Source organism: Micromonospora sp. C81 (genome assembly GCF_018070425.1).
In the GTDB taxonomy this organism is placed as follows: domain Bacteria; phylum Actinomycetota; class Actinomycetes; order Mycobacteriales; family Micromonosporaceae; genus Micromonospora; species Micromonospora zamorensis.
The window spans coordinates 1-55,900 of record NZ_JAGPXS010000029.1; the positions used below are offsets into that span (position 1 = coordinate 1).

Genomic DNA, 55,900 nt, shown 5'->3' on the forward strand with positions numbered 1-55,900 from the left:
GGGCGGGGCCTGTGCGGCTGGTACGCAGTGCGCGGTGGCGCCCGGTGGTGCACCTGGGCGGGGTGATGGAGGACTAAGGGCGGATGTCGGCGGGGCGGTCGGTTGTCGGGAGGCCGGCGGCGAGCCAGGCGTCGACGCCGCCGATCATGTCGGTGGCCCGACGCAGCCCGAGGGTCTGCAAACTGGCGGCGGCCAGGCTGGAGCTGTAGCCCTGTCGGCACACCAGCACGATCTCCCGGTCGTACCCGGTGGCCTCCGGGATCCGCCAGGCGCTGGCCGGATCGAGCCGCCATTCCAGCACGGTACGGTCGATGACGACCGCGCCCGGCAGGTCGCCCTGTTCGCGGCGTTGCAGATCGGTGCGGGTGTCGACCAGCAGCGCACCGCCGCGGACCGCCTCGACGGTCTGCTGCGGAGTCAGTCGGTGCAGCCCGGCACGGGCCTGTTCGAGCAGGGCGTCGATACCGGGGCTCATCACATCTCGGAGCACCACCCGATGATGCCGATTCGGTGGCACCCCGGGGCGGCGAACGGGCCGCCCGTCACCCGTGGCCGCCCCAATTCCCCCGGACGTGACGACGGCCGGCCAGGGGCGGTCAGTCGGACGTGTCAGCCGGCCCGGTCAGGCCGCTGATACGGCGTGATCCACCCGGGTTTGCGGAAATCGTGGTGTCCGGTCGACCGGGATACCGCTATTTCAATGAATCGGAGTCGATCACCCGGGCGGGCGGCGCCGGCGGCATACTTTCGGTCATGCACCACGCGAGGCTGGGCTGACCCCCGAGGCCGGACGGCCGGCACGACACTGCGAGGCCGCGCGGAGTCCCGAGGCCACCCGGCCGGCATCGCAGCGGAGGGCCGTGGACATCACCGGAACGGCCGATGACGTCGGGGGACCGGCCGGTCGTCGGACTGGTAGGTCGTCAGTGGCAGTGGTCGAGGCGTACGCCGAACTGGCCCGTCGGGTGCTCGCGGGCCCGGCGCGGTTGGGGCGGACCCGGCTGGTCGCGGTCGACGGGCCGAGTGGCGCGGGCAAGAGCCGGTTCGCCGCGCGCCTCGCGGATGCCCTGGCGGCGCTGCCCGGCGGCCGGCCGCCCGTCGTGCACACCGACGACCTGCTCGACGGTTGGGACGACCAGGTCACCTTCTGGCCCCGACTCGACGAGGGGGTGCTCGGTCCGCTGCGGGAGGGGAGGCCCGGCGCCTACCGGCGCTACAGCTGGGTGCGGCAGAGCTTCCTGCCGCGGCCGGTTCCTGTTCCGGTCGCGCCGGTGCTGGTGTTGGAGGGGGTCACCGCGGCCCGTGCGGTCGTCCGGCCGGAGCTGACCCTGGCCGTGTTCGTCACCGCGCCTGCCACGTTGCGGTTGGAGCGCGCGGTCGCCCGGGACGGGCCGGAGATCCTGCCCGAGCTGCGTCGCTGGCACGCCGGTGAGCAGGCGCACTTCGCGGCCGACGACACGGCCGACCACGCGGACCTGCTGGTGGATGGCGCGCCGACGCTGCCGCACGACTCGGACCGGTACTACCTTCGCATCGGTTGAGCGGGGGCATGGACGTCCGCCAGCGGCTACGGCACGATGCGAGAGGGCCGCCACCGGCAGGGCACTGGGCGGGACGGCGGCCAACGGCACGACGCGAAAGCACCCAGGGCGCGGCGATCGGGGGACTCATCATGTCGGCAACGGACGCGCCCGCGCGGCGCCGGATCACCCTCACCGGTATCAGTTCGCGGGCCTGGGAGCATCCGGCCGACCGGGGTGCTCTGGTCGCCCTGCGGGAGCTGCGCGGGTTCGACGACGTGGTGCGGTCGTTCTTCGGCATGTGGAACGAGCGTGGTTTCCGGCTGTCCGTGCTCGCCTCGGGCATCCGGGTCGACCACCGGCAGTACCCGGCGGTGTGGCAGCGCTACGCCGAGGCCGCGGCGGCGCTCGACGTGGCGGAACTGCCCGAGCTGTACGTGACCCAGTCGCCCTGGTTGGGCGCCGAGGCCGTGGGCCTGGAACGGCCGTTCATCGTGCTCAACTCCGCCTGCGTGCAGCACCTCGACGAGGACGAGCTGCGCTGCCTGCTCGGCCACGAGCTGGGGCACGTGGGCAGTGGGCACGCGGTCTACAAGACGATGCTCATGATCCTCACCCGGTGGGCGGCCAACCTGAGCTGGTTGCCGGTGGGAGCGATCGCGCTGCGGGCGATCATCGCGGCGATGCTGGAGTGGTGGCGCAAGGCCGAGTTGTCCGCCGACCGGGCCGGTCTGCTCGCCGGGCAGGACCCGGCGGCCGCGCTGCGTCTGCTCATGAAGCTCGCGGGCGGCGGTGACCTGTCCCAGATCGACACCGCCGCGTTCCTGGAGCAGGCCGCCGAGTACGCCGGCGGCGGCGACCTTCGTGACAGCCTGCACAAGATCAGGATGACGGCGTGGAGCACCCATCCGGCCCCGGTGGCCCGGGCGGCGCAGCTCCGCCAGTGGATCGACTCCGGGGCGTACGGGCGGGTGCTGGCCGGTGACTACCCGCGTCGCGACGACGACAGCTCGACCAGCGTGTCGGAGGAGATCAAGGCCGCTGCCGAGTCGTACCGGGAGGAGTTCAGCCGGTCCACCGACCCGTTGGTCGGGTTGCTGCGCCGGCTCGGCGACGGCGCCAGCGACGTCGGCGAGTGGGTCGGCGGCACCGCCGGTCGGGCCCGCTCCTGGATGGACGCCGCCACCGAGGCAGCCGGCCGCGCGCAGCGCGCCGGCCGGGCCGCACCCGGTGCGCGGGCGGGCACCGGGCCGGCGGGCGGCGGTGACGGTACGGGCTCGGCCAGCACGTCGGGGTAAGGCCGGCATACGATGCCGGTCATGACCTCACCGATCATGTCCGAGTCCGAGGTGCGGGCCGCCGTCGAGCGGGAGATGCCCGGCGTACGCGCCGACCTGGAACGTCTCGTCCGCATCCCCGGCATCGCCTTCGAGGGCTTCGACCACTCACACGTGGAACGTTCCGCCGAGGCGGTCGCCGAACTGCTGCGCGGCTGCGGCCTGGACGTCGACATCGTGCGTTCCGGCGGTCAGCCCGCGGTGATCGGCCGTCGGGCGGCCCCGCCCGGTGCGCCCACCGTGCTGCTCTACGCCCACCACGACGTGCAGCCGGTCGGCGACCGGTCGCTGTGGGAGTCCGACCCGTTCGAGCCGGTGGAGCGCGACGGCCGCCTCTACGCCCGGGGCGCGGCCGACGACAAGGCCGGCATCATGGCGCACGTCGCGGCGCTGCGGGCGTACGGGGACGCGCTGCCGGTCGGTGTGGTGCTCTTCATCGAGGGCGAGGAGGAGTACGGCTCCGACTCGCTGGAGCAGCTGCTGATCGAGCATCGCGACGAGATCACCTCGGACGTCATCGTGATCGCTGACTCCGGCAACTGGGACATCGGCGTACCGGCGTTGACCACCTCGCTGCGCGGCGTCGTCAACTGTTTCGTCGAGGTGCGCACGCTGGACCACGCGGTGCACAGCGGCATGTTCGGCGGTGCCGTGCCGGACGCGCTCACCGCGCTGGTCCGCCTGCTGTCGACACTGCACGACGACGCCGGTGACGTGGCGGTGGAAGGGCTGGTCGGCCGGGAGGGCGCCACCGTCGACTACCCCGAGGGCCGGATCCGGGACGAGGCCGGGCTGGCCGACGGCGTCCAGTTCATCGGCACCGGCCGGATCACCGACCGGCTCTGGACCAAGCCCGCGGTGGCGGTGCTCGGCATCGACGCGCCGTCCACCAGTGAGGCGCCGAACGCCCTGGTCCCGGCCGCGAAGGCGAAGCTCAACGTCCGTCTCGCTCCCGGTGATGACCCCAAGCGGGCGTACGCGGCGATTCGCGCGCACCTGGAGAAGCACGCTCCGTGGGGTGCCCAGGTGACCGTCAGCCTGGAGCACGACGGCAACCCGTGCGTGATCGACGCGTCCGGGCCGATGTTCGACGCCGCCCGGTCGGCCTTCCGGGCTGCCTGGGACGGCACCGACCCGGTGGACGTCGGCATCGGCGGTTCGATCCCGTTCATCGCCACCTTCCAGGAGATGTTCCCGGATGCGGCGATCCTGGTGACCGGCGTGGAGGACCCGCACGCCCGTGCGCACGGCCCGAACGAGAGTCTGCACCTGGGTGAGTTCGCCAAGGTCTGCCTCGCCGAGGCGTTGCTGCTCGGCAATGTCGCCGCTGCGCGTAGTTAGGTCACGGAACGGCGATTTCGGGCCTGATCTGCGAGTTTACGGCGTGTCGGACGGTCAGCTGTTATAGCCTTTCGTACATGAGTACGAACGAGGTGATGGCCCGGTTGGGGGCCGCTGTCAGCGCGCTGGGGGACGTCGACGTCTCCGCGTGGTCCGAGGACACGCTCAACGAACAGCTCGGTGAGCTCTCCGCCGCACTGGTCGCCCTCGACTCGGTGCTCTCCCGTGTCGCTGGCGAGGTCCGTGCCCGGGGGTTGCGCATCGAAGAGCCCGTCTCCGCCTGATCGTCGTCCGCGTTGGTGGGCGGCAACCTGCCGACACCGCCCGGGCACGGCAATGCCCGGGCGGTGTCGGAGGTGACTGGCAGGATGAGCTGCGTGCGGTTCCTCCACCTGGCAGCCACCTCCGCTGCCGTCAGCGCCACCAGCGGCCGGCGGGCCAAGGTGGAGCTGCTCGCTGACGCGTTGCGCCGGCTCGACCCGGGCGAGGTCGAGCCCGGTGCCGGCTATCTGGCCGGTGAGCTGCGCCAACGACAGACCGGGGTGGGCTACGCGAGCCTGCGTGACCTGCCGCCCCCGGCCGCCGAGCCGACGTTGACGGTGGCGTCCGTGGACGCGGCCATCGAGCAGATCGCCGCCGTGGCGGGCACGGGTTCGCAGGCCCGACGGCGGGCGCTGCTCGGTGCCCTCTACGCGGCGGCGACCGCCGAGGAGCAGCGTCTGCTCACCGGCCTGTTCAGCGGCGAGCTGCGCCAGGGCGCCCAGGCGGGGTTGCTCGCCGACGCGGTCGCCCGGGCCGCCGAGGTGCCGGTGGCGACGGTCCGACGGGCCCTGCTGCTCGCCGGTGACCTGCGTGCCGTGGCGGTGGCCGCGCTGTCCGGCGGGGCCGCCGAGTTGGCCGGGTTCGGCCTTCAGGTCGGCCGACCGCTGGCGCCGATGCTGGCGCAGAGCGCCCCCTCGGTCGACGAGGCACTCGCCGCGACCGGCACGCCGGCGGTGGTCGACGTGAAGCTCGACGGCATCCGCATCCAGGTGCACCGCTCGGGCGCCGACATCGCCGTCTTCACCCGCAGCCTCGACGAGATCACCGCCCGGGTTCCCGAGGTGGTCGCCGCGGTCCGGGCCCTGCCGGGCCGCGAGTTGGTGCTCGACGGCGAGGCGATCGGCTTGGACGAGACGGGCCGTCCGCTGCCGTTCCAGCAGACCTCCAGTCGGGCCGCCCGACGCACCACCCCCAGCACCACCGGCCGCACTCCGGTCGCCCCGGCGGTGCTCGCGGCAGCCGCCAGCACCGGCGCGACAGTGCTCACTCCGTACTTCTTCGATCTGCTGCACCTCGACGGCGAGGACCTGATCGACCTGCCCGGCCGGGAGCGGTGGGCCGCCCTCGCAGGCGCGGTCGACTCGTCGCTGCTGGTCGGTCGGATGGAGGTCGACGGGCCCGAGCAGGCCGCCGCCGCGTTCGCTGCGGCGCTGGACGCCGGGCAGGAGGGCGTGGTGGTCAAGGCACCGGACGCCCCCTACGACGCCGGCCGGCGCGGTGCCGCCTGGGTCAAGGTCAAGCCCCGGCACACCCTCGACCTGGTGGTGCTCGCCGTCGAGTGGGGCAGTGGCCGGCGCAAGGGTTGGTTGTCCAACCTGCACCTGGGCGCGCGCGATCCGCACACCGGCGACTTCGTCATGCTCGGCAAGACGTTCAAAGGGCTCACCGACGAGCTGCTGCGGTGGCAGACCGAGCGGTTCCTCGACCTCGCGGTCGAGCGCGGCGACTGGGTGGTCCGGGTCCGGCCCGAGCAGGTGGTGGAGATCGCCTTCGACGGGGTGCAGACCAGCTCCCGCTATCCCGGGGGGATGGCGCTGCGGTTCGCCCGGGTGGTGCGGTATCGCGATGACAAGTCCGCCGCCGAGGCGGACACCATCGACGCCGTCCGCGCGATCCACGCCGGCCGTCCCGCCGGTTGACCGGCCGCACCGGCCCGGGTCACCTGCTGGACAGCGACCTCGCGTAGTTCACCTGGTTGTTGATGTGCGCCACCTGAGCCTGATCGGCGACCGGGATCCGCGCCACGTACTGCTGCGCGCCGTTGGTCACCGTCACCTGCACCGTGCCGTGGTGCCGGGTCTCCTTGACCAGCAGGAAGAGCAAACTCAAGACGAACAGGCAGAAGAAGCCGACGATGGCGCAGACCAGTGCCCAGGTGGCCACCTTCTCCTCGCGCTGCCAGTAGTCGGCCACGTGCCAGGTCGCCCCGGCCAGCGGCAGCACCCCGGCCGGCGTACGGATGACGGGTGGGCTCACCGCGATCTCGGCGATCTGCACCGCGACCACCTCTGGCCCGCTCGCGTAGCCGGCCAGGGCCGGGGGCACCGCCATCGGGGTCGGCGGGTACGGCCCGACCGCCGGCCACGCCCCGGCCGGCTGGGCCGGCGTCCATCCCTCGGCCGGCTGGGCCGGTCCCCATGCCCCGGCCGGCTGGGCCGGCGGCCCGGAGAAGGGCGCGGGCGGTGCGGAGAACTGGGCCGGAGGCCCGGAGAACTGCGCTGGTGCCGGTGCGGCCGGGAACGGTGTCGTCGGCAGTGGCGCGGTCGGTGGTTCGGCGGCCCACGGGTCGATCGGCGGGTGCGCCCGGGTCTCCGGAACGGGCTCGGGCAGCGGTGCCGTGGGATCCACGCTCATCGGGACCCCCAACGTGAGGTGAACACCCGGCGGAGACTACCGGCTGCCGTGGTGTCACCGGTGCCCCCGAGTGTCCGGGTGAGTCACCGGAACGGAACAGAACGGAACGGACCGGGTCGGGTCGGTCAGGCGGACGCGCTCGGTGTGGGCTCGGCCGCGCGGTCCAGCGGGGCCGGGGTGGTGCCGAGGCCGGCGGCGCGGCGTGCCTCGCGGCGGGCCACCCAGCCGTAGCCGAACAGGGCCATCACCGCGAAGAGCCACCACTGCACGACGTAGCCGAAGTTCTGCCAGTTGTTGGCGTGCCCGACCGGCACCGCCTTGAACACCGGGTCGGCCGCCGGGGTCTGCTCGTCCAGCAGCAGATAGGCGCCGTAGACCGGGTAGGGCAGTTCGCCGGCCAGGCGTGACACCCCGATCCGTCGGATCTCCAGCCGCCCGTCGCGCCGCGCCACCGCGCCGGCGCCGCTCTCGGTCTCATGCACACGACCGACAACTGTCACGTCGCCAGTCGGCACGGCCGGCACCTGCGGCTGGGCGGTCGCCCCACCCGGCGCCGGCGGGATCCAGCCCCGGTCCACCAGCAGCGCCGTGCCGTCCGCGAGAACCAGCGGGGTGAGGACCTCGAACCCGACCCGGCTGTCCACCGTCCGACCACGGACCAGCACGGTGTTCGTCGGGTCGTACCGGCCGGTGACTGTCACCCGCGTCCAGACCTTGTCCTCGGCGGGGGCCGGGCCTGTCGTGCCCGCGCCGCCGGTGGGAGCGCGCAGCGCGTCGGCCAGTGGCGTCGGGGTCATCCGCTGGCCCGCGTCGATCCGCTCGTTGACCTCGGTACGGCCCCGGTAGCGGTCCAGCTGCCAGTTGCCGAGGAACACCATGACGGCGGCGGCAACCAGGGTCAGCGCGAGAGCGCCCAGCCAGCGTGGGCTCAGCAGGAACCGGTACACGGCACCGAGGCTACTCGTATGACCGGCGCCACTGACCTGGACCGGGCCGGAGCCGTGCCAGGAACCGGTCCGGTGGCCTCGGTTGGCGGTGCTCACGTCTCCAGCCGGACGGGTATCGTCACGCCGACGGATCGGCCCCGGTCGTCCCGTCGCGTACCCGCCACCGCTCGCGAGGAGTCGATGATGACCGTCGTGCCGCGCCTGGTGCTCAGCGCACCGTCCTCCGGGCACGGTAAGAACGCGCTGGCGATCGGGCTGCTCGCCGCGCTCGCCGAGCGGGGGGTGGACGTCGCCGGGTTCAAGCTCGGTCCGGACCACGTCGACGCCGCCTACCTGGGCCTCGCCTCCGGTCGGCCGGGTCGGGTGATCGATCCCCGGCTGGTCGGCATGGACCGGCTCGCCCCGCTGGTGGCGCACGGTGCCGCCGGTGCCGGGCTCGCCGTGGTGCAGGGCAGCATGGGCCTGTACGACGCGGTCGGTGGTCGCCCGGAGCAGGAGTCGACGGCCGCGGCGGCCGCGGCGCTGCGCAGCCCGGTGGTGCTCGTCGTCGACGTGGCCGCGATGGGGCAGTCGGTGGCGGCCCTGGTGCACGGTTTCCGCTCGTACGACGAGCAGTTGTGGCTCGGCGGGGTGATCCTCAACCGGGTGGCGTCGTCGCGGCACGAGGCGATGCTGCGCGAGGCGTTGGACGACGTGGGTGTGCCGGTCTACGGTGCGCTGCGTCGCCAGGACCTGCCGGCGGTGCTGCCGTCGCGGCGGCACGGTGTGGCACCGGTGGTCGACGGCTCCGCCGACGCCGTCCGCGCGGTCCGTCGGCTGGGCGAGGCCGTCGCTGCCACTGTCGACCTGGAACGACTGCTCGGGCTGGCCCGCTCCGCCCCAGAGTTGCCCGCCCCCGCCTGGTCTCCCGAGGAGGCCCTCGGCGCGTTCACCGCCCCGGCGGACCGCCCGCTGGTGGCGCTGGCCGGCGGGCCGGGCGGCAGCTTCAGCCACCCGGAGACCGCCGAGTTGCTGCGCGCCGCCGGCGCCGAGATCGTCACCGTCGATCCGCTGCGCGACGAGGCACTGCCGGTGGGCACCCGCGCGCTGGTCATCGGTGGCGCGCTGCCCGAGGCGTACGCCGAGCAGTTGTCGGCCAACCGGCGGCTCTGCATCGCGGTGGCCGAGCTGGCGCGGACCGGGCGGCCGGTGGTCGCCGAGGGCGCCGGGCTGCTCTGGTTGGCCCGGGAGTTGGACGGGCTGCCGATGTGCGGTGTCCTGGACGCGATCGGCGTCAGCCGGGACGGTCTGGTGGCCGGCTACCGGGAGGCGACCGCCCAGACCGACAGCGTCGTCGCCGCCCAGGGCACGGTGCTGGTCGGCCACAAGGCGCACCGTGCGGTGCTCACCCCCCGCGCTGGTCAGCGCCCGGCGTGGAGCTGGGAGGGCGGCACGCCGGAGGGGTTCGTCTGGCGCAACGTGCACGCCTCGCAGCTCACCCTGCACTGGGCCGGTCATCCGGCGACGGCGGCCCGGTTGGTCGCCGCGGCGGCCGAGCCGACGAACGAGGCGGTGCCGGCGCAGCCCGGCGGGGTGCCGGCGTGATCGGTCAGGTGGCGGTGCGCCGATTCCCGGCGTTGACCGTCTCCACCCCGCGTACGGAGGTGCGGCGACTCACCTCGGCGGACGCGGAGGCGGCCGGGGAGATCTTCGCCGACAAGTTGACCCGGCGCTGGCTGCCGTTGCCCGACGACTCCGGCCCGATCGACGGGCACGCCTGGTGCACGGAGCTGGCCCGGCAGCGCCGGGACAGCGGCGAGGGTGACCACTATGCGGTGGTCCGACGCGAGGACGACCAGGTGGTGGGCTCGCTGTGGACGCGGCGCACCGACTGGGGTGCCCGTCTCACCGAGGTCTCCTACGCGATGGCGCCACACGCGCGGGGCTTCGGCTTCGCCGCCGAGGCCGTCGACGCGGTGGCCATCGCGCTGATCCTGGAGCACGGCTTCCAACGGGTCGAGCTGCGGGTGGCACCCGGCAACCTGGCCTCGCGCCGGGTCGCCGAGAAGGCGGGGTTCAGCTACGAGGGCCTGCTGCGCAATGCCGGGCTGGTCGGCGGCGGCCGGGTGGATCTCGAACTCTGGTCGTTCGTCGCCGCCGACCTGCGCTGACCCGCCGGCTGGTCAGCCGACGATCGCGTCCGACGGCGGGGTGAACTGGCGGGTCGGTGTGCCCTTCAGGCCGTCGCGCAGCGTCTCCGACACCGCCTTGATCGGGATCTGGGACTGCCCGTCACCGACCGCGTTGAACGGGTTGTCCGGGTCGGAGATGAAGCTCGCCGCGGCCAACTCCGGTGTGTAGCCGACGAACCAGGCGGATCGTGTGCTGTCGGTGGTACCGGTCTTGCCGGCCACCGGGCGTCCGACTGTGCCCCGCACGCTGTCGGCGGTGGACCAGCCGCCGCAGCTCCCGCGCGCCGGGGTGTCGCCGGTGGGGCAGCGGGCCGCGTCGGTGGCCGCCCGAGCGGCGTCCGCGCTGACCACCTGCCGGCAGCGGGGCTTGGCCACCTCACGATGGATGCCGCCCGGGGTGGCGTACGTGGTCGGCGTGCCGTCCCGGTTCATGATCGACTGCACCGGGATCGCCTCGCAGTAGCGGCCGTCGGCGGCGATGGCGGCGTAGGCGTTCGCCATCTCCAGCGGGGTGGCGTCGGAGACGCCCAGGGTGAACGCGCCCCACTGCTTCGCCTTGTCCGGGGACGCGTGGTCCCGGTCGACGTCGGTGCGCCACCGCAGCCCGAGCTGCTCGGCCAACCGGACCGCCCGGTCCGCGCCGACCTTCTCCTCCAACCAGACGAAGTACGTGTTGACCGATTTGCCGAAACCGGACCACATGGTCTGTTGACCCGTCATCGCGCCGCTGGCGTTGGAGGGCGCCCACCCGTCATAGACGGACGACCGGTAGCGGTAGGGGGCGTTGAACGAGGTGGAGAGCGTCATCCCCGAGTCCAGCGCGGCCAGCATCGGGAACATCTTGAACGTCGATCCGGCCTGGTAGCCCGCCAGGTCACCGCCGCCGAGCAGCGGCGCCACAGTGTTCGGGTAGTTGGCCTTCACCTTCGGCCCGGCCTCGGGATTGGAACTCTGCGGGTTCTCGCTGAGATCCAGCGAGTACGTCCGGTTCACCGCCATCGCCTTGACCCGCCCGGTCCCCGGCTCGGAGACCACGATCCCGTTGGCGAACGGGCTGCCGGTGGCCTCCTTGGAACCGACGTTCTTCTCCGCCGCCTCCTGGATCTTCGGGTCGATGCTGAGCACGATCCGGTAGCCGCCCCGGCGCAGCTTGTCCATGCGTTCCAGCCGGTTCGCCCCGAACGCGGGCTGCGCGCTCCACCAGTTCTTCAGGTAGTCGCAGGCGAAGCCCCAGCTGTTGTACTTCTCCGCCACCGCGGCACAGTCGTGCGGCGGGGTCGTCAGCTTCAGCCGGATCGGCTCGGACTTGGCGGCGGCGGCCGAGTCGGGGGAGAGGTAACCGAGCTGGCTCATCCGGTCCAGCACGTAGTTACGTCGCCCGGTGGCCTCCTTCTGGTCGGAGTCGGCCGGGTCGTACTCCGACGGGGACTTGACCAGCCCGGCGAGGGTGGCGGCCTCGACCGGGGTGAGGTTCTTCGGGGTCTTGGAGAAGAAGATCTCGCTGGCCGCGTAGATGCCGTACGCCCGGTGCCCGAAGTACGCCGAGTTCAGGTAACGCTCCATGATCAGCTCCTTGCTCATCTCCTTCTCCAGGTCCAGCGCCATCCGCATCTCCTTGACCTTGCGAAGGCTGGTCTGCTGGGTGGCTTCCTGGACCTCCTTGGGCGTGGTCGCGCTGTCCCGCAGGGCCATCCGGACGTACTGCATGGTCAGCGTCGACGCACCCTGGGAGCCGCCGGAGCGGGCGTTGGACACGAAGGCGCGGGCGACGCCCTTCGGGTCGACGCCGTGGTGCTGGTAGAACCGTGAGTCCTCGGCGGCGACGATCGCCTGCTGGATGTTCGGCGACATGTCCGACAGCTTGGTGTACTGCCGGTACTCCTCGTAGAACATGGTCAGCACGGTCTTGCCGTCCGGGGCGTAGACGTACGAGGTCTCGGCGGGCAGCGCCGTGGTCAGCAGCCTGGTCTTCTGCTCCGTGGCGTGCGCGGTGGCCTTCGCGCCGAGCCCGGTGAGGGCGACCAATGGGTACGCGGCGGCGGCGATCACGATTCCGGCGATCAGTCCGGCGCGGAGTAGAGGGACGAGTCGACCTGCGGCAGTAAGGGGTCGGTTACTCACATGGCCAAGTTATGACATTTCCGATTCGTACCTGAGAAGAACTCTTAAACCGGCGGGTGGTGACGTGGCTTACGCCGAGATCGACTGTCCCACCGGCCACCTTCCCGGCAGGATCGCGGACATGTCTGATCAGCCGAGTGGGATGGTCCCGACCGCCGGGGCCGAGCCGGACCTCGCGCACCACGGCGACGCGGAGGCGACCGAAGGCCTGATCGACCTCGCCGTCAACGTCCGCCAGGCAGCGCCTCCCGCCTGGCTGGCCGGCCCGATCGCCGCGACCCTGACCGACCTGGCGCGCTATCCGGACCCGACGGCGGCCCGGGCGGCGGTCGCCGCCCGACACCGCCGTCACCCGAACGAGGTGCTGCTCACCGCAGGCGCGGCCGAGGGCTTCGTGCTGATCGCCCAGGCGCTGCGCGGGGTGCGCCGACCGGTGGTGGTGCACCCCCAGTTCACCGAGCCGGAGGCGGCGCTGCGGGCCGCCGGGCACCCGGTCGAGCGGGTGCTGCTGGACCCCGCCGACGACTTCCGGCTCGACCCGTCCCGGGTGCCCGCCGACGCCGACCTGGTGATGATCGGCAACCCGACGAACCCCACCTCGGTGCTGCACCCGGCACAGACGCTGGCCACGCTGGCCCGCCCCGGCCGGGTGCTGGTGGTCGACGAGGCGTTCGCCGACACCACCATCGCCCCCGGCCATCCCGGCGAACCGGAGTCGCTGGCCGAGCGGCGCGACCTTCCGGGGCTGCTCGTCCTGCGCAGCCTCACCAAGACCTGGGGCCTGGCCGGTCTCCGGATCGGCTACCTGCTCGGCGCTCCGGAGCTGCTGACCCGGCTGGCCGCCGTCCAGCCGCTCTGGGCCGTCTCGACACCCGCGTTGGCCGCCGCGTCCGCCTGCGCCACCGCCGTCGCGGTCCAGGCCGAACGCGCGATCGCCGCCGATCTCGCCACCGACCGCGACCACCTGGTCGCCCGCCTGGAAGACCTGCCCGGTGTACGCGTCGTCGGCCGCCCCGCCAGCGCGTTCGTCCTGCTGCACCTGCCGGGCGCGAGCGCGATCCGAGCCGCGCTGCGGAAGCGGGGCTGGGCGGTACGCCGTGGCGACACGTTTCCCGGCCTCGGCCCGGACTGGCTGCGGGTGGCGGTGCGCGACCGTAACACCACCGACGCGTTCATCGAGGTGCTGCGCGAGACCATGGAGGCATGATGCTGGAGACCACGATCGCGGCGATCCGACCGGCGGACGAAGCGGCCATGGCCGCCGCCCGCGAGCTGCACGGCCGGCTGACCAAGCCGGCGGGCTCGCTGGGCGCTCTGGAGGATCTTTCGGTACGCCTCGCCGGGCTGGCCGGGGCCTGCCCACCGCCGCTGCCCGAGCCGGCCGCCGTGGCGATCTTCGCCGGCGACCACGGGGTGCACGCCCAGGGGGTCAGCCCGTGGCCGCAGGAGGTCACCGGGCAGATGATCGGCAACTTCCTGGCCGGCGGGGCGGTGGTCAACGCGTTCGCCCGCCAGGCCGGCGCGTCGGTCACCGTTGTCGACGTCGGTGTGGCCACCCCGCTGCCCACCGGACCGATCGCCGATCCGACCGGGCTTGACGACCGGGCTGGGTCCGACCGGGCTGGGCCCGACCGGGCTGGGCCCGGGCCGGCGGTGCTCGACCCGGCGGTGCCCCGACTGGTTGTCGCGTCCGTCCGCCGGGGCACCCGCGACTTCACGGTGACCGCCGCGCTGACCCGGGACGAAGCGCTGGCGGCGGTGCAGACCGGCATCCGGATCGCCGACGAGCTGATCGACGCCGGGGCCGGCATCCTGCTCACCGGTGACATGGGCATCGGCAACACCACCCCGGCCGCCGCGCTGATCGCCGCCTTCACCGGTGCCGACCCGCTCGACGCCACCGGCCGGGGCACCGGGATCGACGACCCGACGTACGCCCACAAGGTCGCCGTGGTGCGCTCCGCGCTGGCCCGGCACTCGCCCGACCCGGCCGACCCGCTGGGTGTGCTGGCCGCCGTCGGTGGCCTGGAGCACGCCGCGTTGGCCGGGCTGATCCTGGGTGCCGCGGCCCGCCGTACGCCGGTGTTGCTGGACGGCGTGATCGCGGTCTCGGCCGCGCTGGCCGCCGCCGCGTTCGCCCCGGCGGCGGTCGGTGCCATGGTCGCCGGTCACCGTTCGGCCGAGCCGGGCGCCACTGTGGCACTGCGACACCTCGGCCTCGACCCGCTGATCGACCTGGGGCTGCGCCTCGGCGAGGGCACCGGCGCGCTGCTGGCGTTGCCCGTGGTCACCGGTGCCGTCCGGGTGCTGCACGAGGTTGCCACCTTCGACTCCGCCGGCGTGGCCGAGAAGTGACCACACGCAGCGAGCGAGTCGTCGGCCCCGGTGGTGCGGCGTGACCTCCAATCCGTACCCCCTGGGTCTGCGGCTCGACGGGCGGCGGGTGGTCGTGGTGGGCGGTGGCGCGGTCGCGACCCGGCGAGTGCCCGCGCTGCTGGACGCCGGTGCGGACGTCCTGCTGGTGGCACCGGAGCTGACCCCGGCGTTGCGCGCCCGGGTCGACGCGGGACGGTTGCACTGGGTGCCGCGCCGGTTCGTGCCCGACGATCTGGACGGCGCGTGGCTGGTCCAGGTCGCGATCGACGACCCGCTGGCGGCGGCCTCGGTGAGCGCCGTCGCCGCCGAGCGGCGGATCTTCTGCGTCCGGGCCGACGACCGCACGGCCGCCACCGCCTGGACCCCGGCGGTGACCCGGCACGGCCCGGTCACCGTCGCGGTGCTCGGCGGCGGTGACCCGCGCCGGGCGATGACGGTCCGCGACGCGATCCGTGACCTCCTGGCGGTCCGCCTGGAACCGGACGGGATCGCCGGCCGTTCCGACGCTTCCACCGGGACGACCGCCGGGCGGGTGGCGCTGGTCGGGGCAGGGCCGGGGGACCCGGAGCTGATCACCGTGAAGGGCTGGCGGTTGCTCACCGAGGCGGACGTGGTGGTCGCCGACCGCCTGGTGCCGGGGCTGCTCCTGGACGAGTTGCGCCCCGACGTCGAGCTGGTGGACGCCTCGAAGATCCCCTACGGCCCGTCCCGCGCGCAGGAGGAGATCAACCAGATCCTGGTGGACCGCGCCCTGGCCGGCGCCTTCGTGGTGCGGCTCAAGGGCGGTGACCCGTACGTCTTCGGGCGGGGTGGCGAGGAACTGCTGGCGTGCGCGGAGGCCGGCGTGCCGGTGACCGTCGTGCCGGGGGTGACCAGCTCGATCGCCGCGCCGGCCGCGGCCGGCATCCCGGTCACCCATCGTGGGGTGGCGCACGAGTTCACAGTGGTGTCCGGGCACCTGGCGCCCGACTCGCCGGCCTCGCTGGTGCGCTGGGACGCCCTCGCGGGTCTGCGCGGCACCCTGGTGATCCTGATGGGGTTGAAGAACCTCGCCGCCATCACGGCCACCCTGATCGCGCACGGCCGGTCGCCACAGACGCCGGCCGCCGTCGTCCAGGAGGCCACCACGGGTGCCCAGCGGGTGCTGCGGTCGACGCTCGACGCGGTGGCCGCCGACGCGCTCGCCGCCGACCTGCGTCCGCCCGCGGTCGTGGTGGTGGGCGACGTGGTGGGCACGCTCGACACCTGAACGCCCCGGCCCCCGGCCCCCGCCCCGCCCTCCGCCCCCACTCCGTCGATCATGGAGTTGTGGTGGGTGACAAGGCAGCCGTTATGGCTCGAAACTGGACACCATAACTGCATGATCGACCAGGGCCTGGACTGCGCGTCCCGGATTGTGCGACGGGCCGGAGTGCTAGCACTCCGGCCCGTCCCACGTGCTGTCGAACTACTGCTTGAGCATGTTGTCCAGCAGCAGCGCGCAGCGGATCAGCCCGAGGTGGCTGTACGCCTGCGGGTGGTTGCCCAGGCCGCGCTCGGCGAGCGGGTCGTACTGCTCGGGGAGCAGCCCGGTCGGGCCCGCGGTGAGCACCATCTGCGCGAACAGCTCCTCGGCGTCGGTGCGGCGACCGGTGCGCAGGTACGCCTCGATCAGCCACGCCGTGCAGATGTGGAAACCGCCCTCGCGGCCGGGCAGGCCGTCGTCCCAGTGGTAGCGGTAGACGACCGGGCCGCTGCGCAGATCCGCCTCGATGCGCAGGACGGTGGACAGGAAGCGCGGGTCGTCACCGGCAAGCAGGCCGGAGAGCCCGATCCAGAGCGACGAGGCGTCCATGTCCTCGTCGCCGTACGCGACGCTGTACGCCTCGACGTCGGCGTGCCAGCCGTGCTCCAGCACGTTGGAGCCGATCCGGTCGCGCAGGTCCTTCCACTCGGGCCGGTCCTCGCCGCCGTGCTCCCGCATCACGTGCAGGGCGCGGTCCACTGTCATCCAGCACATCACCTTGGAGAACACGTGGTGCCGTGGTGGCAGCCGGGCTTCCCAGATGCCGTGGTCGGGCTCGTGCCAGCGGCGACGAACCGCCTCGACCATGTTCTCCAGGACCCGCCACTCGTCGTCGCGGACCGAGCCGCGCGCGTCGGCGACGGCCGCGATCAGGTCGGCGATCGGGCCGAAGACGTCCAGCTGCAACTGGTGGTTGGCGAGGTTGCCGACGCGGACCGGACGGGAGCCGGCATAGCCGGGCAGCGTGTCGATGACCGCTTCGGCGCCCAGCTCGTACCCGTCGATGGTGTAGAGCGGGTGCAGGCGTTCCGGGTGGCCGCCGGTGCGCTCGATGCAGCCGTCCACCCAGCGCAGCAGTGCCTCGGCTTCCTCGATGGAACCGAGGTCGACCAGCGCGCGGGCGGTCAGCGCCGCGTCGCGCAGCCAGCAGTAGCGGTAGTCCCAGTTGCGGACGCCGCCCAGCTCTTCGGGGAGCGAGGTGGTCGCTGCGGCCAGGATCGAGCCGGTGGCCTCGTGGCAGAGCCCACGGAGGGTGAGCGCGCTGCGGGCGACCAGGTCGCGACTGGTGGACGGCAGCCGAAGTGAGGCCACCCAGTCCTTCCACGGCTGCTCGGCGGCGGCCTGCCGCTCGTGGATCGGCACCCGGTGGTGCTCAAGGCTGTGCGTGCCGAAGCGCAACTCCAGCACGACCTGCCCGCCGGCGGCGGAGAGGTCGACGATCGCCTTGGCGGTCTCGTACCCGCCGTCGTTGCCGACCTCCCACTCCACGCCGGGGGCGTAGAGCGCTACCGGCTCGTTGGAGCCGAGCACCAGCAGGCCGTCGCCGATCGGCTGCAACTGCACGGCGACCTGACCGAACTCGGGCCTCGGCGCGAACTCCACCCGGGCCTTGCCGCTGCCGGTGAGCACCCGGATCAGGGTCGAGTCGCCGGTGATGACCGCGGGGCTGTCGTCCGGAGTGGTCTCCCGGGCCGGCTTGTCCAGCCAGTCGGTGACGGTGAGCCCGGACCACCGGGTCTCCACTGTCATCGTGCCGGAGCGGTAGCGCTGGCCCAGCGGGATGCCGCCGCGTTCCGGGGCGACGCTGAAGTGACCGGCCGGGCTGCCACCCACCAGGTCGGCGAAGATCGCCGCCGAGTCCGGCTTGGGGTGGCAGAGCCAGCTCACCTTGGCTTCGGGGGTGAGTAGAGCGACGGTACGACCGTTGGCCAGCATGGAGTGGCGCTCGATCGGCACCGCCCGCTCGCCGAACAGCCAGTGTCGACGGGTCTCCAGCAGCAGCGCCAGCGCGCGGGCGGCCTCCAGCGGGTCGGCGACCCGGTAGCTGGCCTGGGTGTCCCCGGGGCCGATCTTGATGCCGAGGTCGGGACCGTGCAGGTGGGCGAACCCGTTCTCGTCGGTGATGTCGTCACCGATGAACAGCACCGCGCTGGAGGCGAGCTGGGTCCGCAGCTGGTCGAGTGCGGTGCCCTTGTGGGTGGCCACGACGGAGAGCTCGATGACCTCCTTGCCCTGGGTCACGGTGACGCCGTCGAAGGTCGCCGGGCCGTTGCGGACCGCCTCGATGGCGGCTGCGGCGACCTCCGGGTCGACCCCTCGGGTGTGCACGGCGACGCTGGCCGGCTTGCGTTCCAGCCGGATGCCCGGGTGCGCGGAGGCGATGTCACGCAGCGCGTTGCGCACCTTCTGACGCACCGCGACCAGCTCGGGGGAGAGTCGCTCGACGAAGCCGATGTCGAACTCGGAGCCGTGGCTGCCGACAAGGTGCACCTCGCTGGGCAGTCGGGACAGCGCGGCCAGGTCGCGCAGCGCCCGGCCGGAGACGACCGCCACTGTGGTCTGCGGCAGCGCGGCGAGCGCGCGGACCGCGGCGACCGACTCGGGCAGCGGGACGGCCGTGCTCGGGTCCTCCACGATCGGCGCCAGTGTGCCGTCATAGTCGCAGGCGACCAGGAGCTGGGGAACCCTGGCGATCCGGCCGATGGCGGAGCGCAGCTCGGGGTCCATCACCCCGGTGGCCATCGCCGCTCCATCGTTGACGGTCGTGTTCACTCGGCCTCCGCCTCGGAAACTCCAAGCTCGGAGAGGAAAGACTTGGCCCAGTGGCCCACGTCGTGGGTACGCAGGTGACGTTGCATTGTCCGCATCCGGCGGCGTGCCTCGGTTTTCTCCACGTGCACTGCCCGGAGCAGGGCGTCCTTGACCGCGTCCGGGTCGTGCGGGTTACACAAAAAGGCCTGGCGCAGCTCCGTTGCAGCGCCGGCGAATTCACTGAGCACGAGCGCGCCGCCCTGGTCGGCGCGAGACGCGACGTACTCCTTGGCTACCAGATTCATTCCGTCTCGCAGCGGTGTCACCATCATCACATCAGCGGCGACGTACATCGCGGCGAGTTCACTGCGACTGTACGACTGATGCAGGTAATGCACCGCCGGCACGCCGACCCGGCCGAATTCGCCATTAATCCGACCAACCTCGCGCTCCACCTTGACTCGTAGTGCCTGGTAGTGCTCGACGCGCTCTCGGCTGGGCGTGGCCACCTGCACCATAACCGCATCGGGAACTGTCAACTTTCCGTCAGCAAGGAGCTCGCGGAAAGCCTTGAGTCGCAACTCGATGCCCTTGGTGTAATCCAGCCGGTCCACGCCGAGGATTATCGTCTTCGGGTCGCCCAACTCGGCACGGATCTGCTTCGCCCGGGCCTGGATCGCCGGGTCGGCGGCCATCCGCTCCATCTCCTGGGTGTCGATCGAGATGGGGAAGGCGCCCGCCTTCACCTGCCGACCTTCGACCTGGATCATCTGCCCCTCGTAGCGCAGCCCGAGCAGGTGCCGGGCCAGCCGGACGAAGTTCTGCGCGGCCAGCCGCTGCTGGAAACCGACCAGGTCGGCGCCGAGCAGACCGCGCAGGATCTCGGTGCGGAACGGCATCTGCATGAACAGCTCGATCGGCGGGAACGGGATGTGCAGGAAGAACCCGATCCGCAGGTCCGGACGTAGCTCACGGAGCATCGCCGGGACCAACTGCAACTGGTAGTCCTGCACCCAGACCGTGGCACCCTCGGCCGCGACGTCCGCCGCGGCCTCCGCGAACCGCGCGTTGACCAGGCGGTACGCCTCCCGCCACCGGCGCTTGTAGGCCGGCGTCTCGACCGCGTCGTGGTAGAGCGGCCAGATCGTCGCGTTGGACTGGCCCTCGTAGTAGCGCTCCAACTCCTCGGCGCTGAGCGGGACCGGATGCAGCCGGATCCCCTCCAGGTCGAACGGCTCGGGAGCCGCGCCGGTGCCACCAGCCCAGCCGACCCAGGTGCCCTGGTGTTCGGCGAGCACGGGATGCAGCGCGGTGACCAGCCCACCGGGGCTACGTCGCCACTGCCGCCCCTCGGGTGTGCTCACCTCGTCGACCGGCAGACGGTTCGCCACTACGACAAAGGAGCTTCGGACGGTCACGATCGGCCACCTCCGGGTACTGACGGGTCCACCGCGATGAGCGTACTGAGCGTAGCTGCGGCGTCTGGTGCCCCGTGCCGGAGTCTCCTACCCGCCTCGGTCCGACCGAATCCTAGAGGTGATCTTGTCGACAGGCCGTGGGTCAGAGGTCGATGATCGGCCATTCCTTGGGCAGCACCTCGCCGAGCAACTCCCGCCGATCCGTCATGATCGGCACGAGGGGGTGGGCGGCAGCGTCCATCGCCAGCTGGGCCAGGTCCGTGTTCCCGGCCATTCGGCGTGACCATCCGCCGAGAAACGAGCACATGTTCGGCTCGACCGGGGTGACCCGGATGTGCGGCAACGCGGCGAGCACTTCGAGCATCTCCCACTGGCCGGGAGTGGCCTCCTGGTGCGCACGGACGAGGCAGAGTGCCGGCACCAGCACGTGCACGCCATAGTCAGCGGCTTCCGCGATGCGGTGACCGACATCCCGTGACGATGACGAATAGGCCAGCAGGGCGGTCGCATCCAGCGCCAAGCCGTAGTCCGTCACCGGCTGGCTCTCGCGCGTGCCGCCAAGACCTCGGCCTGGAGTTGGGCCGCCTGTTCGCGCAGTTCGGGGGTGATGCTCGCCCTCAACTGCTCCATCTCGGCGTGTACCCCCGCTACGCCCTCATCAGTGATCTCGAAACCGACCCGCCGAAGGATCTCCCGCGTCTTCTCCCCGGCCACTCGCCGTCGGAGGGACTCCGCGACATAGGCGGAGGCGTTCGGCTCCTCAGTCAGCCGGTCTGCAAGATCATCGGGCAGGCTGATCGTGATCTTCTTGGTCATACCGAAACCGTAATTTGCCTTACCGGCTCTGGCAAGGAGGCTCGCCCGCGTACTCCTGAGGCGGGGTGATGTGGGCGAACCGCGTCGTACCTGTCAGGATTGACGATGGCGTGCGCGCGGCCGGTCACCGGCCGGCGGCGGCGGGCGGTCTTCGCAGCCCGCGCCCGCGCCGCCGATCAGCGACAGCAACCGACGGAGGTAGCCCGCACCGTGGCCCAGTACATCTACGTCCTGGAAAAGGCCCGCAAGGCGCACGGCGACAAGGTCGTGCTCGACAACGTGACGTTGAGCTTCCTGCCGGGAGCCAAGATCGGTGTGCTCGGTCCGAACGGCGCCGGTAAGTCCAGCCTCCTCAAGATCATGGCAGGGCTGGACAAGCCGAGCAACGGCGAGGCCCGGCTGATGCCCGGCTACACCGTCGGCATGCTCGCCCAGGAGCCCCCGCTCAACGAGGCCAAGACCGTGCTCGGCAACGTCGAAGAGGCGGTCGCCGAGACCAAGGCCAAGCTGGAGCGCTTCAACAAGATCGCCGAGCAGATGGCGACCGACTACTCCGACGAGCTGATGGAGGAGATGGGCAAGCTCCAGGAGGAGCTGGACCACCTCGACGCCTGGGACGTCGACTCCAAGCTCGAACTGGCCATGGACGCGCTGCGCTGCCCCCCGCCGGACGCCGACGTGACCCAGCTCTCCGGTGGTGAGCGCCGCCGTGTCGCGCTCTGCAAGCTGCTGCTGGAAGCGCCCGACCTGCTGCTGCTCGACGAGCCCACCAACCACCTGGACGCGGAGAGCGTCTCCTGGCTGGAGCAGCACCTCGCCAAGTACGCCGGCACCGTCATGGCGATCACCCACGACCGGTACTTCCTCGACAACGTGGCCGGCTGGATCCTGGAGCTGGACCGCGGCCGGGCCATCGGTTACGAGGGCAACTACTCCACCTACCTGGAGAAGAAGGCCGCCCGCCTGGCCGTCGAGGGTCGCCGCGACGCCAAGATGAAAAAGCGCCTCACCGAGGAACTGGAGTGGGTCCGCTCCAACGCCAAGGCCCGCCAGACCAAGTCCAAGGCCCGCCTGGACCGGTACGACGAGATGGCCAACGAGGCGGAGAAGACCCGCAAGCTCGACTTCGAGGAGATCCAGATCCCGCCGGGCCCGCGTCTGGGCAGCACGGTGATCGAGGCGGTCAACCTCAGCAAGGGCTTCGGCGACCGGCTGCTGATCGACAACCTGTCGTTCTCGCTGCCGCGCAACGGCATCGTCGGCATCATCGGCCCCAACGGCGTCGGCAAGACCACCCTGTTCAAGACCATCGTCGGGCTGGAGGAGCCGACCGGCGGCCAGGTCCGGGTCGGCCCCACCGTCTCGCTGTCGTACGTCGACCAGAATCGCGAAGGCCTCAACGGCGACAAGACCGTCTGGGAGGTCGTCTCCGACGGGTTGGACTACCTGATGGTGGGCAAGGTCGAGATGCCGTCGCGGGCGTACATCGCCGCGTTCGGCTTCAAGGGGCCGGATCAGCAGAAGCCGACGAAGGTGCTCTCCGGCGGTGAGCGCAACCGGCTCAACCTGGCGCTGACCCTGAAGATCGGCGGCAACGTCATCCTGCTCGACGAGCCGACGAACGACCTGGACGTGGAGACGCTGTCCAGCCTGGAGAACGCGCTGCTGGAGTTCCCCGGCTGCGCCGTGGTCATCTCGCACGACCGGATGTTCCTGGACCGCGTCTCCACGCACATCCTGGCCTGGGAGGGCGACGACCAGGACCCGACCCGGTGGTTCTGGTTCGAGGGCAACTTCGAGGCGTACGAGAAGAACAAGATCGACCGCCTCGGCGCGGAGGCTGCCCGGCCGCACCGGGTGACCTACCGCAAGCTGACCCGCGACTGACCGGGGCCGAGAAGGTGTCTGACCGGTTCGTCTACCACTGCACGCTGCGCTGGTCCGACCTGGACGCGTACGGCCACGTCAACAACTCGCGCTTCCTCACCCTGTACGAGGAGGCGCGGGTGGCGTTGATGTTCGCTGGCGGCCGGGCCTGGGGGGTCGGCTCGTTCGCCGACGGGGTGGTGATCCGTCGGCACGAGGTCGACTACCTGCGCCCGGTCGACTACGCGCTGGGCCGGGCCACCGCGGAGGCGGCGCCCACCGTTCGGATCGAGCTGTGGGTGGAAGAGATCCGGGCCTCCCGGTTCACTGTCGCGTACGAGCTGTACGACGGCGAGGTGCTGGCCAGCCGCGCCCGTTCGGTGCTGGTGCCGTTCGACCTGACCCGCCAGGTGCCCCGACGGATCACACCTGAGGAGCGGGACTTCCTTCTCACGTACGCCCCACAGGGCGGGGTGGCATGACCCGGCCGGGTACGGCCGAGCCGGGACGGACGGCCGCGTCGAACCCGACGCACGGTGTCGCCGGGGTGGCGGACGCGGGCGCCTTCCTGGCCCGGCTGGTCCGGCTGGACCCGGTCGCACCGGTCCGGCTGCGGCCGGCCGGTGGGCCCGGCCGGGTGGCCCTCTGGGCCAGGCTGCCGTGGCAGGTCCTCGTGGTCCGCACGGTGGCCGGTGGGCCGGCCGACGACGTCACGGTGGCCGCCGCCGAGCTGCTGGCCGAGCTGGAGCGTGGCGGTGCGGCCCTGCCGACCCGCCGGGACGCGCAGTGGCGGTGGCCGCTGCCGCCGGTGCGCAGCCGGCAGGTGGAGGCGCTGCCGGTCGCCGAGCTGCGACGGATCGCGCAGGCGGCGGCGGGCACCCTGCGGACCGCGAGCGAGCAGGGGGTGGCCGGCCGCGCGGTGGGTCAGCGTGCGCTGCGCGACGCGTTGCTCGACCACGTGGCGGTGCTGGTCACTCCGGACGGGTCGCCCGCCGAGCCGGTCGAGGTGCCCCAGCGGCTGGTGCAGGCGGTGGTCCGGATGGGCTTCCTCGGCGCCGCTGACGGCCCGGTCGCCGGCCACGGCGGTCCCGACGTTCAGGTGCGGGTGGCGGGTCGTTGGGTTGGCCTGGTGGGACCATACGGAGCGGCATGGTCGCAGAAGGCCACGGATCTTGCCGTGACACCCCTGAGTACTCGTCCGAACGGCTGACCCCGGCTCATTCTTCTGGGCTGGGGCGGTCGTTGGGGGGGTGCTTCAACTCGGCTGTCCGGGTACCGTCCATCCTCGGATCCAACGCACCGTAGGCGGCTGGATCCGCTGGGGAGTGAGGTGCGCGAGCGATGCCGTGGTGGTCATGGCGCCCCGGTCCCGCCGACGGCGGCGATCCGGAAACCCGAAGCGGGATCACAGTGGAGAGCGCGGTCCGGGTCGGGCCGCCCAGCCCTCGCCAGCCGGGGGACGACTGCCCGGCCAATGAGCGGCCGGTGCTGTCCGAGATGCCCGCCAACGTCGAGCCGGTGAGTCTGCGCCGGGTCTGTGACGCACTCGACCTGCTCGACGTGCGCTACCTGGCCGACGGCGACGGCAACCTGCTGGCCATGTGGGAACGGCACGCGGTGCTGGTCACCCTCGAAGGGCCGGAGGACGAGATCCTGGTCATGCGGGCACGCCCACATGCCACCGTCCCGCCGGACTGGGCCGACCGGGCATACCGGGTGGTCAACGAGTGGAACCACACCCGCCGGTTCTGCAAGGCGTACATCGGCGACCCGACCGAGCGTGGGCAGCTACCGATCTACGCCGAGCTCCAGGTGCCGCTCGGCGCCGGCACCCACGACGCGCTCCTGGTCGAGATGCTCGACTGCGGCGCGGCGGTGGCCACCAGCTTCGTGGACTGGCTGCACGACGAGGGCGCGCTGCTCTGACGCAACCTCGTCCCGGCGATCAGCCGCCGTTGGCCGGGTCCTCCTCGGCGTTGACCATGAAGTATGCGGCGCGCTCCAGGTAGTCCCAGAGTGTGGCGGCGATCTCCGGCTCGAGGTCGAGCCGGTCCACGGCGCGGCGCATGTTCCGCAGCCAGGCGTCCCGCTCGGCGGCGCCGATCCGGAAGGGCGCGTGCCGCATCCGCAGCCGCGGATGGCCGCGCTGGGCGGAGTAGGTGTTGGGGCCGCCCCAGTACTGCATGAGGAACAGGGTCATCCGATCCGCGGCCGGCCCCAGGTCTTCCTCCGGGTACATGGGCCGCAGCAGGGGATCGGTGGCGACGCCGGCGTAGAACTCGTCGACCAGCTTGCGGAAGGTGGGCTCGCCGCCGACCGCTTCGAAGAGGGTCATCGACGCACCAGGACGGTCGGATTCACCTGCGGGGTTCACCGTTCCATCCTGCCAGGTGCGCTCCGTGCCGGCCCGACCCGTGCGGCGTGCGTCGGATCACGCCGGGGGTCAGGTGACCGCGTGGCGGCGGTGCCCGTCGCCGGAGCGCGGCTCGGGAGTGCCCGCCTCCGTGTCGTCCTTGGCAGGGCTGGCAGGTTCCTGCGGCGGCTGGGCGTTGGCCGCTGTGGCTGCGGCGATCGCGTCGTCCATGGTCTGCCGGTCCGGCCAGCGCAGCGCGGCCACCCCCATGAGCACCACTCCGGCCGCGCTCCACAACCCGACCACCACCGGGATGGGGAACCGCTCGGCGAGCAGCCCGGTGACCAGCACCGCGACACCCTGGATGACCTGGACACCGGTGGCCATCACGCCGAAGGCACGGGCGCGGAAGCCGTTGGGCAGTGCCTGGACGAACAACCCGTTGGCCATCGGCAGCATGCCGGCGACGGCGAACCCGCAGAGGGCGGCCAGCAACGCCACCACCAGCGGGGACGGATCGAGCAGCGCCGGCACCAGCACCAGTGGGGCGAGAACCGCGAGTGGCCGCATCAGCTTCATCCGGCGGGCCGGCCCGAACAGCCGGCTCACCAGCAACCCGCCCAGGACGAAGCCCACGGGGTTGGCCACCATGATCACCGCCTGCGCCGCGCCCCTGCTCAGGTCGCCCTTGGCGCCCTCGTTGGCCCAGGCGGCGGCGAGCCCCTCCGGGACGATCGAGAAGAGCATGGCGCTGAAGACCAGCACCGCGATCGCCCGCAACACCGGTGTGCGGAACACGATGGCGAACCCCTCGCGCGTCTCCCGCAGGAGGTGGCTGCGGTGCGCAGGGTTCATGGACGCCGGGCGGTCGCGTACGCCGAGGCGGACCAGCAGCGCGGACAGGCCGAACGTCGCCGCGTTGAACAGCAGCGCGACCACCGGGTCGATCGAGGCGACCGCTGCGCCGAACACGTACCCGATGACCTGGGCGGCCTGCCCGACGCTGCTGTTCAGCGACAGCCCGAGCACCAGCCGGTCCCCGGTGAGCATCTGCGGCATCAGCGCGGACTTCGCCGCCTGGCTGGGCGGGTTGGCCAGTGTGGCAGCGAAGATCAGCACCAACACAGCCTGGTACGGCAGGTTCGGGATGGCGATGAGCAGCATCAGCAGCATGCGGATGACGTCACATGACACCATCACCTTGCGGTACGGGTACCGCTCCGCAAGTGCGGCGAGCACAGGACCACCGAGCAGCCAGGGCAGGAAGCTGACCGCGAAGGCTGCCGCGGAGAGCGCGACGGACCGGGTCTGCTGGTAGACGAGCAGGGTGACGGCCGCCTTCGCGACGTAGTCACCGACCCAGGAGAGAGCACCAGCCACGAACACGGCCCGAAACTCGTGCTGGGCGAACACTTCGCGAAAGGTGGCGGGGCCTTCCGCGGAAGGTCGCTCGTCGGGCACCGTCGCCTCCATCGGCTCCGGTTCGGCCGCTCGTGGCAGCCAGGCCGGAAGCCCTCGTCAGATCTGCGGATCAGCGAGTATGTGATCACGCTCCGTCGGGAACGCGTGTTCCGGATTCTGCCCGATCGTCTGACAACTAGCTAGGGCGAACGGATCGATCGTCGCTTCCCCGACTGAACGAACGGACGATACCTGAGGGGCCGGGCGGCTGGCGACCCTGCATCGGCGGACATTTTCGCCTGGGTCAGGTAGCGCCACCCTGACCGGTCTCGCTGTCGGGCAGGGGCCGGGTCGGCAGACCGGGATAGATACGAGCAGCCGCGATCTGCGCGGTGATCCCCGAGTTCTCCAGTGCCTCGGCGAGCCGCCGACGCAGCTCCCGGCCCACCGCGAACTGCCCGTCCGCGGTGGTCTTCACCACCGTCCGGATGACCGCGCCGTCCACCGTCACCTGCTCGACGCCCAGCACCTCCGGCGCCTCGACGATCTCCGGTGACAGCTCCGGGTCCACCGCGATCGAGGCGGCCGCGGTCCGCAGGACAGCGGTGGCCTCCTCGGTGCTGTTGAAACCGATCGGCAGGTCCACCACCACGAGGGCCCAACCCTGGCTCTTGTTGCCCACCCGGATGATTTCGCCGTTGCGGATGTACCAGAGCACGCCGCGACCGTCGCGCACCGTGGTGACCCGCAGCCCGACCGACTCGACCACGCCCATCGCCTCGCCCAGGTCGACGTTGTCGCCCACGCCGTACTGATCCTCGATCAGCATGAAGAGGCCGGCGATCAGGTCCTTGACCAGGCTCTGCGCGCCGAAACCCAGTGCTACGCCGGCGATCCCCGCGCTGGCCAGCAGTGGAGCCAGGTCGAAGCTGAACTCGCGCAGGATCATCAGCAGCGCGATGCCGAAGACGAACGCGGTGGTCAGGCTGCGCAGCACGGAGCCGATCGCCTCAGCACGCTGCCGTCGCCGCTCGGGCACGAACTCCGCCGGGTCACCCGCCGTGCTGGGCACCCGCTCGCGCAGCGGGCGCAGCATCGTCGGCACCGCGCCCTCGGTGGTCGTCCGGACCAACCGGTTGATGGTGCGGTGCAGCGCCCAGCGGGCCACCATCGCCAGCGCCAGGATCACCAGCACCCGCAGCGGCTTGAGCAGGATCCAGTAACTGCCCTCGGCGAACCAGGCCGATCTGGTGATGTCGTAGATCCACTCGCAGGAGGTGCTGCCCTGGCAGTTCACCGAATCGGCGGTGGACAGGGCAAGGGGCGTCACGCTGGCGGCACTCACCCTGTCTTCGTACCGCAAGGGACCCGACACTCCGCCGCCGACCCACCGGCGGGTGAACTGCCGCAGAGGGCACGACCGGAACGGGGCGAACCGGCCATCGTGACAGGTGCGAGAGAGAGCTTCATGTCCGACCCCGGATTAGTACGTGCAATCCGGGGTCCGATCAGGGACTATTGGCGCAACGGACGTCGGTGATCGGCCCGGCGTCGACCGGGTGGGCCGGCGTGCCCGACCCCGGTCGGCGGCGGTTCGCAGCAGCCGCTGAACCGGGAGGGTGAGCGCGATGCCTGACATACGACCCACGGTGGGCTCCGGCGCGTTGGTCCTCAACGCCACCTACGAGCCGCTGTGTGTCGTGTCGGTGCGCCGCGCCGCGATCCTCGTCCTCTCCGCCAAGGCTGTCTGCGTCGCCGACGGTGACGGCATCCTGCACAGTGCCCGGGACGCGCTCCCGGTGCCGTCCGTGGTCCGGTTGACGCGCTTCGTCCGGGTGCCCTACCGGACGCACGTCGGGCTGTCCCGGCGGGCGATCTTCGCCCGGGACGGGTGGCGGTGCGCCTACTGCCGGGGCCCGGCCGAGACCATCGACCACGTCTTTCCGCGCAGCCGCGGTGGCCGGCACGCCTGGGAGAACGTGGTCGCCGCCTGTGCCCGGTGCAACCACACCAAGGGTGACAAGACTCCGGCCGAGATGGGGTGGCGGTTGCACGCGCTGCCGGCCGCGCCGAAGGGCACCGCCTGGCGGGTGCTCGGGCACCGGGCCCCAGACCCCCGCTGGGCCGACTGGCTGGACCTGCGGGAGCCCGAAGCGGCAGCCTGACCTTCGGTGTCTGACCGCGAACATCTGGCAATGTAGAACATCTGGTTCTACACTCGGTCTGTGGAACGCATCGGGGTCCGAGAGCTGAACCAGAACACGAGTCAGGTGCTGGCTCGGGTGAGTGGCGGCGAAACCGTCGAGATCACCGATCGTGGGCATCCGATCGCCAGACTGGTTCCGGTGAGTGACGACAGGTCGGTACTGGCCAAGCTCGTAGCTGCGGGCCGGGCCGTCGCTCCGACCGGCGGCGGCTCTGTGCCGCTTCCCCCGAAGCTGGGTGACGAGGATGTGGACGTGGCCGCCACGCTCGCCGAGATGCGGGACGAGGAGCGCTGGTGATCTATCTGGACTCCGCCGCCGTCGTCAAGTTGGTTCGGCAGGAGGCGTGCAGCGCTGAGCTTGTCTCCTGGCTCAACACCCACGGAGACGTCCACCTGGTCTCCTCCGCGCTGGTCGAGGTCGAAGTGCCCAGCGCGTTACGCCGATCAGCCCCGCAGGCGTTGGTCGGCGTGCCGGCGGCCGTCGGACGGCTCTTTCGGCTGGAGATCGACGGCACGATCCGTGCGACCGCTGCCGCGTTTGCCGAGCCGACGTTACGCAGCCTCGACGCCATTCACCTTGCCACCGCTCAGGTTCTGACCAACGAGTCCGGAACGGCACTCATCGCCTTCGTCAGCTATGACCGGCGACTGCTCGAGAGCGCCAAGGTTGCGGGGTTACCCGTGGCAAGCCCCGGTCAGAACTGACCCGGGTTCCGCTTCACCCGGGTCAACCACCTGTACGTGCCTTCGTCAGCGACGCGAAGACCACCACGTTGTCCGAATAGCCCGTCTCGCCGCCGACCCACTGGCCGCCGCAGGTGATCAGTCGCAGGCTCGGACGGCTGAAGTCGCCGTACACCTCGTCCACCGGCAGCCGCCCCTTGTCGAACCGCTCCACCGAATCCACCTCGAAGATTGCCACGCTCCGGTCGGTGCGGGTGACCTCGATCTGGTCACCGGAGCGCAGGTCGCGAAGCTTGTGGAAGACCGCCGGCCCGCTGGTGGTGTCGACGTGCCCGACGATCACGGCTGGGCCGTACTGACCGGGGGTGGGCCCCTGGTCGTACCAGCCGGCCTCCTGGGCGCGGGCCGCGTCCGGCACGGCGATGGTGCCGTCCGGGGCGATGCCCACGTCGTGCACCGGCGCCTCGACGTCGATCGTGTCAATGGCGAGGTTGGTCGGACGGCTGGATGACAGCACCGGGAACTTCTTCGGTGGCGGTCGGAAGCCGGCGCTGAGCTGGTCCGGCAACAGGCTCATGCCGGTCACCTGCTCGACGCCGAGCATCGCCACGATCAGCACCATCAGCGCGGCGACGGCCAGGACCGGCAACCCTGGTCCCGTACCGATGCGGTGCCCGGCCAACGGCGACCCGGCCGGACGCCTCGGTGGCAGCGGCTGGACGGTCGGATCGGTGGTGGCGATGCTGGCCGACCCGGCCTGACCGGCGACGCGGCCCAGCCGGCGGGAGGCGCGGGCCACCAGCCGGCCGGAGGCGCGCAGCGCCGGCCCGGCCCGGAGGCGGGCGCGGCGGTCCGGCCGCGCACGCGCGGATCTGCGGGTCATGGGTCGTCCGGCTCAGGAGCCGGCTCCGGTCCGACGCCGGCCGCCCGCCATGCCGAGCGCGATCGCAGTGGCCACCAGCGCCACGCCGCCGAGCACCAGCAGTAGGCCGGTGCCGCGACCGCCGGCCGTCCCGCCGCCCCCGGTCGCCGGTCCCTTGCTGGGCGACGCCATGTTCAGCACTGTCAGGGTGGTCGTGGCCGTCTGGCCGTTCTGGCAGCGCAGGTCCACCGCGTAATCGCCGGCCTGCTTGTCACGCGGAATGCTGGCCTGCGCGGTCAGGAAGCCGTTGTCCGGTCTGAGCGTCACGTGCCCGAACGCATCGGAGTGCACGCTGGACTGGCGGTTGTTGTTGTCGTTGTCGCAGCTCGCCTTGATGGAGACCCGGCTACCGGCCTGGGCGCTGTTCGGCGTCACCTCGACGAAGGTGTTCTCGCCGGCACGGGCCGGAGCGACAGACATCAGGACGAACGCCCCCACCAGCCCGACCAGTGTCAGTGCGGACGAGAGCGCGCGGTTGATCGTGCGGATTCCCTGCATGATTTCCCCCCAACCGGCGACGACCGCCGGAACCCTCCCCTGGGCACGCGGCCTGCTTTCCCGCTGGCGCGGGAGCAAACCCGCAGACGGTGAGGGTGGGGTGGGTCAGCGCTGACGCGGGGCGACCCCGGTCGAGGGGAGCGGCGTGATCGGCTGCCAGCCCAGCGGGGACGACAGGACCATCGTGCTCGACGGCTGGCCGTACGGGGCGAGTCGGTCGATGACGCCCTCGAACGCGCCGATCGAGCCGGCGGCCACCTTCAGCACGCTGCACGCGTCCCCGGTGATCCGGTGGATCTCCAGGATTTCCGGCCAGCCCGCCACCGCCGGGTCGTGCAGGATGCATCGCGCCCCGTAGCAGGACATCCGGATCAGCGCGATAACGGTGCGGCCGGCTCGGCTCAGGTCGACATGGGCGTGGTAGCCGGTGATGACTCCGGACTCCTCCAGCCGGCGAACCCGCTCGGCGACCGCAGGTGGCGACAGGTGCACCCGCCGGGACAACTCGCTGAAGGACAGCCGCGCGTCGGCCTGCAACTCGCGCAGCAGCGCCCAGTCCATGTCGTCCACGCTCAGACCTTACTTTCGTGAACCGACTTCGCCTAGTTGCCTTTGGTTCGCCAGGAGAAGGCGGCGAGAGCCGTTGATCTGGCATTCCGTAGGCCGATCCGACCGAGGGATCATGACGTCGGCGAGTCCGGGGGAGGGAGACGAGATGGTGGATCAGACGGAGCGGCGGGCGCCGAACCGCCCCGCCACGGTGCGACCGGTGACCCCTGGGCAGCGGGCAGCCCAGGCGGAGCGCACCGGTGGCGAGCCCACGCTGGAGTTCGCCGACATGGTGCCGTACGACGCGTACGTGCAGGCCAGCGCCCTGCACCGGATGCAGCACCCGCTCAGCAGCGACCCGGGCGAGATGTCCTTCCTGATGGTCAGCCAGATCATGGAGCTGTACTTCGGGCTGACCTGCCACGAGTTGCGGGAGACCCAGCGGCTGATCCGCGCCGACCAGGTCTGGGAGGCGTTGGCGCCGTTGCGTCGAGCCAAACTGCACCTGGAGGGGCTCAACGCCGCCTGGCAGGGGCTGCGCTGGATGAGCCCGGCCGACTTCAACCGGTTCCGCAACCTGCTCGGCGAGGCCAGCGGCTTCCAGTCGGCCATGTACCGGCAGTTGGAGTTCCTGCTCGGGCTGCGTGACCCGACGCTGATCCGCCCGTTCCGTCGACAGACCGACGTGTACGCCGCGCTGACCGCCGCGCTGGCCACGCCGAGCCTCTGGGACGATGTGCTCGCGCTGCTCGCCCGGCGTGGCTTCGATCTGCCCGCCGACCTGCTCGACCGGGACGTTGCCGTCGAACATGATCCGCACCCGTCGGTCGAGGCGGCCTGGGTACGGATCTACGACGACGGCGGCCCGGACAACCACCTGCGACTGCTCGGTGAGGCGCTGAGCTCGGTCGCGGAGGAGTTCGGCGACTGGCGGTGGAACCACGTCAAGGCGGTGCAGCGGACGATGGGCGCCAAGGTCGGCAGCGGAGGCTCCGCCGGCCTGGCATGGCTGCAACGCAGCATGGCCCGGGTGGTTTTCCCGGAGCTGTGGTCGGCCCGCACCGCGATGTGACCGGAGAGCGAGACACCCCTGTGCACACCCCAGAACGAGAGGCGCACCGCCTCGACGAAGCCGACCCCGGTCACCGGCACCTGTTCCACGTGCCCCCGGCCGACGGCGGCGACCACCCCGAGTCGGCGTACCTCGCCGGCAACTCGCTGGGCCTGCAACCCCGGGCCACCCGCGACGAACTCCTCGCCGACCTGGACGCCTGGGCGCGGCTCGGCGTCGAGGGGCACGTCGAGGCGACGCGCGCGTGGCTGCCGTACCACGAGTTGTTGACCGCGCCGGCAGCGCGACTGGTCGGCGCCCGCCCCGCGGAGACCGTGGTGATGAACTCGCTCACGGTCAACCTGCACCTGCTGATGGTGAGCTTCTACCGCCCGGCCGGCGCGCGCACCCGCATCGTCATCGAGGACGCGGCGTTCCCGTCGGACAGCTACGCGGTGCGCAGCCAGGCCCGGTTCCACGGCCTGGACCCGGACGAAACCGTGGTCCGGTTGCGCCCGCGCGACGGTGAGGACGCCCTGCGCACCGAGGACGTGACCGCCTACCTGGCCGCCGAGGGCGACCGGGTGGCGCTGGTGCTGCTCGGCGGGGTCAACTACCTCACCGGTGAGCTGCTGGACATCCCGGCGATCACGGCCGCCGGCCGGGCGGCTGGCGCGGTGGTCGGTTGGGACCTGGCCCACGCGGTCGGCAACGTGCCACTGGCCCTGCACGACTGGGATGTCGACTTCGCCGCGTGGTGCTCCTACAAGTATCTGAACGCAGGTCCGGGTGCCCTGGCCGGCGTCTTCGTGCACGAGCGGCACCTCGGCGACGAGACAGTGCCCCGCTTCGAGGGTTGGTGGAGCACCGCGGCGGCCACCCGTTTCGAGATGACCCCGGTGTCGCGGCCACCCGCAACAGTGGAGGCCTGGCAGATCTCCAACCCGCCGATCTTCGCGATGGGCCCGGTGCGCACCTCGCTGGAGGTGTTCGACGCGGTCGGCATGACGGCGTTGCGCGCCCGCAGCCAGCGACTCACCGGCTGGTTGGAGTCGCTGCTCGACGAGGTCGTCGCCGACCGGCCGTTGCGCGTGGTCACCCCGCGCGACCCGGCTCGGCGGGGCTGCCAGCTTTCGGTGCGCATCGGCCACGGCAGCGCGGCGGAGCTGACCAAACGCCTGCGGCACGAGCACGGCGTCATCGCCGACGCCCGCGAACCGGACGTCATCCGGTTCGCCCCGGTGCCGCTCTACTCCACGTACCTCGACTGTTGGCGGGCCGCGGCGGCGCTCGCCGCGACCATGGGGCAGGTGAACCCGTGACCGCGCGGCGCGACGAGGTCGCGATCATCGGTGCCGGCCTGGCTGGTTGCCTGGCCGCCTGCTTCCTGGCCCGGCGCGGCTACCCGGTGGCGCTCTACGAGCGCCGCTCCGACCCGCGGGCCGGCACGGCCGAGCGGGGGCGCTCGATCAACCTGGCGCTCTCCGAGCGCGGCCTGGACGCGTTGCGCCGGATCGGGCTCGCCGACCAGGTGATGACCGACGCGCTGCCGATGCGGGGCCGGATGATCCACCCGGTCGAGGGGGAGCAGCAGTTCCAGTCGTACAGCGCGGCCGGCGACCGGGCGATCAACTCGATCAGTCGGGGCGCGCTGAACAACGCCCTGCTGGACGAGGCCACCGCGCTGCCCGGGGTGCGGGTCGTCTTCGACCACCGGTTGGTCGGGCTGGACCCGACCGACGGCTCGCTGAGCTTCGAGACACCGCAGGGCACTGTCGCAGCCAAGGCGTCGGTCGTGCTGGGTGCCGACGGCGCCGGCTCCGCGGTGCGGGGGCAGTTGCTGGCGTACGGGTTGCTGAACGAGAGCGTGGACTTCCTCGACTACGGCTACAAGGAGTTGACGATCCCGCCGCTGGGCGGGGACTTCGCCCTGGACCCGGACGCCCTGCACATCTGGCCGCGCGGCACCTCGATGATGATCGCGCTGCCGAACCCGGACCGCTCCTTCACCTGCACGTTGTTCTGGCCCAACGACGGCGCCGGCAGCTTCGCCTCGCTGACCAGCCCGGCCGAAATCGAGCGGCACTTCGCCGAGCACTACCCGGACGTCATCCCGCTGGCCCCGAACCTCGTCGACGACTACCAGCACAACCCCGTGGGCGTGCTCGGCACTGTTCGCTGCACGCCCTGGCAGGTCAACGGGAGCGTCGGCCTGCTCGGTGACGCTGCGCACGCGATCGTGCCCTTCTACGGGCAGGGCGCGAACTGCGCCTTCGAGGACGTGGTCGAGTTGGACCGCTGCCTGGACGAGTGCGCCGACGACTGGCTGGCGGCGCTGCCCCTCTTTCAGCGACGCCGGCAGGAGAACGCCGAGGCCATCGCCACGATGGCGCTGACCAACTTCGTGGAGATGCGGGACAAGGTCGCCTCCCCGGTCTTCCAGACGCGGCGGCGGGTGGAGCACGCCCTGGAGCGAGCCCTCCCCGGCCGGTACGTTTCGCAGTACGAGCTGGTGTCGTTCTCCACCACCCCGTACGCGGAGGTGCGCCGCCGGGTGCGCCGACAGCACCGGGTGCTGGGGGCGGTCGTCGGCGGGGCCGCGTTGCTGCTGGTCGGCGCGATCGGCGCGGCACTGAGCCGAGGGAGGCAGGAATGACCGGCCTGTGGGACCCGCGACTGATGGCCGGCCACGCGCCGGGTGGCCCGCAGCGGTTGCGCAACTTCGTCGCCGGCGAGTTCGTCGACGGCGGGTCGACGTTCACCAAGGCCAGCCCGGTCACCGGGGACCAGGTCTTCGAGGTGGACGAGGCGTCGGAGTCCACCGTGGACGATGCGGTGGCCGCCGCCCGGGCGGCGCTGCGCGGGCCGTGGGGCCGGATGGGCGAACGGGAACGCGCCGAGGTGCTGCGCCGGGTCGCCGACGAGTTGGAGCGCCGCTTCGACGATCTGGTCACCGCCGAGGTCGCCGACACCGGCAAGTCCATCGCCCAGGCCCGCACGCTGGACATTCCTCGTGGTGCGGCGAACTTCCGGGCGTTCGCGGAGATCGTGGCGACCGCGCCCACCGAGTCGTTCACGACGGTCACCCCGACCGGTGGCCGGGCGCTCAACTACGCGCTGCGCAAGCCGGTCGGCGTGGTCGCGGTCATCGTGCCGTGGAACCTGCCGCTGCTGCTGCTCACCTGGAAGGTCGCCCCGGCGCTGGCCTGCGGCAACGCCGTGGTGGTCAAGCCCAGCGAGGAGACACCCGCCTCGGCGACGGTGCTCGCCGAGGTGATGGCCGCCGCGGGCGTACCGGCCGGGGTGTTCAACCTGGTGCACGGGTTCGGGCCGGACTCGGCGGGTGAGTTCCTCACCCGCCACCCCGGCGTGGACGCGATCACCTTCACCGGCGAGTCGGCCACCGGCGGCGCGATCATGCGGGCCGCCGCCGACGGCGTGAAGGCGGTCAGCTTCGAGCTGGGCGGCAAGAACGCCGGCCTGGTCTTCGCCGACGCCGACCTGGACGCCGCCGTGGCCGGCTCGGTGCGATCCAGCTTCACCAACGGCGGGCAGGTGTGCCTCTGCACCGAACGCATCTACGTGCAGCGCCCGGTCTTCGAGGAGTTCACGGCCCGGCTGGCGAAGCGGGCCGGCGAGCTGGCGTACGGCTGGCCGACCGACGAAGCCACCGCCACCATGCCGCTGATCTCCCACCAGCACCGGTCGAAGGTGCTCGGCGCGTACGAACTGGCCCGAACCGAGGGCGCCGAGGTGCTCGCCGGTGGCGGCACGCCCACCTTCGGTGACACCCGCGACGGCGGGTCGTACGTGCAGCCGACAGTGCTCACCGGGCTCGGCCCGCAGGCGCGCACCAACCGCGAGGAGATCTTCGGGCCGGTGGTGCACGTCGCGCCGTTCGACACCGAGGACGAGGCATACGCGCTCGCGAACGGCACCGAGTACGGCCTCGCGGCGACCGTCTGGACCCGGGACGTGGGCGTCGCGCACCGGGCCGGCGCCCGGCTCGACGCCGGCATCGTGTGGGTCAACACGTGGTTCCTGCGTGACCTGCGCACCCCGTTCGGCGGGGTGAAGGCGTCCGGCATCGGCCGGGAGGGCGGCGTGCACTCGCTGAACTTCTACTCCGAACTCACCAACGTCTGCGTGGACCTGTCGTGAGCCGTAGCGAGCGTGGACCTGTCGTGAGCCGTAGCGAGGGAGCGGGCATGGAAGCTGACATCGAGGCCGCCAACCGGGAGCTGGCCGACGCCCGCAGCACCGGCAAGCCGTGTGCACCACTTCGGGGCCGGCTGCTGCCGGAGGGCGACGTCGAGTCCGCGTACCACGTGCAGCAGCTCCAGGCGCGGGCCTGGCAGGGCCGCGGCGAACGCCGGGTCGGCGCGAAGATCGGGCTGACCTCCCGGGCGGTGCAGGAGACCTTCGGGGTGTTCCAACCGGACTTCGGCATGCTGACCGACGCCATGGCGGTCGGCGACGGGGTCGAGGTGCCCATCGACCGGCTGCTCCAGCCGCGGGTCGAAGCGGAGATCGCGTTCGTGCTCGACAAGGATCTCGCCGACCCGCAGATCACCACTGTCGACCTGATCCGCGCGGTGGACTACGTGCTGCCGGCGATCGAGATCGTCGACTCGCGGATCGCCGGCTGGGACATCTCCATCGTGGACACCGTCGCCGACAACGCCTCCAGCGGGCTCTTCGTGCTCGGCACCACGCCTCGCCGCCTCGCCGACGTCGACCTGCGGCTGTGCGGAATGGTGCTGGAACACGCCGGCGAGCCGGTCTCGGTCGGCGCCGGCGCGGCCTGCCTGGGCAACCCGCTGCACGCCCTGCACTGGTTGGCCAGCACGCTCGCCCGCGCCGGTGACCCGCTGCGCGCCGGGGACGTGGTGCTCTCCGGGGCGCTCGGCCCGATGGTCCCGGTCACCCCGGGAGCGGCGTACGAGGCACGGATCTCCGGGCTCGGCTCGGTGCGCACATCCTTCAGCGACAGGGGCGGCCAGTGACCACTAACGTGGCGGTGCTGGGATCGGGAAACATCGGCACCGATCTGATGATCAAGGTGTTGCGGCTGAGCGACAGCCTGCGCATGGTGGCGATGGCCGGCATCGACCCGGCCTCCGACGGCCTGGCGCGCGCTCGCCGGCTCGGCGTCGCCACCACCGCCGACGGCGTGGACGGGCTCGTGGCGATGCCCGAGTTCGCCGACGTCGAGCTGGTCTTCGACGCCACGTCGGCGGGAGCGCACCGACACCACGACGAGGTGCTGCGCGCGCACGGCCGCACGGTGGTCGACCTGACCCCGGCCGCGCTCGGCCCGTACGTCGTGCCGCCGGTCAACCTCGACGAGCACCTGCACGAGTCGAACGTCAACATGGTGACCTGCGGCGGGCAGGCGACAGTGCCGATCGTCGCCGCGGTGCGCCGGGTCACCCCGGTGGCGTACGGGGAGATCGTCGCCTCGATCGCCTCCCGGTCGGCCGGGCCGGGCACCCGGGCCAACATCGACGAGTTCACCGAGACCACCGCTCGGGCCATCGAGGTGGTCGGTGGGGCCGAGCGGGGCAAGGCGATCATCGTGCTGAACCCGGCGGACCCGCCACTGCTCATGCGGGACACCGTCTACTGCCTCTGCCCGGACGCCGACGCCGACACCGACGCCATCGCCGCCTCCGTGGCGGACATGGTGGCGGCGGTGCAGGAGTACGTCCCCGGCTACCGGCTCAAGCAGGACGTGCAGTTCGACCGGGTGCGGGCGTACCTGCCGACGCTCGGGCGGCAGCTCACCGCGTTGCAGGTGTCGGTCTTCCTGGAGGTCTCCGGTGCCGGGCACTACCTGCCGGCGTACGCCGGGAACCTGGACATCATGACCTCTGCCGCTCTGCGTACCGCGGAGCGGCTGATCGCCCTGCGTTCTTCGGAGGTGGCCGCGCCATGACCGACCTGTACATCCAGGACGTGACGCTGCGCGACGGCATGCACGCCATCGCCCACCAGTACAGCGTCGAGCAGGTCCGCACCATCGCCGCCGCGCTGGACGCCGCCGGGGTGGCCGCGATCGAGGTGGCGCACGGGGACGGGCTCGCCGGTTCCAGCGTGAACTACGGCCACGGCGCGGCCAGCGACGCCGAGTGGATCTCCGCGGCAGCCGAGGTGCTCACCACGGCGAAGCTGACCACGCTGCTGCTGCCGGGCATCGGCACGATCGCCGACCTGAAGGCCGCGAAGGCGCTCGGGGTGACAAGCGTCCGGATCGCCACCCACTGCACCGAGGCGGACATCTCCGCCCAGCACATCTCCTGGGCCCGGGAGAACGGCATGGACGTCGCCGGGTTCCTGATGATGTCGCACATGAACGATCCGGCCGGGCTCGCCGCTCAGGCCAGGCTCATGGAGTCCTACGGCGCGCACTGCGTCTACGTCACCGACTCCGGCGGTCGGCTGCTGATGTCCGACGTGGCGCAGCGCGTCGACGCGTACCGGCAGGTCCTCGCCCCGGAGACGCAGATCGGCATCCACGCGCACCACAACCTGTCGCTCGGGGTCGCCAACAGCGTGCTCGCCGTCGAACACGGTCGGGTCACCGGGTCCGCGCCGGTCGCCCCGGACGCACCCCACGGCCGGACCGTCCGCGTCGACGCCTCCCTCGCCGGCATGGGCGCGGGCGCCGGCAACGCACCGCTGGAGGTCTTCGTGGCGGTCGCCGAGTTGCACGGCTGGAAGCACGGCTGCGACGTGTTCGCGCTGATGGACGCGGCCGACGACATCGTCCGCCCGTTGCAGGACCGACCGGTCCAGGTGGACCGGGAAACGCTCTCCCTGGGGTACGCGGGGGTCTACTCCAGCTTCCTGCGGCACGCAGAGCGGGCCTCCACCAGGTACGGCGTGGACGTCCGGTCGATCCTGGTCGAGCTGGGCCGGCGCCGGATGGTCGGCGGCCAGGAGGACATGATCGTGGACGTCGCACTCGACCTGGCCGGCAAGGAGCAGCAGTCATGATCGGACCGGACATCGCCGGGATCGCCGAGAAGCTGGGCGTGGCAGAGGCCACGGCCACCGCGATCCCGCAACTCGCCGCCGAGACCGGCCTCGACGTGGATGCCGCGTACGGCGTGCAGGCCGCACTGCTCCAGCGCCGGGTGGACGCCGGTGAGCGGCTCGTCGGGCTGAAGATGGGGCTGACCAGCAGGGCGAAGATGGCCCAGGTCGGCGTGGACGAGGTGATCTGGGGGCGGCTCACCAACACGATGCGGGTCCCCGACGGTGGCGTGGTGGACCGGGCCGCGTACATCCATCCCCGGGTCGAGCCGGAGGTGGCGTTCCTGCTGGACCGGCTGCCCGAGCCGGGTGAGCCGGTCGGCGACTTCGCCGGCGCCGTCCGCGCGGTCGCCCCGGCCATCGAGCTGATCGACTCCCGGTACGCGGACTTCCGCTTCTCGCTGCCGGACGTGATCGCCGACAACACCTCGGCCGCCGCGTTCGTGATCGGGCCGTGGTCGCCGGTGCCGGCGGGTCTGGACAACCTGGGTGTGCTGCTGGAGGTCGACGGGCGGGTGGCGCAGGTCGGTTCGACGGCGGCGATCCTCGGCGATCCACGCCGGGCCCTCGACGAGGGCATCCGGCTGGCCGGCCGGCACGGTGTGCGGCTGGAGTCCGGGTGGGTCTTCCTGGCCGGCGCCGCCACCGCGGCTGTGCCGCTGCGTCCCGGCGCGCACGTCCGTGCGGTCGTGGAGAAGCTCGGCACCGCGTCGCTGCGGGCGTCGTCGTGACCGCGCGGGTGGTGGCCGGCAAGGCTGTGCCTCGGGGGGCCTTTCCGCACGTCAAGGTGGCGGGTGGGTTCGTCTTCGTCTCGGGTACGTCGTCGCGGCGGCCGGACAACAGCTTCGCGGGTGTGTCGGTGGATGAGTTCGGCACGACCAACCTCGACATCCGGGTGCAGACGCGAGCCGTGATCGAGAACATCGGCGATCTGCTGCGCTCCGTCGGCGCGGACCTCACCGACCTCGTCCAGGTGACGTCGTACCTGGTCAACATGAACGACTTCGGTGGTTACAACGAGGTGTGGGCGGAGTTCTTCGACGCGTCCGGGCCGACCCGCACCACGGTGGCCGTGCACCAGTTGCCCCATCCACACCTGCTCATCGAGATCCAGGCCGTGGCCCTTCTTCCCTCGGGAGGTCAGTCGTGAGTGAGATTGCCGAACCGTTCAGCTTTCCCGGGTGGATTGCGGACAACCAGCACCTGTTGAAGCCGCCGGTGGGCAACAAGGAGATGTTCCCCGGCGGGGACGACTTCATCGTGATGGTGGTGGGCGGGCCCAACCAGCGCACCGACTTCCACGTGGATCCGTACGAGGAGTTCTTCTACCAGGTCAAGGGCAACATGCACATCAACCTGGTCACCCCCGAGGGGCCGCGTACGGTGCACGTGCGCGAGGGTCAGATGTGGATGCTGCCGCGCAACACCCCGCACTCGCCGCAGCGGCCGGAGGCCGGCTCGATCGGCATGGTCGTCGAGCGGGTCCGTGAGGAGGGCACGCTGGAGACGTTCCAGTGGTACTGCCCGGAGTGCGGCAGCAAGGTGCACGAGGTGGAGTTGCAGGTCCGCGACATTGCCGCCGACCTTCCGCCGGTGTTCCAGGCGTTCTACGCCGACGAGCAGGCACGCACCTGCGCCAACTGCGGCACCCTGCACCCGGGCAAGGGCTGATGCCCGCAGGCGTCGTCGACGTGCACACGCACGTCGTACCGAAGGGGTGGCCGGACCTCGGCGCGGCGTGCGGTGGGTCCGGCTGGCCGTGGCTGCGCGTCGACTCCGAGCGAGCCGCCATGATCATGGTGGGGGAGACGGAGTTCCGCCCGGTCGGAGCCGAGTGCTGGGACGCGTCGCGCCGGCTGGCCGACATGGACGCCGATGGCGTGGACGTGCAGGTGGTCTCGCCCACCCCGGTCTTCTTCAGCTATGACCGCCCGGCCGATCAGGCGGTGAAGGTCGCCCGGATCTTCAACGACCTGACCCTGGAGGTCACCGCCGCCGGTGGCGACCGACTGGTGCCGTTCTGCCAGGTGCCCCTCCAGGACCCGGACGCCGCGTGCGCCGAGCTGGATCGCAGCCTGGCCGCCGGGCACGTGGGTGTGGAGATCGGCAACCACGTCGGCGACCGGGACCTGGACGACGCCGGGGTGGTCACCTTCCTCCAGCACTGTGCCGAGGTGGGCGCACCCGTCTTCGTCCACCCGTGGGACATGCCGGACGGCCCGCGCCTGGACCGCTGGATGGCCCGGTGGCTCACCGGGATGCCCGCCGAGACGCACCTGTCGGTGCTGGCGATGATCCTGGGCGGCGTCTTCGACCGGGTGCCCGAGACGTTGCGGATCTGCTTCGCACACGGTGGTGGCAGCTTCCCGTTCTGGCTGGGCCGTGCCGACAACGCCTGGCACCGCCGTGGCGACCTGGTCCGTGGCGCGTCCGTCGCCCCGCCCAGCAGCTACGTCGACCGGTTCAGTGTCGACTCGGTGGTCTTCGCGGCGCCCGCGCTGCGGCTGCTGGTCGACACGATGGGGGAGGACCGGGTGCTGGTCGGCAGCGACTACCCGTACCCGTTGGGGGAACGCCCGGCCGGCGCGGTGGTCCGCGACGCCGACTTCCTCACCGACTCCCAGCGCGACAAGCTCCTCTCCACCAACGCCCAGCGCTTCCTGCGCGGCTGAGCGCATCTGTGGGCCGGTGGGCCGAGTGGGTGGGGAGTCCGGCGTGTGTCGGACGCCCGGGGCCCGTCCCAGCGGGCAGGATGAGGGGATGGCCGAGCCGCACGACCTGACCGCGTTGGAACAGGCCGCCGCGATCGCCCGCGGCGAGCTGACCAGCGTCGACCTGGTCGAGCATTGTCTGGGCCGGGTGGCCGCGCTCGGCGACACCGTGGGCGCGTTCGTCACCGTCACCGAGGACCTCGCCCGGCAGGCCGCACGCGCCGCCGACGCCGTGCCGGTCGAGGCGCGCGGCCCGCTGCACGGTGTGCCGACCGCGATCAAGGACCTGACCCTCACCGCCGGCGTGCGCACCACCTTCGGTTCGGCCGCCTTCGTCGACTTCGTCCCGCCGGTCGACGCCGACGTGGTCCGGTTCATCAAGGCCGCCGGCCTGGTCAGCCTCGGTAAGACGACCACCTCCGAGTTGGGCTGCTCGCTCTACTCCGAGGGCCGGGTCGCGCCGCCGGCCCGCAATCCGTGGCAGCTGGCGTACACCGCTGGTGGGTCCAGCGGCGGCGCCGCGGCGGCGGTGGCTGCCGGGCTGGTCCCGGTCGCCCAGGGGTCCGATGGCGGTGGCTCGCTGCGCATCCCGGCGTCGCTCTGCGGCCTGGTCGGCTACAAGCCCAGCCGTGGCGTGGTCTCCGGCGGGCCGCTCGGCTCCGGCGCGTTCGGCCTGCCCACCAGCGGCCCGCTCGGGCGGACCGTCGCCGACGTCGCCGCGCTGCTCGACGTGATGGCCGTGCCGGTCCCCGGCGAGCCCTACCTGTCGCCGCCCGCGCCGCCCGGCGGATATCTGGCCGTGGCACGCCGGGCCGAGCCCGGCCCGCTGCGCATCGGCCGGTTCACCACGCCGATGCTCGCCGACGAGCCGGTGCACCCCGACTGCGTGGCCGCCGTGGACCGGGCCGCCGCGCTGCTCACCGCAGCCGGCCACGAGGTGGTCGAGGTGCCGCCGCCGCTCGGGCCGGCGGTGTGGCCGCTGTTCGAGATCCTCTGGTATGTGCTGGCGCTCGCCCCGGTGCCGCCGCAGCGGGAGGCGGAGCTGCTGCCGTTGACCCGGCTGATGCGCGCCCGGGGCGCGGAGATCTCCGCCGGCACGCTGGCCGCCACCCTCGGCGAGTTGCAGGCTCAGGTCCGCCTCGGCGCCCGTCGCACCGCCGGGGTCGACGTGCTGCTCTGTCCCACCCTGGCCGCGCCGCAGGCGCCCGTCGGCTGGTTCACCGCCGATGGTGACCCGGCGGCCGACTTCGACCGGCAACGCCGCTTCTCGCCCTACTGCGCCATCTTCAACGTCACCGGCGATCCCTCCGTCTCCCTGCCGGTCGGCACCACCACCGACGGCCTGCCCGTCGGGGTGCTGCTCACCGGCCGGTACGGCGACGACGCGCGGCTCATCGCGACGGCTGCGCAACTGGAGAACTCCAGTGACGGATGGGATCGGCACCCCGCAATCTGGCGGGCCGTCGACTCCGCTAACGTGAATGGTGACGGCGTCGGGTGGCCAGCATCATGATCATCCATCCGACCCGCTTGTTCGAGGTCGTCCTTCTTCCGCCTGGGGGCGTTGGGATTGTCTGTTACCGAGACGTTGCTGGTCTTCGTCGGCATCCCGCTGGCTGCGGTGCTGGTCATCGCCGGCCTCACCTATGCCGGTAGCAGCGGTGGTGCCACCGGCGGTGGCCGTGGTGCCAAGCGCTACCGCCCGGGCCGGCCCTTCGACTTCACTCCGGTCTGGTTCCTGGGCCGCCCGGAGCAGCTGGCCGACTCGGCCGGCACCGCGCTGACGGCGGGGGCGCAGGCGCCCGCGCTGACCAGCCACAAGCTTGAGCAGGCCAGCGTCGAGGCGCCGGCCGGTGGAACCGGAGGCGCAAGTGACCGTTGGTGAAAAGCACGCCGGGTCGGAAAATCCGCCCGAGGTGCTGGACGGGCCCTTCTCGACCCGCCAGCTGCTGCGCATCGACGAGGCGTTGCGCCTTGCCGACCAGGGCACCGGCCTGGTCTTCTCGGTGTTCGTCGGCGGTCTCGACGAGCCCGTCCGGGAGCACGCCCAGCGGCTGCACCGTCAGCTCGCCGACCCGGACAAGTCGGTGCTGATCGCGGTGTCGCCCAACCAGCGTCAGCTGGAGATCATCACCGGCCGGTACGCGCGCAAGCGCATCCCCGACACGTACGCCAAGCTGGCCGCGCTCTCGATGGCCGGCGCGTTCAGCGGCGGTGACCTGGCCGGCGGCATCATCAACGGCCTCGACCAGCTCTCCAGCCACGCCGGCAAGGGCTGAGCCTCTCCTCGTACGACGAAGCCCGGCCCGCGAACAGCGGGCCGGGCTTTCGGACCTTAACGGGGCCAGGCGGAGGGGTCGAGGCGCATCGGCCACGGCTCGTCGATCTGCACCGGGTCGTCTGGGCCGACCGTGCCGAGCAGGTTGTAGTGAACGCCCTTCACCAGCTCGTAGCGATATATCACGGGGCCGAAGTCGCCGCGCTCGACCCGCCAGTAGGCGGGAATGCCGACCTCAGCGTAGAGCGCAGGCTTGGTGAACCGGTCATGCCGACGGCTGCTCGGTGATTCCACCTCGACGACAAGCGCCACATCCGCTGCTTCGATCCAGGTGCCGTCCGCAGGGGCCGTCGGCTTCAGCACGGTGACATCAGGAATGAGATTGCTGCCGGCGGCACGAAGCCCCGCCTCCCGGATCACCCGCCATCCGGTCGGCGTCGCCGCTCGCAGGGCTGCCCGTAGCTCATCGGCCAGTTCCTGGTGTCCGAAACCCGGTGGTGGGGTGACGTGCAGGCTCCCGTCGATGATCTCGTAGCGGTTCCCATCCTCGGGAAGGTTGGACAGGTCCTGCTCGCGCCACTCGCGCGCAGGGGGTCGCCACTCGTAGATCGGCTGTGCCATCACGTCCACCTCCTTTCGCAACCATAACGGCCCGTGCCGGCGTCGGCTCGCGCCCACGCCGGCACGGGCCGCGTACCCCTGATCAGCTCTGCTCGGCGTCCTTCGCGCGGGCCTTGAGCGCCCGCAGCACGCCGTCGCGGCCCTCGGCGACCAGCCGGCGCAGCGGGCCGGGGTGCCCGTCGCCGGCCAGCCACGCGTCGGTGGCCGCCACCGTGTCGTCCTCCACCAGGTAGGCCGGGTATGCCAACTGGGCGAACTCCTGCGCCGGCTCGCTGTCCCGGGTGGCCCACACCTGCGCCACCGTCTCGAAGTACCGCTCCCGGTACGGGGCGATCAGCTCCACCTGCGTCGGGTGCGCGAAGCCCTGCAACAGCGCCCGGTGCCGCCAGTTGGGCAGCGCGTCGGGGCCGGTCAGCAGCGCCCAAAGGGCGGCCTTGTTCTCGGCCGTCGGCAACAACGCCTGGGCGTACGCGGCCTCCCGCTCACCGCTCGCGGTGCGGTCGCCGGCCAGCTCCGCCTCGATCTCGGCGGCACCGGCCGCGCCGTTGGCCACCAGCGCGGCGAGGACCGACCAGCGCAGCTCGGTGTCCACGGTCAGCCCGGCCGGGATGCCGGTGTCGTCCAGCCAACCGCGCAGGGTCGCCAGGTCCTCGTCGGAGCGGGCCGCCGAGGCGAACGCGCGGGCCCAGGCCAGCTGGAAACCGCTGCCGGGCTCGGCGCTGGCGAGCGCGTCCCGGGCGGTACGGGCCAGGTCGGCCCAACCGGTCGGCGCCCAGGCCGGGTCGGCGTACAGGGTGAGCGCGGTGGTCGCCTGCCGCAGGGTGGCGGTGACCAGGTTGATGTCGGTCTCGGCGGGCAGCCCGCTCAGCGTGAGCGCCACGTAGTCACGGGCCGACAGCTCGGCGTCGCGGATCATGTCCCACGCGGCGGTCCAGCACAGCGCCCGGGCCAGCGACGACTCGAAGCCACCGATGTGCTGCACCACGTTGGCCATCGACCGGTCGTCGAGGCGCAGCTTGGTGTAGCTCAGGTCGTCGTCGTTGAGCAGCAGCACGTCGGCCGCCCGGACACCGCGCAGCTCGGCGAGGTCGGTCCGCTCGCCGGTCACGTCCACCTCGTAGCGCTCGCGACGGACCAGCCGCCCGTCGGTGAGGTCGTACAGGCCCACGCCGATGCGGTGCGTCCGCAGCGTCGGGTATGCCGTCGGGGCCTCCTGGAGGACCGCCACCTGCTCGTAGGTGCCGTCCGCGCCGATGGCCACCTCCGGGCGGAGCGTGTTGACCTGCGCGGTCTCCAGCCATTGCGCCGCGAACTTGCGCAGCTCCCGGCCGGAGGCCGCCTCCAGCTCGGTGAGCAGGTCGTCGAAGGTGGCGTTGCCCCAGGCGTGCTTGCCGAAGTAGGCCCGCAGCCCGGCGACGAACGGCTCCTCACCCACGTACGCGACTAGCTGCTTGAGGACGCTCGCGCCCTTGGCGTAGGTGATGCCGTCAAAGTTGACCTCGACGGCCTCCATGTCCGGCATCTCGGTGTAGACCGGGTGCGTGGAGGAGAGCTGGTCCTGCCGGTAGCCCCAGTTCTTGCGGATGGACAGGAACGTCGTCCACGCCTCGGTGAACCGGGTGGCGTGGGTGTTGCACCAGTGGCTGGCCCACTCGGCGAACGACTCGTTGAGCCACAGGTCGTTCCACCAGCGCATGGTGACCAGGTCGCCGAACCACATGTGGGCCAGCTCGTGCAGGATCGTGTTGGCCCGCTGCTCGTACTCGAAGTCGGTGACCTGCGAGCGGAACAGGTAGTGCGACTCGGCGTGCGTGACGCAGCCGAAGTTCTCCATCGCGCCGGCGTTGAAGTCGGGCACCCAGAGCTGGTCGTACTTCGGCAGCGGGTAGCGCACGCCGAACTTCTCGTGGAAGAAGTCGAAGCCCTGCTTGGTGATCAGGAACAGGTCGTCGGCGTCCAGGTAGCGCGCCATCGACGCGCGGCAGAACACCCCCAGGTCGATGCCGTCGTGGCTGTCCCGCACCTCGTGGTACGGGCCGGCGCACATCGCGGTGATGTAGGTGCTCATCCGGGGCGACACGGTGAAGTGCAGGGTCTTGAGCCCCTCACCCGCCGGCTCCTCGCGCTGCACGGGCATGTTGGACACGGCCCGCCAGTGCGTCGGCACCGTGGCGTGCCAGGTGTAGACGCTCTTCAGGTCGGGCTGGTCGAAGCAGGCGAACACCCGCTGCGCGTCGGCCGTCTCGAACTGGCTGTAGAGGTATGTCTCGCCGTCCACCGGGTCGACAGTGCGGTGCAGACCCTGGCCGCTGTTGGAGTAACCGAAGTCGGCGTCGACGACCAGCGTGTTGTCGCTGTCCAGGGAGGACAGCACCAGGCCCTTCTCGGCCGACCAGTCGGAGAGGTCGACGGGGGAGCCGTTCAGCGTCGCGGAACGCACCGACTCGGCGGCCAGCTCGATGAACGTGCTCGCACCCGGCTCCGAGCAGCGGAAACGCACCTCGGTCGTGGACCGGAACGTGCGGCCGTCCGCCGCCAGCACGGCGGTGGACAGGTCCAGACTGATGTCGTACCCCGTCACATTGAGCAGGCGGGCCCGCTCGGTCGCCTCGACCTGCGTCAGGTTGCGCACTCCCGGCACTGTTCGTCTCCATCCCAACATCTCGCCGTACGCCCGGCGGCGCCCGTCTGCCAACCGCTCGTGGCGGCCGGCCCGAACCGAGTCTTCCATGTACGAGCAGCCCGCGGTGGCCGAGGTCACGCTCTCATTCGGGTGCCGCTCGACGGGCTGCGGGGTGAAGATTCCCCTGAGACGCCGGACTGCCGGCGCCCCCCGTCGCGAAGGGACCTCACCGTGACCGATCGTGTCACCGCCGACATGTGGTTCGACCCGGCCTGCCCGTGGGCGTGGATCACATCCCGCTGGCTGCTTGAGGTCGAGCAGGTCCGTGACGTGGACATCCGTTTCCACGTGATGAGCCTCGCCGTGCTCAACGATGGCCGGGACGAGCTGCCCGAGGAATACAAGGAGTTCCTGAAGACCGCCTGGGGCCCGGTGCGGGTCTGCATCGCCGCCGAGCAGCGGTACGGCAACGACGCCCTGCGTCCCCTCTACACCGCGCTCGGCACCCGGATCCACCTCGGCAAGGAGGAGCGGGGTCACGAGCTGTACGTCGCCGCGCTGACCGACGCCGGTCTGGACCCGGCGCTGGCCGCGGCCGCGGACAGCACCGACTACGACGAGGCGCTGCGGGCCAGCCACGAGGCCGGGATGCGCCCGGTCGGGCAGGACGTCGGCACGCCGGTCGTCCACGCGCCCGGTCCGGACGGCACCCCTGTCGCGTTCTTCGGCCCGGTGATCACCCCGGCTCCGAAGGGGGAGGCCGCGGGCCGGCTCTGGGACGGCGTCCTGCTGGTCGCCGGCACGCCGGGCTTCTACGAGCTCAAGCGCACCCGGGAGCAGGGCCCGATCTTCGACTGAGGTGTGCCAAGGGGCCCCCGGTCGACGCCCGGCGTCGACCGGGGGCCCCTTCCATCGCCGACCACCTCCGCAGCGCGCCCCGCTCGGCGTGTCGCGTCGTGGCGATGCCCGCCCCGTCACCGGGAGACCGCCGCGCTCGTTGGCCTGCATGTCCGCCGCAGCGACCCGCAGGGCCGCACCCCGCAGTTCGTGGAGGCAATCCCGATGGCCAAGCACCGTGCGTCCGGTGACGATCAGCTGACCCGGCAGGGGGTGATCGACACTCCCGGCGCGGCCTACTGGTCCGTTGACGACTCCCGCTGGCCGGCGGTCCGTCCGGACCTACCCGCCCATCTGGTCGACCTGCTCGCGCCGCCCATCGTGGTGGGCGTGGCCCGGGTTCCGGTGACCTCCCGGCTCACACCGCCCACGTCGGCCGACCCTCTGACGTCGGCCGTCGACTCCGGCCCGACCGACCTCGTGGCGTCCACCGCGTCGCCCGTGCCGGCGCTGCCGGTCCCGGCGCCGCCCGTCGCGACGCCGCCCGTCGCGACGCCGCCCGTCCCGTCGGCGGCGGCACCGGCCCAACCCGCGCCGCCTCCGCCGGCGCCCGCCCCCTCACGTCCGGTGCCCACGCCGCCGCTGAGCCCGCGACCCGTCCCGTCGCCGCCGCCCGAGCGGCCCGTGCCGGGGCCGCCCGCGTCGCCCCGTCGCGCCGTGAACACCGGGCCGGTCGGCAACGGCCGGCGGGGCAACGGCGGGCCGGCAACCGCAGGCAGGCACCGCCGGGGCGCGTCCGACCGCACCGGCTGACCACTCCGCCGGCCTGGCGCTTTCATCTGGTGGACCCCCGCGGGTCCCCCGTCGACGGCGACACCGTCGCCGGTAGCGTCAGTGGGTATGACGGTCGTGCATCCGATCTCCCGGGCGTGGGTCACCACTGGTGGCACCGGCGCGCAGAACTACGACGAGTTCGCCGACGACGCGGAAATCACCGCGATCATCGAGGCGAACCCGCACAGTGCCCTCGGCATCGAGATGCCGCACCGAGCCCCGCAGAGCCTGGGCAGGTCGTTCCTGGACGCATTGCCGGATGCGGTCGCGCGCCTCGCCGAGGCCAAGGCGGACGGCAGCTACACCCCCGCCGAGCAGGTGGTGGTGCTCTACCGGATCACCGCACCCGGCGAGGAACCCGCGTACGGGCTGTTCGCGATGGTGGACACCGACCAGATCTCCACCCGGGCCGACGAGCCCGGTCTGGTCATCCGCAACGAGGACGTCTTCATCGCCAAGGTGCGCGAGCGGGTGGCACTGGCCGAGGCGCTCGGTCACCTGCTCTCACCCGTACTCCTGCTCCAGACCGGGCGCGGCGACGAGCTGCACGCCGCGCTCGCGTCGGCGACCGAGATGTCCGGCGCGCCCGCCGCGACGGACACCGACCAGGCGGGGCGCACGCACGCCATCTGGCTGCTCGGCCCCGGGCCGGAGCAGGCCGCGTTGACCGCCCTCGCCGGCGGCGGGGAGCTGGTCGTCGCGGACGGCAACCACCGCAGCCTGGCTGCCCAGACCGGCGGGCTGTCGCGCTTCCTGGCCGTGGTCACCACCCCCGCGTCGGTGGCCATCCAGCCGTACAACCGACTGGTCAGCGAGCTGACCACCACACCAGCCGAGCTGCTCGACCGGCTGCGGGCCGCGGGCGCCGAGGTCGAGCCGATCGACGGCCCGGTCGAGGTCCCGCAGGGTGGCGGCACCGTGCACCTCCGCCTCGACGGCCAGGGGTACGCGGTGCGCCTGCCGGCGACGGCCTCCGCCCGCCTGGAAAACCTGGACCACGCCCTGGTCGAGCGGCTGCTGCTGCGCGACGCGCTCGGCCTGGACCCGGGCGACAAGAGGATCACCTACGTCGGCGGTGACTACCCGGCGAGCTGGCTCACCGGTGAGGTCGACGCCGGGCGGGCCGAGCTGGCCATCCTCATCGCGCCGGTGACCGTTGCCGACTTCGTCGCGGTGAACCTCGCTCGGGAGAAGATGCCCCGCAAGAGCACCTGGTTCACCCCGAAGGCGCGGGGCGGTCTGGTCGTCGCCGAGCTGCCGCGCTGAGCGTTCCCCGGCACGACCGTGTGACGAACCCGGCTCTCCGACGCCGCCCCCGCGACGTCGGAGAGCGCGGCCTGACAGACTGCCCGGTATGCGCGTCTACCTGGGATCCGACCACGCCGGTTTCGAGTTGAAGGTGCACCTGGCCAACCACCTGGCCAAGCAGGGGTACGACGTCGTCGACGTCGGCCCGCACAGCTACGACCCGGACGACGACTACCCGACGTTCTGCCTGCACACCGGCGACCAGGTGGTGGCCGACGAGACAGGCCTCGGCGTGGTCATCGGTGGGTCCGGCAACGGCGAGCAGATCGCCGCCAACAAGGTCGCCGGCGTCCGCGCCGCGCTGGCCTGGAGCGTCGAGACCGCTCAGTTGGCGCGCCAGCACAACGATGCGAACGTCGTCGCGATCGGTGCCCGGCAGCACACGTTGGACGAGGCCACCGGCATCGTCGAGGCGTTCCTGAACACGCCGTTCTCCGGCAACGAGCGGCATGCCCGTCGGATCAACCAGGTCGCCGAGTATGAGCGGACCCGGCAGCTGCCCGTCCTGCCCTGAGGTCAGCGCGGCGAGCGGGGCAACTCCTCGCGGGGCACCCAGTTTCGGCGGACGACAACCACCCGGGCTTCCGCCTCGGCCAGATCCTCGTCGGTGGGCCGGGCGGCGTCCCGGGCCCGCAGCGCGGCGCTCAGGCCCACCTGGGACGAGCCGGAGCCGACCAGCCCCCGCAGCCCCCGCTCGCCGTCGCGCTCGTCGCCACCCGGGCCTCGGCGGCGCGGCGGCGGGTCGTCACCGTCATGCACCCCGGGGGTGCTGACCGTCGGGCTGTCGGCACTGCGCCCAGCCGGCTCCGAGTCGGGGTGGTGGCGTAGCCGTCGCCGTCGTCGGTCGGGGTCACCCATCAGCCGACCGTACCCTGCCCGGGGTGGGATTCGGCACTGTCGCGTCGGCCGGCGTCTCGGGCGGGGTCGGCGACCGGTTTGCCGGCTGGCTACCCTCGGAATCAGGCGGTGTTGTTGCCGTCGGTCAGGGGGAGGACAAGATGGCAGACCAGACGCAGCCGTGGGCGGAGCGGACCGTGGAGGTGCCACCGCAGGCCGGCGTCGGGGTGCCGCCGCAGCGCGACGGGTTCCGCCGGGGTGTGGCCCCGGTGGGCCAGCCGCGCAGCCCGCGGACCGAGCCGTTCCCGGTGGTGGAGCAGGAGCCGACCGGCACCGGCTGGCCCGGCGAGCCGGCCCCGCGCCGGTCGCTGAGCTCGCGGATGTCGCAGCTCCGGCGTGGCGGTGAGTGGAGCGCCGCGGCCGGGCTGTTCGCGTTCGTCTGCTGGGGGATCTGGGCGCTCTCCGGCCAGGGTGACCTGAGCGGTCCGCTGCTGGTGCTGGTGCTCAGCCTGCTGGTGGCGGTCGGCCTGTTCGCCCTGTTCCGGTTGGTCGGCCGGGTGGTGTTGGAGCGGCAACTCGGTCGGGTCCGGCGCGGTGCGCGCGGCGCCCACCTGGCGACGGCGGTGTTCCTCGTCGGCCTCGGCGTGGCCTGGCTCCAGCAGACCGAGTGGGTCGTCTCGGCCTGGAACTGGATCTCCTCGAACTGATCACGGGCGCGTACGGGCGGGTCGGCTCTGTGCCGCCCGCCCGTACGCCCGGTCGCGGCACGCCGCGACGCCGGTCGTCTCCCCACCAGGCAAGGCTGCTGCTTACCCGGCCGGCCACGGTTCATCCGTGGCCGGCCGGTTCGACTGGTGCCCCGTTCGGGGCGGCTCGATCCGCTCGGCGTTGCGGTCAGTGGGTGCCGCCGTGCCCTTCGGCGTCGGCGCGGGGCGAGACGACCCGGGCGGCCGGGTCCTCGACGCCGGGCTCGCCGCCGTCGGGGGCCACCATCCCGTCGTAGTTGTAGAGCGGCTGGCCGTCGTCGTGCTGCTTGGTGGTCTTGATGTAGCGGTGCATCATGCCGTCGATCTCCAGCTCGACGAGCGCGTCGCCGCCGGTGTCGTGGGTGCTGCCGTCGCGGGGGCCGCCAATCAGGTGGGCCGTGGTGTTCGTGTCCATGAACAAGCCCTACCCGCGAGCCGTTGGGCGGAAACGGATGAAATGTCGGCGGGCGGTGCCGTGCCCGGCGTGCGGGCACGGCACCGCCCGGGAGATCAGGCGGCGGGCTGGGCCGCCGCGTAGTCGCGGGCCACCCGGACCATTTCCACCAGTCCGCCGGCGTACTCCTGGGACTCGCCGTGTGCCTCGTCGAACGGCGGCTGGAAGCCGACGCCCTCCCACTGGTTGGTCGCCGGGTTCCACCGGTCGTTGCCGACCTCGAAGTCCCAGGCGAAGATGCCCAGCTCGTAGTAGAGCTGGTCCGCCGAGTTGCCGGCGGCGGAGTAGAGCACGTCGGCGACCGGCCCGGTCTGCGACGGCCAGGTGACGGTGCCGCGTTCCTGCGCGATGGCGCCGACGATCCGCCGGGCGCTGTTGAGGAACAGCGTCGACTCGTCGATCGACGGTCGCGGCAGGGTGACCCGGCCGTCGGCCCGGTACGCCCCCGGCGGCCACATGAAGTACCCGCCGTAGGAGTGCACGTTCATCGCGAACTTGATGTTCGAGTGGGCCTGGGCGAGCGCGATCACGTTGCTGCTCTCCGCCTCGGACAGCTCGGCGGTGCCCGCGTAGGTGCCGGAGAGGCAGTTGGCGCTGGCGCCCACGTAGCCGTCGAAGTACGACCCGACGGTGTAGTTGCGGTTGATGTCGACGCCCCACGAGGTGCGGTACTTCGGGTCGCGGGCCGCCCCGGTGCAGTGGTTGACCAGGTTCTTGCGCTGCATGTTGAAGTCGTTGAACGAATAGTTCGCGCCGTCGGGGTTGACCGTCGGGATGACGAAGATGTCGACCTGCTCCAGCAGCTCGCGGGTGGCCGGGTCGGTCCGGGCGTTGGCCAGCATCCGCTCGGCGAACTCCAGCGTCACCAGCGGCGTGGCCCACTCCCGGGCGTGTTCCTGGGAGTAGGCGAGCACCCCGACCCGGGAGCCGTCACGGTGTACGCCGAGGCGCAGCGCCTGCACCGTCCACGGCCGTGCCGGCACCTCAGTGCCCTGCAACCCGTCGTCGAGCCGGGCCGGACCGGCGACCGGCATGGGCAGCCCGGTCGAGCCGTCCTCGACGGTGGCCCGGAAGCGGTTCGGTTGGCGGGCGTTGATCGCCGCGGCGACCTCGTCGGTGGTGCTCACCGCCTTGCCGGCGGTGTCGGTGGCCAGCGACACGGTCAGCACGCGATCGCGGTAACGGACGGTCAGCGGTCGGTTGCGCCGGCCCGGGTCGACCGTCCGCACCTGCACGCCGTTCATGCCCTGGTCGCCGAAGCGGACCGACTCGACCACCACGGCCGCCACGGCCGGGTCACCCAGGTACGCGACGGCGTTGCGCCGGTATCCCTGGGTCTTGTTCGGTAGGTCGATGACGTCCACCAGATCCCGGTACTGGCGGGCCAGCCGCTTGACCCGAGCCTGGATGTCGGTCGGCGTCAGGTACGCGTCGATGAAGTCCTTCTGGTAACCGGCCGGCAGGGGCGGCGGGGTGGTGTTGGGCCAGAACGTCGGCGTGACCACGCGGCTGACCCCGCCGAGGCTGGAGCTGGCGGTCAACTGGACCGGCCGGTTCGGCACCGGCTGGGGAAGGTTGTAGTGGTACTGGTACTCGCCGGAGTCCTCGAACCGGTACAGCGGGAACGACCCGGTGGCGCCGTCCGCCGTCCGCCAACTGACGGTGATCTCCACGTCCGGGTCGTCGGTGGCGGTGGTGGCCACCTGGGCCTGGAGGAACGTCTGGCCGCTTGTGGTCCACCAGTACGCCTGCTGCACCTGGAGGGTGTCCACCGCCGCGGCGGCGGTGGTCCGCTGGCCGGCGGCCGGAGCGCGCAGCCCGGCGGCGGTGCGGGCCTGCGCCGCGCGAACGCTCTCGGCATGATGCCGGCTGCCGTCCCCGGCGCGCTGCACGACCTGTACGGCCTTCGCGCCCTGGGCGGTCAGCTCGGCGAGCTGCGTGCCGCTGAGCACGAGGTCGGCGAGGATTCGCCCGTCCCGCGCCCGGGGCCGGTTGGCGAGGTCCGCGCCGGTGGCGACGAGCCGGTCGAGCTGTGCCTGGTCACGTAGTTGCACCCGGACCAGGGCGGTCTCGGTGGCGCTCAGGGTGATCGGTGGTGCGGAATCGGCGGGTGCCGCGGTTCCCGGAGCGGGGTGGGACAGCACTGCGCTGAACAGGATCGCTGTGGTGGCGGCAGCTGTCCACCGTCGTCGGACGATCATGTGCCCTCCTGACGGACATCGATGTACCTGGTCCTTACACCAGTGCATAGATCGACACCTGTCAAGGTGATGCGTCGGTTGTAGCCTCCGGACGTCGTTCGGCGTTGATCGGGTGACATGTCCGCGAGTTCGGAGCAACCCGGCGGGCCGGACCCCGCGTGACTACCTCGAAACGGGGATCGGAGGCCTAAATGAGCGATCGCGACAAGGCGTTCGCCGAGTACTTCGCGGCACGGTCCGGTGCCATGCGCGGCACCGCGTACCTGTTGTGCGGCGACTGGCACCGCGCCGAAGACCTGGTCCAGACCGCGTTCGTCAAGCTCTACCGGGTCTGGAACCGGATCTCCCGGCACGAGGTGCTTCCGCCGCCGAGCGGTGTGGGCGTCCCTCGGATCGGCGGCTGTCGTGCTGGCGGTCACCGGCTTCGCGGCCGTCACCACTCCGGACGGCCGCCTCTACCAGCCGGCGGGCAACGGGCCACTGGCATCTCCGGACGCGTCGGGGGACACCAAGCAGGCGTGACCGACCGGGCCCGACGGTCGACCGCAGGAGGACCGGACCGCACGAGCCGGGTCCAAGTACGAGCAGGGAATCCACCTGCTCAGGGAGGCTGTCTCGATCGTGCCCGCCGGCTTCACCGCACCGGAGGATCCACCGGGCCAGTCCGATCCGACTCTGCGGACCCAGCAGGCGCAGTTCGAGGCCGAGGTGGACGGCATCGACGTGTGGAGCTACCTGACCTCGGTGGCCGTGGCCCAGGGCAAGGGCACCGGGCGCGTGATCGTCGAGGTGCACGACGCCCCCAACCCGCTGCCGGCCGAGCCGTGCGACCTGGCCCAGAAGTTCTGGGGCATGAGGGGCGAGTGCCAGGTCGAGACCGTCGGTGCGACGCGGGTCGGCGTGGTGGTCCGGCCGAGCGACGACGATCGGCTGGACCAGTGGTCGGCGTACCGGCACCCGGACGGCGTGGTGGTCTTCGTGGCGCAGAGCGTGCGGCTGGACGAGAGCCGGCCGGCGTTGACGAAGCTGCCGTTCTCCGTGCCGCAGCTGGCGGCCCTCGCCGTCGACGAACGGTTTCACCTGAAGTGACACGGCAACTCGGCTGAGCCGAGTGGGTCCAGGT

Annotated in this window: 56 protein-coding genes and 1 pseudogene; 38 read left to right on the top strand and 19 right to left on the bottom strand. The window is 71.9% G+C overall.

Annotated features, from left to right (window positions below; translation table 11 throughout):
• Window positions 1–73: 73 nt before the first annotated feature.
• A complete protein-coding gene (locus tag KBX46_RS30500) occupies window positions 74–475 on the bottom strand; it encodes a rhodanese-like domain-containing protein (protein WP_088949799.1) in 402 nt (133 codons plus the stop codon).
• A gap of 391 nt (window positions 476–866) precedes the next feature.
• Here KBX46_RS30500 and KBX46_RS30505 point away from each other — a divergent pair, with 391 nt between their 5' ends.
• The 5 genes from KBX46_RS30505 to KBX46_RS30525 all read left to right on the top strand — a co-directional run bounded on the left by KBX46_RS30505 (window position 867) and on the right by KBX46_RS30525 (window position 6,159).
• The gene (locus KBX46_RS30505) at window positions 867–1,541 is read left to right on the top strand and encodes a uridine kinase (protein WP_374225041.1); all 675 of its coding nucleotides are present in this window, start codon (window positions 867–869) and stop codon (window positions 1,539–1,541) included.
• 131 nt (window positions 1,542–1,672) lie between these two features.
• The gene (locus tag KBX46_RS30510) at window positions 1,673–2,818 is read left to right on the top strand and encodes a M48 family metallopeptidase (RefSeq protein ID WP_210795424.1); all 1,146 of its coding nucleotides are present in this window, start codon (window positions 1,673–1,675) and stop codon (window positions 2,816–2,818) included.
• 36 nt (window positions 2,819–2,854) lie between these two features.
• A complete protein-coding gene (locus KBX46_RS30515) occupies window positions 2,855–4,198 on the top strand; it encodes a dipeptidase (RefSeq protein WP_210795480.1) in 1,344 nt (447 codons plus the stop codon).
• A 77-nt stretch (window positions 4,199–4,275) separates the two neighbouring features.
• Window positions 4,276–4,482 carry a hypothetical protein gene (locus KBX46_RS30520; protein WP_030333429.1) on the top strand — a complete coding sequence of 69 codons (207 nt, stop codon included), beginning with the start codon at window positions 4,276–4,278 and terminating at the stop codon, window positions 4,480–4,482.
• 84 nt (window positions 4,483–4,566) lie between these two features.
• Window positions 4,567–6,159 carry an ATP-dependent DNA ligase gene (locus KBX46_RS30525; protein ID WP_247668454.1) on the top strand — a complete coding sequence of 531 codons (1,593 nt, stop codon included), beginning with the start codon at window positions 4,567–4,569 and terminating at the stop codon, window positions 6,157–6,159.
• A gap of 19 nt (window positions 6,160–6,178) precedes the next feature.
• Here the strand turns inward: KBX46_RS30525 and KBX46_RS30530 are convergent, their stop codons facing one another.
• Complete coding sequence (locus tag KBX46_RS30530; protein ID WP_210795427.1) at window positions 6,179–6,874, bottom strand: hypothetical protein; 696 nt, start codon at window positions 6,872–6,874, stop codon at window positions 6,179–6,181.
• Window positions 6,875–6,999: 125 nt separating this feature from the next.
• Entirely contained in the window at window positions 7,000–7,821 is an 822-nt protein-coding gene (locus tag KBX46_RS30535) for an SURF1 family protein (protein ID WP_088951969.1), read from the bottom strand.
• A 183-nt stretch (window positions 7,822–8,004) separates the two neighbouring features.
• Here KBX46_RS30535 and KBX46_RS30540 point away from each other — a divergent pair, with 183 nt between their 5' ends.
• On the top strand, window positions 8,005–9,405 hold the full coding sequence (locus KBX46_RS30540) for a cobyrinate a,c-diamide synthase (RefSeq protein ID WP_099848025.1): 1,401 nt from the start codon (window positions 8,005–8,007) through the stop codon (window positions 9,403–9,405).
• Window positions 9,402–9,971, top strand: coding sequence for a GNAT family N-acetyltransferase (locus KBX46_RS30545; protein WP_088949795.1), 570 nt, complete (start codon window positions 9,402–9,404; stop codon window positions 9,969–9,971). Before KBX46_RS30540 ends, KBX46_RS30545 begins: the two co-directional genes overlap by 4 nt.
• 12 nt (window positions 9,972–9,983) lie before the next feature.
• Here the strand turns inward: KBX46_RS30545 and KBX46_RS30550 are convergent, their stop codons facing one another.
• A complete protein-coding gene (locus KBX46_RS30550) occupies window positions 9,984–12,113 on the bottom strand; it encodes a transglycosylase domain-containing protein (protein ID WP_210795429.1) in 2,130 nt (709 codons plus the stop codon).
• 121 nt (window positions 12,114–12,234) lie between these two features.
• Here KBX46_RS30550 and cobC point away from each other — a divergent pair, with 121 nt between their 5' ends.
• Genes cobC through cobA form a run of 3 tightly spaced genes read left to right on the top strand, consistent with a single transcriptional unit; the run spans window position 12,235 to window position 15,738 of the window.
• Window positions 12,235–13,320, top strand: coding sequence for an Rv2231c family pyridoxal phosphate-dependent protein CobC (cobC, locus tag KBX46_RS30555; RefSeq protein ID WP_210795431.1), 1,086 nt, complete (start codon window positions 12,235–12,237; stop codon window positions 13,318–13,320).
• Window positions 13,320–14,468 (top strand): nicotinate-nucleotide--dimethylbenzimidazole phosphoribosyltransferase, encoded by a 1,149-nt coding sequence (locus KBX46_RS30560; RefSeq protein ID WP_210795482.1) that lies wholly within the window; start codon window positions 13,320–13,322, stop codon window positions 14,466–14,468. Before cobC ends, KBX46_RS30560 begins: the two co-directional genes overlap by 1 nt.
• A 40-nt stretch (window positions 14,469–14,508) precedes the next feature.
• Window positions 14,509–15,738 carry a uroporphyrinogen-III C-methyltransferase gene (gene cobA, locus KBX46_RS30565; protein ID WP_210795433.1) on the top strand — a complete coding sequence of 410 codons (1,230 nt, stop codon included), beginning with the start codon at window positions 14,509–14,511 and terminating at the stop codon, window positions 15,736–15,738.
• Window positions 15,739–15,936: 198 nt separating this feature from the next.
• Here cobA and otsB read toward each other — a convergent pair whose 3' ends face one another.
• The 4 genes from otsB to KBX46_RS30585 form a co-directional block, all read right to left on the bottom strand.
• Window positions 15,937–18,516 (bottom strand): trehalose-phosphatase, encoded by a 2,580-nt coding sequence (gene otsB / locus KBX46_RS30570; RefSeq protein WP_088949791.1) that lies wholly within the window; start codon window positions 18,514–18,516, stop codon window positions 15,937–15,939.
• 26 nt (window positions 18,517–18,542) lie between these two features.
• Entirely contained in the window at window positions 18,543–19,943 is a 1,401-nt protein-coding gene (locus KBX46_RS30575; protein ID WP_088949790.1) for a trehalose-6-phosphate synthase, read from the bottom strand.
• A gap of 142 nt (window positions 19,944–20,085) precedes the next feature.
• The gene (locus tag KBX46_RS30580; RefSeq protein ID WP_210795435.1) at window positions 20,086–20,478 is read right to left on the bottom strand and encodes a hypothetical protein; all 393 of its coding nucleotides are present in this window, start codon (window positions 20,476–20,478) and stop codon (window positions 20,086–20,088) included.
• A complete protein-coding gene (locus KBX46_RS30585; protein WP_099848009.1) occupies window positions 20,475–20,759 on the bottom strand; it encodes a hypothetical protein in 285 nt (94 codons plus the stop codon). Before KBX46_RS30585 ends, KBX46_RS30580 begins: the two co-directional genes overlap by 4 nt.
• Before the next feature lie 210 nt (window positions 20,760–20,969).
• Between KBX46_RS30585 and ettA the strand changes: the two genes are divergently transcribed.
• From ettA to KBX46_RS30605, 4 genes are all read left to right on the top strand, one after another.
• Window positions 20,970–22,646 (top strand): energy-dependent translational throttle protein EttA, encoded by a 1,677-nt coding sequence (ettA, locus tag KBX46_RS30590; RefSeq protein ID WP_088951967.1) that lies wholly within the window; start codon window positions 20,970–20,972, stop codon window positions 22,644–22,646.
• Between the two features lie 14 nt (window positions 22,647–22,660).
• Entirely contained in the window at window positions 22,661–23,107 is a 447-nt protein-coding gene (locus tag KBX46_RS30595; RefSeq protein ID WP_141910847.1) for a thioesterase family protein, read from the top strand.
• On the top strand, window positions 23,104–23,835 hold the full coding sequence (locus KBX46_RS30600; RefSeq protein WP_210795437.1) for a hypothetical protein: 732 nt from the start codon (window positions 23,104–23,106) through the stop codon (window positions 23,833–23,835). Before KBX46_RS30595 ends, KBX46_RS30600 begins: the two co-directional genes overlap by 4 nt.
• Before the next feature lie 131 nt (window positions 23,836–23,966).
• Complete coding sequence (locus tag KBX46_RS30605; protein WP_088949785.1) at window positions 23,967–24,551, top strand: YbjN domain-containing protein; 585 nt, start codon at window positions 23,967–23,969, stop codon at window positions 24,549–24,551.
• Window positions 24,552–24,570: 19 nt separating this feature from the next.
• Here KBX46_RS30605 and KBX46_RS30610 read toward each other — a convergent pair whose 3' ends face one another.
• The 3 genes from KBX46_RS30610 to KBX46_RS30620 form a co-directional block, all read right to left on the bottom strand.
• Window positions 24,571–24,999, bottom strand: a complete 429-nt coding sequence (locus KBX46_RS30610) for a globin (protein WP_088949784.1) — start codon at window positions 24,997–24,999, stop codon at window positions 24,571–24,573.
• 69 nt (window positions 25,000–25,068) lie between these two features.
• Window positions 25,069–26,451, bottom strand: a complete 1,383-nt coding sequence (locus KBX46_RS30615; protein WP_210795439.1) for an MFS transporter — start codon at window positions 26,449–26,451, stop codon at window positions 25,069–25,071.
• 232 nt (window positions 26,452–26,683) lie between these two features.
• Window positions 26,684–27,742, bottom strand: a complete 1,059-nt coding sequence (locus KBX46_RS30620; protein ID WP_088949782.1) for a mechanosensitive ion channel family protein — start codon at window positions 27,740–27,742, stop codon at window positions 26,684–26,686.
• Window positions 27,743–28,007: 265 nt separating this feature from the next.
• Between KBX46_RS30620 and KBX46_RS30625 the strand changes: the two genes are divergently transcribed.
• The 3 genes from KBX46_RS30625 to KBX46_RS30635 are packed head-to-tail and all read left to right on the top strand — an operon-like array spanning window position 28,008 to window position 29,290.
• On the top strand, window positions 28,008–28,544 hold the full coding sequence (locus KBX46_RS30625) for an HNH endonuclease (RefSeq protein ID WP_030333470.1): 537 nt from the start codon (window positions 28,008–28,010) through the stop codon (window positions 28,542–28,544).
• A 60-nt stretch (window positions 28,545–28,604) separates the two neighbouring features.
• Window positions 28,605–28,883 carry a type II toxin-antitoxin system Phd/YefM family antitoxin gene (locus KBX46_RS30630; protein WP_099847995.1) on the top strand — a complete coding sequence of 93 codons (279 nt, stop codon included), beginning with the start codon at window positions 28,605–28,607 and terminating at the stop codon, window positions 28,881–28,883.
• A complete protein-coding gene (locus KBX46_RS30635) occupies window positions 28,880–29,290 on the top strand; it encodes a type II toxin-antitoxin system VapC family toxin (protein ID WP_210795441.1) in 411 nt (136 codons plus the stop codon). The genes KBX46_RS30630 and KBX46_RS30635 overlap by 4 nt, the downstream gene beginning before the upstream one ends.
• Before the next feature lie 22 nt (window positions 29,291–29,312).
• Here KBX46_RS30635 and KBX46_RS30640 read toward each other — a convergent pair whose 3' ends face one another.
• From KBX46_RS30640 to KBX46_RS30650, 3 genes are all read right to left on the bottom strand, one after another.
• Window positions 29,313–30,089 (bottom strand): class F sortase, encoded by a 777-nt coding sequence (locus tag KBX46_RS30640; RefSeq protein WP_247668469.1) that lies wholly within the window; start codon window positions 30,087–30,089, stop codon window positions 29,313–29,315.
• A 75-nt stretch (window positions 30,090–30,164) separates the two neighbouring features.
• Entirely contained in the window at window positions 30,165–30,689 is a 525-nt protein-coding gene (locus tag KBX46_RS30645) for a hypothetical protein (protein WP_210795444.1), read from the bottom strand.
• A 105-nt stretch (window positions 30,690–30,794) separates the two neighbouring features.
• Window positions 30,795–31,259 (bottom strand): Lrp/AsnC family transcriptional regulator, encoded by a 465-nt coding sequence (locus tag KBX46_RS30650; RefSeq protein ID WP_088949776.1) that lies wholly within the window; start codon window positions 31,257–31,259, stop codon window positions 30,795–30,797.
• Between the two features lie 148 nt (window positions 31,260–31,407).
• On the opposite strand from KBX46_RS30650, the gene KBX46_RS30655 reads away from it, so the two are divergent.
• The 14 genes from KBX46_RS30655 to KBX46_RS30720 all read left to right on the top strand — a co-directional run bounded on the left by KBX46_RS30655 (window position 31,408) and on the right by KBX46_RS30720 (window position 44,317).
• Complete coding sequence (locus KBX46_RS30655) at window positions 31,408–32,310, top strand: tryptophan 2,3-dioxygenase (RefSeq protein ID WP_210795486.1); 903 nt, start codon at window positions 31,408–31,410, stop codon at window positions 32,308–32,310.
• The gene (gene kynU, locus KBX46_RS30660; RefSeq protein WP_210795484.1) at window positions 32,286–33,611 is read left to right on the top strand and encodes a kynureninase; all 1,326 of its coding nucleotides are present in this window, start codon (window positions 32,286–32,288) and stop codon (window positions 33,609–33,611) included. Before KBX46_RS30655 ends, kynU begins: the two co-directional genes overlap by 25 nt.
• Window positions 33,608–34,945 (top strand): NAD(P)/FAD-dependent oxidoreductase, encoded by a 1,338-nt coding sequence (locus KBX46_RS30665; RefSeq protein ID WP_210795446.1) that lies wholly within the window; start codon window positions 33,608–33,610, stop codon window positions 34,943–34,945. The genes kynU and KBX46_RS30665 overlap by 4 nt, the downstream gene beginning before the upstream one ends.
• Window positions 34,946–34,968: 23 nt before the next feature.
• The gene (locus tag KBX46_RS30670) at window positions 34,969–36,450 is read left to right on the top strand and encodes a 2-hydroxymuconic semialdehyde dehydrogenase (protein ID WP_210795488.1); all 1,482 of its coding nucleotides are present in this window, start codon (window positions 34,969–34,971) and stop codon (window positions 36,448–36,450) included.
• A gap of 47 nt (window positions 36,451–36,497) precedes the next feature.
• Window positions 36,498–37,295: a 2-keto-4-pentenoate hydratase gene (locus KBX46_RS30675; protein WP_210795448.1), complete on the top strand. Its 798-nt coding sequence runs from the start codon at window positions 36,498–36,500 to the stop codon at window positions 37,293–37,295.
• The gene (locus tag KBX46_RS30680; RefSeq protein WP_210795450.1) at window positions 37,292–38,227 is read left to right on the top strand and encodes an acetaldehyde dehydrogenase (acetylating); all 936 of its coding nucleotides are present in this window, start codon (window positions 37,292–37,294) and stop codon (window positions 38,225–38,227) included. Before KBX46_RS30675 ends, KBX46_RS30680 begins: the two co-directional genes overlap by 4 nt.
• Window positions 38,224–39,288 carry a 4-hydroxy-2-oxovalerate aldolase gene (gene dmpG, locus KBX46_RS30685; RefSeq protein WP_210795452.1) on the top strand — a complete coding sequence of 355 codons (1,065 nt, stop codon included), beginning with the start codon at window positions 38,224–38,226 and terminating at the stop codon, window positions 39,286–39,288. Before KBX46_RS30680 ends, dmpG begins: the two co-directional genes overlap by 4 nt.
• A complete protein-coding gene (locus tag KBX46_RS30690) occupies window positions 39,285–40,058 on the top strand; it encodes a 2-keto-4-pentenoate hydratase (RefSeq protein WP_210795454.1) in 774 nt (257 codons plus the stop codon). The genes dmpG and KBX46_RS30690 overlap by 4 nt, the downstream gene beginning before the upstream one ends.
• Window positions 40,055–40,477 (top strand): RidA family protein, encoded by a 423-nt coding sequence (locus KBX46_RS30695; RefSeq protein ID WP_088949772.1) that lies wholly within the window; start codon window positions 40,055–40,057, stop codon window positions 40,475–40,477. The genes KBX46_RS30690 and KBX46_RS30695 overlap by 4 nt, the downstream gene beginning before the upstream one ends.
• On the top strand, window positions 40,474–40,998 hold the full coding sequence (locus KBX46_RS30700; protein ID WP_210795456.1) for a 3-hydroxyanthranilate 3,4-dioxygenase: 525 nt from the start codon (window positions 40,474–40,476) through the stop codon (window positions 40,996–40,998). Before KBX46_RS30695 ends, KBX46_RS30700 begins: the two co-directional genes overlap by 4 nt.
• On the top strand, window positions 40,998–41,999 hold the full coding sequence (locus tag KBX46_RS30705) for an amidohydrolase family protein (RefSeq protein WP_210795458.1): 1,002 nt from the start codon (window positions 40,998–41,000) through the stop codon (window positions 41,997–41,999). The genes KBX46_RS30700 and KBX46_RS30705 overlap by 1 nt, the downstream gene beginning before the upstream one ends.
• 88 nt (window positions 42,000–42,087) lie before the next feature.
• A complete protein-coding gene (locus tag KBX46_RS30710) occupies window positions 42,088–43,551 on the top strand; it encodes an amidase (protein ID WP_210795460.1) in 1,464 nt (487 codons plus the stop codon).
• A 75-nt stretch (window positions 43,552–43,626) separates the two neighbouring features.
• A complete protein-coding gene (locus KBX46_RS30715; RefSeq protein WP_088949768.1) occupies window positions 43,627–43,923 on the top strand; it encodes a hypothetical protein in 297 nt (98 codons plus the stop codon).
• On the top strand, window positions 43,910–44,317 hold the full coding sequence (locus KBX46_RS30720) for a DUF5130 family protein (protein ID WP_088949767.1): 408 nt from the start codon (window positions 43,910–43,912) through the stop codon (window positions 44,315–44,317). Before KBX46_RS30715 ends, KBX46_RS30720 begins: the two co-directional genes overlap by 14 nt.
• A 56-nt stretch (window positions 44,318–44,373) precedes the next feature.
• Here the strand turns inward: KBX46_RS30720 and KBX46_RS30725 are convergent, their stop codons facing one another.
• Entirely contained in the window at window positions 44,374–44,937 is a 564-nt protein-coding gene (locus KBX46_RS30725; protein ID WP_210795462.1) for a Uma2 family endonuclease, read from the bottom strand.
• 82 nt (window positions 44,938–45,019) lie between these two features.
• Window positions 45,020–47,569 carry an aminopeptidase N gene (gene pepN / locus KBX46_RS30730; RefSeq protein ID WP_210795464.1) on the bottom strand — a complete coding sequence of 850 codons (2,550 nt, stop codon included), beginning with the start codon at window positions 47,567–47,569 and terminating at the stop codon, window positions 45,020–45,022.
• A 222-nt stretch (window positions 47,570–47,791) separates the two neighbouring features.
• On the opposite strand from pepN, the gene KBX46_RS30735 reads away from it, so the two are divergent.
• From KBX46_RS30735 to KBX46_RS30750, 4 genes are all read left to right on the top strand, one after another.
• Window positions 47,792–48,418 carry a DsbA family protein gene (locus KBX46_RS30735; RefSeq protein WP_210795466.1) on the top strand — a complete coding sequence of 209 codons (627 nt, stop codon included), beginning with the start codon at window positions 47,792–47,794 and terminating at the stop codon, window positions 48,416–48,418.
• Between the two features lie 204 nt (window positions 48,419–48,622).
• Complete coding sequence (locus KBX46_RS30740) at window positions 48,623–49,210, top strand: hypothetical protein (RefSeq protein ID WP_210795468.1); 588 nt, start codon at window positions 48,623–48,625, stop codon at window positions 49,208–49,210.
• Between the two features lie 87 nt (window positions 49,211–49,297).
• A complete protein-coding gene (locus KBX46_RS30745; RefSeq protein WP_088949763.1) occupies window positions 49,298–50,497 on the top strand; it encodes a DUF1015 family protein in 1,200 nt (399 codons plus the stop codon).
• Window positions 50,498–50,585: 88 nt separating this feature from the next.
• Window positions 50,586–51,053, top strand: a complete 468-nt coding sequence (locus KBX46_RS30750; protein WP_088949762.1) for a ribose-5-phosphate isomerase — start codon at window positions 50,586–50,588, stop codon at window positions 51,051–51,053.
• Between the two features lie 2 nt (window positions 51,054–51,055).
• Here the strand turns inward: KBX46_RS30750 and KBX46_RS30755 are convergent, their stop codons facing one another.
• Window positions 51,056–51,397, bottom strand: coding sequence for a hypothetical protein (locus KBX46_RS30755; RefSeq protein WP_099847967.1), 342 nt, complete (start codon window positions 51,395–51,397; stop codon window positions 51,056–51,058).
• 140 nt (window positions 51,398–51,537) lie between these two features.
• Between KBX46_RS30755 and KBX46_RS30760 the strand changes: the two genes are divergently transcribed.
• Window positions 51,538–52,083, top strand: a complete 546-nt coding sequence (locus KBX46_RS30760) for a hypothetical protein (RefSeq protein WP_088949760.1) — start codon at window positions 51,538–51,540, stop codon at window positions 52,081–52,083.
• Between the two features lie 187 nt (window positions 52,084–52,270).
• Here the strand turns inward: KBX46_RS30760 and KBX46_RS30765 are convergent, their stop codons facing one another.
• On the bottom strand, window positions 52,271–52,537 hold the full coding sequence (locus KBX46_RS30765; RefSeq protein WP_099847965.1) for a hypothetical protein: 267 nt from the start codon (window positions 52,535–52,537) through the stop codon (window positions 52,271–52,273).
• Between the two features lie 95 nt (window positions 52,538–52,632).
• Window positions 52,633–54,777, bottom strand: coding sequence for a M14 family zinc carboxypeptidase (locus KBX46_RS30770; RefSeq protein WP_210795470.1), 2,145 nt, complete (start codon window positions 54,775–54,777; stop codon window positions 52,633–52,635).
• A gap of 191 nt (window positions 54,778–54,968) precedes the next feature.
• Here KBX46_RS30770 and KBX46_RS33230 point away from each other — a divergent pair.
• Both KBX46_RS33230 and KBX46_RS30780 read left to right on the top strand, forming a co-directional pair.
• Window positions 54,969–55,121, top strand: a pseudogene (locus KBX46_RS33230) (sigma factor); the annotation flags it as partial.
• Between the two features lie 277 nt (window positions 55,122–55,398).
• Complete coding sequence (locus tag KBX46_RS30780; RefSeq protein ID WP_210795472.1) at window positions 55,399–55,866, top strand: hypothetical protein; 468 nt, start codon at window positions 55,399–55,401, stop codon at window positions 55,864–55,866.
• Window positions 55,867–55,900: the final 34 nt, after the last annotated feature.

What these genes read in the sequence shown, in the direction of transcription:
- KBX46_RS30500 (WP_088949799.1), bottom strand. Translation starts at nt 475, where the DNA reads ATGAGCCCCGGTATCGACGCCCTGCTCGAACAGGCCCGTGCCGGGCTG.
- KBX46_RS30510 (WP_210795424.1), top strand. Translation starts at nt 1,673, where the DNA reads ATGTCGGCAACGGACGCGCCCGCGCGGCGCCGGATCACCCTCACCGGT.
- KBX46_RS30515 (WP_210795480.1), top strand. Translation starts at nt 2,855, where the DNA reads ATGTCCGAGTCCGAGGTGCGGGCCGCCGTCGAGCGGGAGATGCCCGGC.
- KBX46_RS30520 (WP_030333429.1), top strand. Translation starts at nt 4,276, where the DNA reads ATGAGTACGAACGAGGTGATGGCCCGGTTGGGGGCCGCTGTCAGCGCG.
- KBX46_RS30525 (WP_247668454.1), top strand. Translation starts at nt 4,567, where the DNA reads ATGAGCTGCGTGCGGTTCCTCCACCTGGCAGCCACCTCCGCTGCCGTC.
- KBX46_RS30530 (WP_210795427.1), bottom strand. Translation starts at nt 6,874, where the DNA reads ATGAGCGTGGATCCCACGGCACCGCTGCCCGAGCCCGTTCCGGAGACC.
- KBX46_RS30540 (WP_099848025.1), top strand. Translation starts at nt 8,005, where the DNA reads ATGACCGTCGTGCCGCGCCTGGTGCTCAGCGCACCGTCCTCCGGGCAC.
- cobC (WP_210795431.1), top strand. Translation starts at nt 12,235, where the DNA reads ATGTCTGATCAGCCGAGTGGGATGGTCCCGACCGCCGGGGCCGAGCCG.
- KBX46_RS30560 (WP_210795482.1), top strand. Translation starts at nt 13,320, where the DNA reads ATGCTGGAGACCACGATCGCGGCGATCCGACCGGCGGACGAAGCGGCC.
- otsB (WP_088949791.1), bottom strand. Translation starts at nt 18,516, where the DNA reads ATGGCCACCGGGGTGATGGACCCCGAGCTGCGCTCCGCCATCGGCCGG.
- KBX46_RS30585 (WP_099848009.1), bottom strand. Translation starts at nt 20,759, where the DNA reads ATGACCAAGAAGATCACGATCAGCCTGCCCGATGATCTTGCAGACCGG.
- KBX46_RS30600 (WP_210795437.1), top strand. Translation starts at nt 23,104, where the DNA reads ATGACCCGGCCGGGTACGGCCGAGCCGGGACGGACGGCCGCGTCGAAC.
- KBX46_RS30605 (WP_088949785.1), top strand. Translation starts at nt 23,967, where the DNA reads ATGCCGTGGTGGTCATGGCGCCCCGGTCCCGCCGACGGCGGCGATCCG.
- KBX46_RS30615 (WP_210795439.1), bottom strand. Translation starts at nt 26,451, where the DNA reads ATGGAGGCGACGGTGCCCGACGAGCGACCTTCCGCGGAAGGCCCCGCC.
- KBX46_RS30625 (WP_030333470.1), top strand. Translation starts at nt 28,008, where the DNA reads ATGCCTGACATACGACCCACGGTGGGCTCCGGCGCGTTGGTCCTCAAC.
- KBX46_RS30645 (WP_210795444.1), bottom strand. Translation starts at nt 30,689, where the DNA reads ATGCAGGGAATCCGCACGATCAACCGCGCGCTCTCGTCCGCACTGACA.
- KBX46_RS30670 (WP_210795488.1), top strand. Translation starts at nt 34,969, where the DNA reads ATGGCCGGCCACGCGCCGGGTGGCCCGCAGCGGTTGCGCAACTTCGTC.
- KBX46_RS30675 (WP_210795448.1), top strand. Translation starts at nt 36,498, where the DNA reads ATGGAAGCTGACATCGAGGCCGCCAACCGGGAGCTGGCCGACGCCCGC.
- dmpG (WP_210795452.1), top strand. Translation starts at nt 38,224, where the DNA reads ATGACCGACCTGTACATCCAGGACGTGACGCTGCGCGACGGCATGCAC.
- KBX46_RS30690 (WP_210795454.1), top strand. Translation starts at nt 39,285, where the DNA reads ATGATCGGACCGGACATCGCCGGGATCGCCGAGAAGCTGGGCGTGGCA.
- KBX46_RS30705 (WP_210795458.1), top strand. Translation starts at nt 40,998, where the DNA reads ATGCCCGCAGGCGTCGTCGACGTGCACACGCACGTCGTACCGAAGGGG.
- KBX46_RS30710 (WP_210795460.1), top strand. Translation starts at nt 42,088, where the DNA reads ATGGCCGAGCCGCACGACCTGACCGCGTTGGAACAGGCCGCCGCGATC.
- KBX46_RS30725 (WP_210795462.1), bottom strand. Translation starts at nt 44,937, where the DNA reads ATGGCACAGCCGATCTACGAGTGGCGACCCCCTGCGCGCGAGTGGCGC.
- KBX46_RS30740 (WP_210795468.1), top strand. Translation starts at nt 48,623, where the DNA reads ATGGCCAAGCACCGTGCGTCCGGTGACGATCAGCTGACCCGGCAGGGG.
- KBX46_RS30745 (WP_088949763.1), top strand. Translation starts at nt 49,298, where the DNA reads ATGACGGTCGTGCATCCGATCTCCCGGGCGTGGGTCACCACTGGTGGC.
- KBX46_RS30750 (WP_088949762.1), top strand. Translation starts at nt 50,586, where the DNA reads ATGCGCGTCTACCTGGGATCCGACCACGCCGGTTTCGAGTTGAAGGTG.
- KBX46_RS30755 (WP_099847967.1), bottom strand. Translation starts at nt 51,397, where the DNA reads ATGGGTGACCCCGACCGACGACGGCGACGGCTACGCCACCACCCCGAC.
- KBX46_RS30760 (WP_088949760.1), top strand. Translation starts at nt 51,538, where the DNA reads ATGGCAGACCAGACGCAGCCGTGGGCGGAGCGGACCGTGGAGGTGCCA.
- KBX46_RS30765 (WP_099847965.1), bottom strand. Translation starts at nt 52,537, where the DNA reads ATGGACACGAACACCACGGCCCACCTGATTGGCGGCCCCCGCGACGGC.
- KBX46_RS30770 (WP_210795470.1), bottom strand. Translation starts at nt 54,777, where the DNA reads ATGATCGTCCGACGACGGTGGACAGCTGCCGCCACCACAGCGATCCTG.